We start from the raw sequence: 57,671 nt of genomic DNA, 5'->3' as shown, positions 1-57,671 counted from the left end.
CCGGTCGACTGCTACCCAGCCGCGCCAACCTAGGTGAATCGTATCTTCCATGAAGTACTGTTCACCGCCGCGCTTAGACAAATCGGTGATGTTATCAAAGCCCTGACTGGCCAGCTGATACTTAATCTTGGAAACGGCCTTTTGATACATTTCCTGCGATAAGCCCGTATAATTAGACCACTTTTCATTGATCGGTGGGATAATGAATAACACATTGGTATGTTGCTTGGCAAACTGGTGCAACATCAGTTCAAAATCACTGTATTCTACTGATTTAGTGTAGTTAAAGTGCCGTTGACTGCCCTTCAATTTAACCAATAAACGTTTATTCAAGCGCCGCTTAAAAAAGCGGTTATTAATACCAAAGCTATTAGAATTAGTGTTAAGTTCAGCCTGCTCACTTGCTACCCGGTCTAAGGCCTTGACTGAATAAGTAGCCGGCAAAAGTTTAGCCTGCTTATTGATCTTTTTGATGCGGTCTCGTAATTGAAAGGTACTAAAGAACTTGTCTTCATTGTTAAGTATGCGCCGCTGGTTCTCCAAGTAGAAACGTTGAAACCCGGTCAGCTGCTCTCCTCGGGCAGCTCTTCTCATTCCCAGCTTAATAACGCCTTTCACTTCCGGCATCTGCAAGAAACGTTTAGCCGCATAGCGGTTAGTTATACTGGTTTTCTTGATGTTTAAGAGAAAATTGCAGGCCTGCAGCGGTGAATAATACAAGGCAAAAGCATCTGGATTTTGCCCCTTCTTGGTAAACCATTGCGGTGAAACAATCACCACGGCTTTTTTACCCTTAAGCTGTTTTGACGTGCCCTGCATCTCTAAAAAATGTGCCAAAGACTGGCTACCCGGGCCACCTAACAAAAACGGCCGGTAATCGCGGTGATATTTTTGCGCAATTACACTCGGGTGCAGGGGATCAAGTCGTGACAGTTCACTTGACCCGTAAAAAGGCACGTAGTCATCTTTAAAGGCATCCTGTTTCATCAAAGAGCCTTTAAAAATGGTCGTGGTCTGGGAATTAGCTGCTTGATAAATGGCACCTTGCGAAAATGTCCGCTCCCACGGCATTAAAAAGATAACCAGTAACAAGATGGCGGCGCAGAGCACTGGGCCAAATATCTGCCACAGCCGGCGTTTGTTACTCATTTTCTAAATTTTCCACCTTTGCCACAATTTTATTAGGCGTATCCCATTCGTTTCTATCAAATTCAGAAACTGGTACATCAATTTGAAATTTTTCCTGTAAATTTAATAGCATTTGGACACTAGCCATTGAATCCATTAAGCCGTTGGCAAAAATATTTTCATCCATTCTGTCTGCTAAATCTTCACCAGTTAAATCTTGTAAAATTGCTAAAACTTCTTTTTTGGTATCCATTGTAAAAAACTCCTTAGATAAAATTCTTGCTTACTTCCAGCCAAACCATAGTTGACTGAGAAAACCTGAGAATATCAGGAAACTAAAACAAACTACATTGAAAGTGACAAAGATAGCCAGCCATTTGGTGTATTTATTTGATGGCAATTTGTCTTTGTGCTTCTTCTTAAACCGCAGCCAGCAATCATTGATGATAATGGCCACAGCATGAAACAATCCATAAACAATATAATACCAGGTCAGCCCGTGCCAGAAACCCATCACCAGAAACAAGAGCAAGTATGCTGCTTGTGACAGCCGAACAGGATTCTTGAACAGCTTTTTCTTCATGGCGAAGAAGGTAAACCGCATGTAGATGTAGTCCCGAAACCAAAAGGACAAAGTCATGTGCCAGCGGTTCCAGAATTCTTTAATATTTTGTGAAATAAACGGCTTATTAAAGTTCATTGGAGTGTGAATACCCATAAAATAGGAAATTGACACGGCAAATAAGGAATAACCGGCAAAGTCAAAGAACAAATACATACTGTAGCAGTACATATAAGCCACTAACCACCAAGAAAGTTTTAAACCGCCATTGGCAGTACCTGTAATCAAGGCAGCCCTGGTAATTCGCGGCAGCCAATATGTACCAAAGAACCAGCCCAGAACAAATTTATAGAGAAAGCCCTGAAACAAGTAACGGGTTGCAAGTTCCAAGTCATTTAAATATTGCTCACGCTTAGGAACAGCATCACACTCCTTGGCAAATCTGCGATAGCGATCAATTGGGCCTGAGGAAATGGTGGGAAAGAACAAGAGAAAGCGTAAATACGTTCCCAGATTAAGTTCTTTAATAGCACCATCACGCACTTCCATCACAACCTGCACGGTCTTGAAAGTAAGATAGGAAATACCCAGAAAGGCCAAGACTCCTGGAATTTTAGCTTGCGGGAAAGCAGTCTGCACTTTGACTAAAATCAGCGGCACAATTGCTAAAATTACCGCTAGGTAAAAGACCCAGGTTTTATTTGAACTGTTTTGGCGCTTGCGATAATAGAGATAGCCATAGGAAACCAGGAGCTGAAACAGAATATAAATGATCAGGCTAACGCCCTGTTGCCATTTTTCGCCATCAAAAATGAGAAATAAAAAAACTAACGAGAACACAACTTCATAGATTTTGAAGCGATGCCCCCAATACAGCCCGATGATAATGGGGATTAAGCCAATCATCAAATACACAAAGTAATGCGGATTGGAATAAGGCTGTAAGTTAATGAAGTTAAAGTTCACTACTCGTTGACCTCCTTAATGACGGCCTTAATGTCAACTTTGCCATTTTGTGAGACTGGTAATGTTTCACGGTAAACATAACGTTGCGGAATCATATATGGCATCAGATCCTTAGCTAAATCATTCCGAATCATTTTGCTAATTTCTGCTTCGGAATATTGTTCTTTAACACCATCTTTGAGTTTGATTTCCGCTACAATCTGCTTAACCGTATGGTCCTGATTATATTTAGGTGCAGCTACACCATGATCAACCAGTTTATTCATACCGATATAATGGTTGATTTCTTCCAGCTCGATGCGGTAGCCGTTGAATTTGATCTGGAAGTCAATCCGCCCGCGATAAAAGAGCATGTCCTGGTCGAAGAAACCTTCATCGCCTGAACGATGACTGAGATATTGGTCACCCGGCTTTTTAAAGAAAGCCTTAGCAGTCTTCTCCGGATTATTCATATAACCCTTAGATGTACTTGGGCCAGTAATAATGATTTCACCTTCATCAGGCTGATCACCTTTAGTTTTGTCAATAGTTATTTTGGTGTCCGCTTTAACCTTGCCAATTGGCAAGCGGTCATATTTCTGTAAAACTGCATCTGTAATTTCCACTTGGGTGACTGCAACTGTTGTTTCGGTAGGTCCATAGGTGTTAAAAATGCGTGCCTGAGGAAATTTCTTTTTTAGCATTACTACTTCATTGTGGGGCAATTCTTCACCACAGAACAAAAAGTGCGACAAGCTGGGATGCTGCTTGGCAGTGAAGGTTTTATCCAAAAAACACATTTGCGCAAATGACGGGGTTGAAACCCAAACGTTAAATTGTAATTGAGGCAATGTCTGGAATAATTGAGCAAAGTTTTGCGTCACTTCATGTGGCAGAGCCACTAACTTCCCTGCTCCAACTAAAGCCGGATAAAGACTCATCACTGAAAGATCAAATGAATACGGTGCTTGAGACAAAAATGCTGGATGTTGGGGCAGATCAAAGTCTGTCATTTCCCAGTTAATAAAGCTAAGCAGATTATTATGACTAATCTGTACGCCTTTAGGTTTGCCACTAGTGCCTGAAGTAAAAATAATGTAAAAGTTGTCATCACCTTGGACAAAGTTTTCAGGATTGGGTTCATAATTTCCCTTTTCTACATCTTTAGGACGTACAACTTTAATAGGTGGTAAATCAATTTCAGGTAGATCATCAATTGCAAGAATTGCTTCAGATTGAGAAACTTCCTGAATCATTACTATTCGTTCTGCATTAGAGTAACTGGCAATAGGAATATAGGCGTGACCTGATTTGACACAGCCTAAGAAACTGGCAACCATTTCAAAGTCCTGACCGCCCCAGATCATAACGGGACTTTGCGGTGAAAGTCCTAAACCAGCAATTTTATGAGCCCATTCATCTGAGCGTTTTTTGAGATCACCGTAGGTATTAGTTTGACTTAAATAGTCATAGGCAATACGTTCAGGATCCGCTTGAGCAACTTCATCAATTTTTTTAATTACATTTTCAATCATGATTTGTACCAGCTTAAAATTCGTTATAAATAAAGTGAACAGAAGTCAGCCCACTGTATTGATATAAATAAATTAACACCATTAAAATGACACAATAGATAACCGTCGTTAAAATGAACTTCCCAATACGTTTTCCACGTGAATCATTTTTCTCTTTTTTAGCCATAATTTCATATCTTTCTCAATATTAATAAAATGTACTATCGAATATAGTACTACTAAAGTTTTGTCACCCAAAAATCCACCTCAAATTTTTACCAAATTTAAATATTTTCCCTTTTCGTCCGTTTATCGTTCGTCGTTCAACTTGCGACAATCATTATAAGCAAAACAAAGCGGAATTAAAATTATGAATGAGCCAAACAGTATAGTAATTATTAATAAGATAAAAAGATTAGTTGGCTTTAACCAACGCTCACTCTCTGCGGTAGTTAAAATATATGTGGCAAATAAAACTGTAAAAATTAGTTCCCCTAAAAACGTGTAGGCCAATGCACCTTGACCAATTAATTGATATAGCCGCAGCCAGACGCTTGCCGGTAGTAAGCAAAGCCACCCGGAAAAGCGTAACCAGAAAGTGATTTTTTTACGATAATCTTGTCTACTCATTTTTCTCCTTAAAATCTCAATTATCCCTTTCAAATGGAGTAAACCTAATTATAACAATGAGTTTTGTAACAAACAATTTTGTAGCAACCGAAATTTGTATTTTGTCATTTTCGTCATACTTTTTTCACATTTTATAGTTATACTATAATTGTGATATAGAAAAGATATATATCTTTTCTATATCATACTCAACTTTTTGTTTTTCATTCATACTCCTCCAAGTATAATAATGAAAAAACCGAAATGACTTTACAGGTCATTTTCATATCTATCCCTTTCGACTCACGTGCGTTACGTGAGTTTTTCTATACTCTTAAACAGTTCTAAAGAAATTCTTTACTCTTTTATAAGAGATTTTCTACCTTAACTTCATAATTTAGAGATATCATTTTAAATGTAGTAAGCAATAGCAATGCTTACTACATACTCCCACTTTTTTATTTCATTCATTCTTACTCCTTCAAAGTAGATGAAAACTAACAGGCTCGCACACCTTGCGAGCCTTTTTTCTTTGTTATAGGATTAACTTAGTTATTTATTACTTATCAATATGAGAGGTCTATATCTAATGTTTTCACCCACAATAAAACACTTACTGGAAGAAAAATCAGGTTCATTCATTATTCCTGCTTCCCGTATTGCATTTGTCGAAGATGACAATCCTTTGTACCATGCCTTTATGATTTTAACTCGCGTTAAATATTCAAAAATTCCAGTCCTTGACCGCGAAAGCCGTGTAGTTGGCCTACTAAGTTTAGCAATGATCACAGATAAAATGATGAAAACAGATGATATTTCTCTTGAACCATTAAATCAATTACAAGTACGCGATGTAATGCAAACCGAGTTTGACAAAATCAACTTTGTGCAAACTACCCTGGAAACACAGCTTCATTTACTAGTTGACAATGCCTTTTTACCCGTCGTTGATGACTATGGCGTTTTTCAAGGACTACTGACAAGACGCGAATGGATTAAAGCATTTAATTACATAGCGCACAACTTTGAAAAGGAATATAAAGTTACTCCAATTACTAAAAATAAGCAATTATGAGATATACTGTAAATTTATAATTATTTATTACATTTTTTAGTGTACTTTACTTCAAATTAAGCTATAATATAATTAGCTAGGGAAATCTAGGTTTTATTTGGTAATCCAGCTATTTAGTTAGTACAATGTGAAAAATTGATTTTGATTTTGTGTTATTTTGTAGACATATACGCAATTACAATATTGACATCCCTGATCTTAAAAAATTAAATAACGCTTTGCTAAATTAGTTAATAAAAATTAATAGATATTTCTTGAATAATTAGAAAAGAAGAGCACTAATATGGCAAGTAAAACAATTTCTGCGCAATTGACATTTTTGATAAGCGCAATTATAAAAAATTGGACTTACCCAAATGATCAAGAGCTATCACTAAAAGACAGAGCTGAGTTGGTTTCTCAACTAAAAAATTTGACAGAGAGCCCAGATAGTATGGACGAGGCCGCTAAAATCGCTGATGCTTTTTACAAAGATAAAATAAATAAGCGGCTTAAATCAATAGATTCCAATTTTTCGTGGATCTTTATAATTTTGCAGCATGAATTGGTGTCCGCTTCGCGCTTACACGCTCTTCTCCTTGACTTAGCCAAAGAAGAACACTTTTCAGAAAAGGGAATTGCGAAAATTAACCAGTATTTTGCAGAAACTGATGATTATGGTGACAATGATGACTTTATTACAATGTCTTCCTCCGATTTGATTGACTCATTAGGACGGACTAAAATTTTTCACATTCATCCAGCTAAAGATGAATACCAAACTTTTAAAGTTAAAAAGCACCCAACAAAAGACACACCAAAGTTAATTAAAGCAGAGAATCACGCAAATAAGATCATTAAGTTTAAAAATCACTAATTAAAAGGAGCAGTCAGATGACTGGTCTTTTTTTTACCTAAAATTTAGCACTAATTTAGAATAAGTCTAAATTAGTGCTAAAATATAGTTATATTTCTTTTTGCAGGAGGCATAATGCATGAGTTTTAAACGTCAATGGAAGTTTTTTTGTGTTTTAGCTATCGGAATAGTAGCTCTTATTTGCCAGTTTGGCTTAAAAACAAAAAGTCTTTTTCAGCTGGGAAGTCTGCAGTTTCCCATCCAAACTATTTTAATGGATTTAGTTGGTATTATAATGGCATATTCCCTGATCACTGAAATAGTTGGCGACTTTAAATCGGGACGTTACGGCGTTGATATTCTAGCTGTAATAGCAGTCGTTTCTACTATTCTAATTGGTGACATTTGGGCTGAATGGATGATTCTAGTGATGATGACAGGCGGGCAGGCTTTAGAAGATTACGCCACTGGTCAAGCAGATAAAGAACTTCGTTCACTTTTAAATAATTCTCCTACTATTGCCAACAAAATCAGTAATCAAAAAATTATATCGGTAAATGTAGAACAATTAGCAATTGGCGATCACATTCTAATTAAGCCTGGTGAACAGGTGCCTGTAGATGGGAAAGTTATTAAAGGTGAATCCAGTTTTGATCAATCTTCTTTAACCGGTGAGTCGGTGCCAGTTGCCAAAAACCCCGGGGATCAATTAATGTCCGGTTCAATTAATGGCAATGTTGCTGTTGAAATGGCTGTTACTAAAAAAGCCAGTGATTCAGAATATCAAACTATCGTTTCATTAGTTAAATCTTCGCAAGCGCAACCGGCTAAATTTGTCAAAATGGCTGATCGCTATGCTGTTCCCTTCACTATTATTTCCTTGGTAATAGGAATCGCCGCTTGGATTCATTCCGGTAATCCAATTAATTTCGCAGAAGTTATGGTTGTTGCTTCGCCCTGCCCATTATTAATAGCAGCACCTGTGGCATTGGTATCCGGCATGAGTTCCATGTCTAAACACCATATTATTGTCAAATCTGGTCCTACCTTAGAGAAATTAGCCTCAGCTAAAACTTTTGCCTTTGATAAAACTGGTACTTTAACGGAAAATCAACTGGTAATTGATGAAATCATTCCCGCTGATAATAGCAGTTATAGTGCGGAAACTCTGCAAAGCTACGCCACCAGTGTCGAACAACAATCAAGCCATATTATTGCCAATTCACTAGTTAGGGTAGCGGATAACAGACTCTTAAAACCCGCTACACAAATTAAAGAATCAACTGGTCAAGGCGTTAGCGGCATCGTTGAAAGCCATTTAGTCAAAGTGGGCAAGCTGAGCTACATTAAACCAGCAGATAATTCGCAAAAAGTGCAGGAAACCAATGCTACAGCTATTTATATCTCAATTGATAATAAATACGCTGGCTATATTACATTTAAAGACCAAGTTAGGCCTGAAAGTGCGCAGACGATTAAGCGTTTACGGCGCCAAAGCAATGCTCATATTATGATGTTGACAGGAGATCATAAAGACGTTGCAACTAAAATTGGCGAAGCACTTAATGTAAAAGATATTCGCTATGAATTATTACCAGCAGAAAAAATAGCTGCGATTAAAAATGTAAAGAAAGAAAATCGACCAGTTGTGATGACTGGTGACGGAATTAATGACGCACCTAGTCTATCTGCTGCTGATGTTGGCATTGCAATGGGAGCCAAGGGAGCCTCGGCAGCCAGCGAAAGTGCAGATGCTATTATTATGGTAAATGATTTATCTAAAATTAACGATGCCGTAGCTATTTCTAAGCATACGATGAAAGTCGCTAATATTGATGTATTAACAGCTATCACAATAGTTATTATAATTGAATTAATTGCCTTTACCGGTGCTATTCCCGCTTTTTGGGGTGCCATTTTACAGGAAGTAGTAGATATGATTTCAATTAGCTTGGCGCTTTTAGCTAAAACTACGCCCACAAACCCAGAACAAACAGGAATCAGTAAAACTACTAATTAAAAAATTTTCCTATTTAAAAAAGCCTGATAAATCAGCGTTTTAGACGAGACGTAATTTATCAGGCTTTATTTATAGGAATCCTAAGGAATTAAAAATCATATGGGATAAAATCGAATAGCGTAAATCCTTGCTAGTAGTGTAAACCCATGCTAATACACAACCTAAGGCCCAATAAACGAGCAGATATTTGGTTAGTCCGGGATCATGAGCGTAACCAAAAATAAGTCCACTTAAAAGTATGCCTAACCATTTGTTACTACTTGTGTTTTTATTGAAAAAAGTATTAAAGAATAGTCCGCGAAAAATAATTTCCTCAAATATTGGTCCCACAATTATAACCATTACGGGGAAAAAGTAACCTGCCTGATAAGAAATTTGGTCAAGAAGATTTTGATTAGTAGAAGTCTGCTCCGTATTAAAGCCTAAAGCCAATTGAATAGTTGCACTGACAAAAATGAGCATTATTGCCCCTAAAAGAGAAAGCAATACCTTTTTAGCCTGCCAGTGTGGTTTACTATTATAATTTTGCTCATTACTACGTCTTAACTGCAGGCAATAAAAGTAAAATACTAATAGCAAAGCTATGATTGTAATTATGGCAGTCAGCACCACAAAAGGAATATTTCCTAAGCCCAATGATTTTCTTAACTTGTAAGGATAAAAATAAAACTGTTGTACAATCGTATAAAGTATAAAAGCAAGCACTATTGTAATTAGATTTCCTAGAAAATAGAAAAACTTTTTCATTCACTTAGCTCCTTTCTGACCAAAATAAAAGCAAAGCCATAACTAATTTATCTAGTATCTCAGTATCAATATAACCAGTCTTTATTTGATGTTATGGCTCAGATATCATAATAAGGCCGGTAATTATTTCCTGGGAAATAACTTTCTTATTCTAGCATACTTTAATTTACTAGGACTTTTTAAACATATTTATTATAATAGACTTATCTCTAGAGCAAAGGCAGGCTATTATGATTAGATTTTTTGAGATTCTAAACCAGAACCGATCTTTTATAATTCTTTCACTTATTATGTTAGCAACACTCACTGTTTTTTTGGTTTCCTGGTTAAAAGAACCTCGGAGATTACTTAATGGTATTCTTTTCACGATTTTTTTGTTAACATTCGGTGTTTGGCTCACAGTAATGATTCTATCTACGAGCTTAAGGCCGCTCATTTTAACTTATGAAATTCTAGTAGTTTTATTTGTAGCCGCAATTACTCTGATGGCTGCCTTTTCCTGGCTGTTTTTCTTGTGGAATGCATATATTGTCTGGAAACGCGAAAGTCACACGCTGTCAAACTTATTAACACTTTTTATTGGTATCGGGATAATTGTCGTGTGGTTAATTGCACTAATTGGTCCGTTTAAAAACATGCCGTCTTGGGTCAGAATTCTCTTATATGCACCAACAGCTGTTTTCGATTATCTGCTTTTTGTTGCTTATAACTTTTTAGTAAATTTGACTTTCTATCAAATTGTACCAAGACAGTATAACCAAGACTATTTAATTGTTTTGGGCGCCGGCCTGTCGCAAGGTGAAACAGTTACACCACTTTTAGCTAGTCGTATCAATCGTGCAATTGAGTATGCCCAAAAACAGGTTACTAAAGGAAGAAAAAAGCCTAAGTTTATCATGTCCGGTGGTAAAGGTGGAGACGAAAAAGTTGCTGAAGCACAGGCAATGACCGAGTATGCAATCGCTCGTGGAATTGAGCCTAGTGATATATTACTAGAAGATAACTCCAAGAATACCTACCAAAACATGAAATTTTCGGCTGAGGTTGCCGCAAAAGATTTTGGCAGTAAAAATTATAGAGCAAAATTTTTCAGTAATAATTATCACATTTTTAGGGCTTCTCTTTACGCTAAAGCTGCCGGACTTAATGCCAACGGCGTAGGCTGCTATACTCGTTTTTACTTTCTGCCCAATGCAATCGTGCGTGAATTTGCTGCAGTTTTGCTTTTAAACAAGAAACGGCATATAATTGCCATTTTATTAATTGTATTATTCTTCATTATTTATGCTTTATTTGATTTAACTGGACTTATTCATTAAAATAGTTATCTTTCTTTGGCTTTGCTCTTTCATAAATGTTAAACTATCTGTTATTAATTAATTATTAAAAGAAAGAGAAAAAGGCATGTTACAATTAAAAGATTTACGCAAGTCATATCATGTCGGTGATACAGTTACACATGCACTTGATGATGTTTCCATATCATTTCGTAACCAAGAATTTGTCGCAATTTTGGGACCTAGTGGGTCTGGTAAAACCACGTTATTAAATGTCATTGGTGGACTTGATCGCTATGACAGTGGAGACTTAATTATTAACGGTAAATCCACTAAAAATTTTAAGGAAACAGACTGGGACGCCTACAGAAATAATTCTGTCGGCTTTGTTTTCCAAAATTATAACTTAATTGCGCATTTATCAATTATTGCTAATGTCGAATTGGGCATGAATTTATCCGGAGTTTCTGCTTCTGAGCGTCATAAGCGAGCAGTAGACGCTTTAACCCAAGTTGGCTTAAAGGACCATATTTCTAAAAATCCCAATCAATTATCTGGTGGTCAAATGCAGCGTGTCGCAATTGCGCGGGCTTTGGCTAATGATCCTGATATCTTACTGTGCGACGAACCGACTGGTGCTCTTGACACTGAAACATCTGAGCAAATTATGAAGCTGATTAAAAAACTGTCAAAAGACCGCTTAGTAGTTATGGTTACACATAATCCTAATCTTGCTCAGGAATATGCGACCAGAATTGTCAACTTTCAGGATGGTAAAATTTTAAATGATTCCAATTCCTTTAATCCGGAAAAAGAAAAAGATACTTTTAAGCTGAAACGGACAAAAATGTCGTATTGGAACGCCATCAAGTTAAGTTTTACCAATATTATGACTAAAAAAGGCAGAACAACTTTGACAGCCTTTGCGTCAAGTATCGGAATTATATCTATCGCCGTTGTTTTAGCCTTATCCAACGGCTTTCAAAAGCAGATTGATACAACGATGAGTAAGGCACTAGCCAAATATCCCGTTACCATCAATCAAACCGCCACCGATGCTTCAAATATCGAAGACCGTAACGAATCTGATAAGAATGTCAAAAATCGGGGCTATTTAACTGTTGAAAAAGATAGACTGCAAGAGTCAACTCATCAAAATAAAATTAGTCAAAAGTATGTTAATTACATCAAAAAAATAAATCCTGATTATGCTAACAATATTTCCTATCAGCGTGGAATCAACTTAAATTTACTAACACGTAACGATAATAAAATTAAGCGAGTCCAATTCTCCCCCATTTCTGCTAGTTCAGACAGTTCTCAAGCAGCTGCCCAGATGCGGATGCAAGCAATTAGTGCTACTGGGTTAGGCTCATCAGTATTTCCTACTACACTTAATTCTGGTAAAAGTAATTTCCTGAAAGAAAATTATCAACTTTTGTCTGGAGCGTGGCCACATAAAGCTACCGATTTAGTCTTAGTAACAGATAATGAAAACAAGTTAAATATTAATATTATTAAAAACCTAGGTTTCAAAGTTAAAGCTGGTCAAAAAATAAAGTATCCCAAATTTGTTGGTAAAACCTTCAAAATTGTCGCCAACAACGACTATTATCAGAAATTACCGACAGGTATGTTTATTCCGCAAAAAATCAGTAATTCTATGTACGATAATAGCAAAACCAAACTGCGGATTGTAGGCGTCATCAGGCCAAAAGACCAAAATTCTATGGCACTTTTGTCAGCAGGAATTGCCTACAGTGACCAGTTAACACAAAATATTATCAATAAAAATAAAGCTTCAGAGATAGTAAAAGCACAAAAAAAGACTACTCAAAATGTCATGACTGGTCAAAGTATGAATTCCCAGGAAAAGAAACAAATGATACAGTCAATTGGTGGTTCCACCATACCGACTAGCATGATGATTTATCCCAACGATTTTGATGCCAAAGATAAAGTACTTGATTATTTAGATAAGTGGAATCGTGGTAAAAAGAAAAAAGATAAGATTATCTATACTGATATGTCAAGCGCTGTTACTTCGATGACTGGCGGCTTGCTTAATGGTATTACTACGGTCTTAGTTGCCTTTGCCGCAATCTCTTTAGTCACATCAATGATTATGATTGGTATTTTAACTTATACTTCTGTTTTAGAAAGAACTAAAGAAATAGGAATCTTAAAGGCACTGGGTGCCCGTAAAAAAGACATTACCAGGGTATTCGATGCCGAAACATTTATTTTAGGTGTTTTTTCCGGCGTTTTAGGTGTATTCATTGCTTGGTTGCTGGTCTTCCCTATTAATAGTCTTCTTTACTCCATTACTGACTTAAGCAATGTAGCACAGCTTAACCCTACGCATGCCCTGATATTAATCATTATTTCAACCATTTTAACTATGATTGGCGGCCACTTGCCAGCGCGGATGGCAGCTAAGAAAGATGCAGCAATTGCACTAAGAAGTGAATAAAAACAGCATTTTAGAGTTTACCTAATATTTGTTACATGTGAAACAAATATAGGTAAGCTCTTTTTTGCATAATTTTAAAGTAATATCTATTGTCGCATCCTGTTGACAAATTGGAATATACCAATTTATAATTAACTTAACTAATATGGAGGCGTAAATAAAAATGAAAATTATTATCACAGAAGATAAAGCCAGTGGCAGTAGGAAGGCTTTTGACTTATTTAAAGATAGTATTGCTAATGGCACTAAGGTAATCGGTTTGGCAACCGGCTCAACTCCTGTTACTTTATACCAGCAATGGACCGAAAGTGATTTGGATAACAGCAATTTAATTAGTATTAACCTTGATGAATATGTTGGCTTAACTCCCGATAATGACCAAAGTTATCATTATTTTATGCAAAAAAACTTGTTTGATAAAAAGCCTTTTAAACACTCTTATGTTCCTGATGGAATCAAAGCCATTAAGGATCCAGAAGGTGCTTCAGCTGACTACAACAGAATAATTGCAGAAAATCCAATTGATCTTCAATTATTAGGATTAGGACAAAACGGTCACATTGCTTTTAATGAGCCTGGAACTTCATTTGATTCTATTACCCACGAAGTACAACTAACAGAGAATACCATTAAAGCTAATTCTCGCTTCTTCAATAACATTGACGAAGTCCCTAAATCAGCTATCTGCATGGGCATTGCAAATATAATGTCTGCCAAAGAAATAGTAATTATGGCTTTTGGCGATAATAAGGCTGATGCTGTACAAAAGATGGTTGAAGGTCCAGTAACAGAAGACGTACCAGCTTCAGTTTTGCAACAACATCAAAATGTCACTCTTATTGTTGACCAAGCTGCAGCAAGTAAATTAAGTTCAACATACAATAAGTAATTAACTGATATTAAGCTAAAAAGGGCGGTGCATTAAAACACCGCTCTTTTTGTGTGCAATTTTGCGAACTGTTATTGTATACATATGATGCATATTATTAGTCTGTTAAAATAATCAGTATTATTATTAAGATGAACCCTGAGAGGATGGTGATAAGTTGAAGAGGAGTAAAAAGTGGCTATTGGTATTAGGCATGTTATTACTATTACCTGTGCCTTGTTACTTAATATGGGAAACCAGTAGTTTTTGGCAAAAGTATTTAAAGATTAAATTGCCTCATTTAGGTACTCTTAACCCGATATTTGCCTGGTATTTAATTGGTATTAGTATAATTGTTTTTATAATACTAATTGTTAGTTTAATTGTCATCCTATTTTGGCCAGTCCAAAGAAACTTTAATTTAATTCATAAAAGTGATGGTCAAGTTAAGATTACTTCCAAGGCCATTAATGGCTATGTAATGAATTCACTTGCCGATTTACCTTATTTAAATAATGCAAAGGTTAGTTCCAAGTTAACAAAACGCCGAATTAAAATTAAAATCGCCGGCGACTTGGGTCCTGGTGAAAACATTGCTGCCCTGCTTAACGACTATCTTGAAGAATTAAAAAAGAATCTGAAGCAATTGCTAGGAATTGAGCAAAAACCAAAAATTAACATCAAGTTTATCAATTATCACAAAGGAGATAAACCTGAAAGGCGCGTTCAATAAAGGAGGTCAAAATGAAAGAAGAATATAAAAAATACCTCCCAGAAATAAGCGGTGCCGTAATTGGCGTGTTACTGGCATTTTGCTTTTTGATACTGGGATTTTTCAAAACTATTTTCGTCATCGTAATGTTAGTCTGCGGCTTTTTAGTTGGTCATTACTGGCCGGTATTCAAAAAAATGTTGCAGAATAAATAATTTATATAAGGAGTATATACAATATGGTACAATCAAGTTCAAATCAAAGTAGTTCAAAGCCTGAAGTTAAAGGCGATTTAAAATATGATTCAAAGGTAATTCAAAAAATCGTGGGTATTGCCTTATCTGACATTAAAGGTCTTTTAACAGTTAACGGCGGCTTTTTCTCAAATATTGCCGATAAAATTGTTAATAGCGATGACGTCACTTCAGGCGTAAATGTTGAAGTAGGCAAAAAGCAGGTAGCCGTTGATATTGAGATCGTTGCAGAATATGGCGTAGACATTACCAAGCTATATGATCAAATTAAAGAAAAGATCCAAGAAAAAGTCAAAGAAATGACCGGTCTTGATACAGTTGAAGTCAACGTTACAGTAGTTGACATTAAAACTAAAGAGCAGCATGAAAAAGATTCTGTCAGCTTACAGGACCGTATCACCGGTGCTGCTAATGACACTAAGGATAAAATCAGCGATCAAAAAGACAAAGCTCAAGATAAAGTTGAGGAAAAAAAGAAAGAATCTAAAGAATCTAGAGTTAAATAATAAGCATAATTTTTGATGTTAACCCTAAAATTTGGACACTTTATTAGTTGTTAACTATGGACTAATTGCCGATATTCAATCGGAGTTAGTCCTTTTAGTTTGATTTTAATTTTATCTTGTTTAGATAATTTAGTCATAAAAATAGCCTCCAAATTTGTCCTAAATTTGGGGGTCATTTCATAACTCTACTGCCTTTTATGAATTAATGAAATTAACCGTAATATTGATCCTGGTCTAAAGCAGTTTCATCGAAATTAACTATCATAAATTCATAGTTTGAAAAACACTCCATCCAATTGTTAAAATAGTCGTTCTCTTTTTTTAGCGACTTACTATTTTCTTCTCCTTCTATTATAAAAGGCTTTGAACGTATATTAAAATTTGCATGTATTGCACCCAGCAAATTCAATAAACACAAGAAATCTTTTGCTGAATCCACACTTACATGAAAGGATTTAAACGAGTTATTATTTTCGCCAAGATATCTTTTTGCTCTATTATACTCATCAGCAGATTCTGCCCTATAATTTTCAACGCTATTTACATTCTCTTCAATAATAGCTGTCGGAGCTTGCTTTTTAAAAAGATCTAGTATCTTTCTTAACTTAAAAAATTGTTCATCATTCATTTTTATCATTCCATTTAAAAGGCGGTGCGTGGAAACATTATATCTCCTAAGAAGCCATCAATTTTGCCGCTTATTTAATTGGTCAATAAAATACTCAGCATTCTATTTTCCTAATTCGATTACTTGATCAAACTGCTTTTTAATTTCAGGTCGCAAGTGGTGGGAAATATAGACTAGAGTGATATCGTTCAAATTAAGCAAGCTCTGTTCGATTTTTTGTCCGTCCTTTTCATCAATTGCGGAAGTAATTTCATCGGCCAGAATAACCTGCGGGTTACCCAGCAGCTGCCTTGCCAGTGCAATTCGCTGCTTTTGCCCACCCGAAATGTTGTTACCGGCGTGTTTTAAAATAGTGTCAAGCCCGCTGGCGCTGTCAGCGACAAATTTTTCCAAACCTGCACGTTTAATCGCAGTCTTCAGCTCTTCTTCAGTTGTCTCACGATCTAAAGTGATGTTATAACGCAGGCTGCCATCAAAAATATAGGCTGACTGGTCAATATAAGCGATCTGCTTATGTAGCGATCGCAGACTAAGCTCACGGTATTCATTGTCATCCCAGGTAAGTGATCCTTGGTAGCCGGTTAATAAACCACCAATTAATTTTACCAGGGTCGACTTACCGCAGCCTGATGGACCAACAATAGCTACCCGTTCGCCTCGCTTAATGCTGCCAGCAACATTCGTTAAAATCGGTCTATCACTATTGGGGTAGCTGAACGAAAGATCGCTAAATGCAATTTGCTGGGTCAAAGGAGCAACATCCTTGTCCCCTGTTTTTTCCTGCATATTAGCTAATTTATTATATTTGTCAAAAATAGGTTGAACTGCCCGAATTGAAGTTAGCTCAATACTGATTTCTGTCAAGCTGCCAAAAACGTTACCGGACATTGAACCAACAATTAAAATAGCACCGATAGGAAGTTGGTTGTGAAAGGCCAGATATCCGGATTCAACGGTTAAAATAGTTTGAGCAGATATACTTATCAGGTTAATCAGTGAATTAGAGAATGACATTTCCGTAATGTAATTAACCCGAGCCTGTCCAGTCTTATCTGATGCCGCAAGAACTATTTTATTGAGCAATTTTTGCTGACCAAGCGTAAGCAGATTGACAAAACCTTCAAGAGCATCGGTTGCTTTTGCCGTTAATACTTCATTTTGCCTGCTTTGTTTTTGCGATAATTCCTCCAACTTTTTCTTAAAAAGACGGGGAAATAAAATCATAACAACAGCAAAAACCAAAGTGGTTACAAATAAGAGTGGATGGTAAGAAAATAGGATGACACTGGCAATAATGCCTAAGAGTGCGCTGCTAAATGTTTGCTCTAAACTGAAAAAGCCATCATGATTAATTTGGTTAATATCGTTAGTAAACCAGGAAACATAATCAGCTTCCGTGTGCTTGTTGAAATCTTCATACTCTTGGCGACCAATTATATGGGCTAATGCGTTCCTAATGGAATTATCGACGGCCTTGATGATTACAGCGGAATACCGTGAACTACAAAAAAAGAAAATCAGGAAAAAGCCCCAGCTAAGCAAGTTTAAACCTGTATCAACAATAAAGCCCTTTAAACTGTGCTGAGTCAAAGCAGTAAGTGCATTACCTTTAAAAATGCTGGCAGCAGTTTGTGCTAAATTCCGCCCAAAATAGAGGATGGCTAAAATTACATACATGCCTGAATTACGTTTAATGTAGGTCCAAAGCGAAAATTTTGTTATAGTATCGTCCATGATTTACTTCCTGTCTAAATCCCTATTTTTAGAGTTAATACTAAAATGATTTTGGTTTAATAGAATAATATGGTTTTTGCATTACTTCTTCAAAAGACTCTTAACTGGTACTTACAGCAGGAGTTGTACTATCTAAAGATAAAAATCTTTTCAAGATATCAGTCATGCCCTCTTACTCCCATCATTTACTAATAATTTTATAATTTACTTACTATCTTATATCTTTTTTAACATTAAAACAATTTCTTTTTAATTTTCATTCTTAGAATTTTCCCATAGCAGCAGTATATAAATATCAACTGCAACTTTTTCGAGCCTTTAAAAAATAATTCGTTCTATAATTGCAAAATCACTTATTATACTTAATGCAATCAAAACGAGCAATTATTGACTACTTTATTTATCACAGAATCGAAAGAATCAAAGTACAGAATAAAAGGGCTTAACACCGAATGATATCGGCATCAATCCTCAGTAAAATAATTAATTAAGATTTATCAGTCAGATTTTTTGGTTTCACGTGTAACATCTAATTTTGTAATAAATTATTTACTTGAATACTTAATTTTTTATTCTGTATTATACAAAATTACTTGACTTTTTGATTAAAATTTTAATTTACTTTTTGCTTGTATACCACTATATCTCGTATTAAACTAAATAAGAATCTATATATTGTATTTATGAAAGAACGTGATCCAAGTTATTGTTTTAAGTGGGCCAATTGGAGCCGGTAAATCCAGTTTAACTAGTATTTTAGCTGAGCACTTAGGTACACAAGCCTTTTATGAGGGAGTTGATAATAATCCTGTTCTTCCTTTATATTACCAAGACATGAAACGCTATACTTTTTTGCTTAATATCTATCTGCTTAACCATCGTTTAGCACAAATCAACCAGGCAATTCGTGAAAAAAATAGTGTATCAGACCGTTCAATTTATGAAGATGCACTCTTTTTCAAAATGAACGCGGACAGTAAAGTAGCTGACCCTACTGAATTTAAGATATACGACAGTTTACTCGAAAACATGATGGAAGATACCCCAGGTAATCCCAGCAAAAAGCCAGATTTACTAATTTACATTCATGTTTCCCTGGATACAATGCTTAAACGCATTAAAAAGCGGGGTCGTTCATTTGAGCAAATCAGTACCGATCCTAGTTTAAAAGACTATTACGCTAGGCTAATTAAGTACTATGAACCATGGTATGAGAAATATGATGCATCTCCTAAGATTAAGATCGACGGGGATAAATACGATTTTATCTGCGATGAAGATGCTAAAAAAGAAATTTTAAATCAGATTGATGACAAATTGCACGCAATAGGCAATTTAGAATAGAGAAGGAACGTGATGACAGTTATTGTTTTAAGCGGGCCAATTGGAGCCGGTAAATCCAGTTTAACCAGTATATTAGCTCAGTATTTAGGAACCAAACCATTTTATGAGAGTGTCGATAACAATCCTGTATTGCCACTTTTTTATGCTGATCCTAAAAAATACGCATTCTTACTTCAGGTATTTTTCCTAAACACGCGTTTTCGTAGTATCAAGAATGCATTAACTGATGATAATAACGTTCTTGATCGTTCAATCTATGAGGACGCCCTTTTCTTCCAAATGAATGCGGACATTGGTCGTGCAACGAGTGAAGAAGTAGATACCTATTACGAACTGCTTAATAATATGATGAGTGAGCTCAAACATATGCCCAAGAAAAATCCAGACTTGCTGGTTCATATTAAAGTTTCATATGACACCATGATTAAAAGAATTCAAAAGCGTGGTCGACCTTATGAACAATTGAGCTATGATGCAACACTGGAAGATTATTATAAGCGGCTTTTACGCTACTATAAACCTTGGTATGAAAAGTATGACTACTCACCCAAAATGGAGATAGATGGTGACAAACTAGACTTTATGACTGATAAGCAGGCTAGAGAAGTTGTACTTGATCAAATCGTTGCCAAACTAAAAGAAATGGGTAAATTACCCGAAACATGGAATAAGCCTACAAATATTCAAATAGATTAACAATAAATAAATTATTATCAAAAGGTCATTAGAACTATGTGCTAATGGCCTTTTTATGTTGCCTATTACTATTTTAAAGTGCTGTTTAATTTATAGGAAAAGCTCTAAGAGTGAGGAGTAGCAATTAGATAGCTGGATGACAATTTAAATATTTTGTTACTTACTCAAATAAAAAATCAGAAAACTATGTTATTATTGAATCATATATTTTTCACATATTTTTTTAATTAATTTATCCAGCTTTAATTAGCTCGACTAGGCTAATTATTTACCCGCCTTACTAAATTAATTTTGTAAGAAGGAGAAAAAATGAATTATATCCTTTCAATTATGCCCTCTCTCTTTGCAGGCGCAAAAATGACATTAATTTTATTCTTTTGGACTTTAATTACTGCTATTCCCTTAGGGATTATAGTTAGCTTAGGCTTACTGTCACATTTTAAGCCTCTACGGTTAATTCTAAAATTTTATATCTGGATTATGCGGGGTACCCCACTCTTGTTACAATTAATTTTTATTTTTTATGGCTTACCCATAGTCGGAATAATTTTTCAACGCTACGATGCAGCGCTTTTTGCTTTTATCTTAAACTACACAGCTTATTTCGCAGAAATTTTCCGTGGGGGCTTTCAGTCAATTCCAATAGGACAATATGAAAGTGCTCAGGTTTTGAGGCTAAATTACTGGCAAACTTTGACACATATTATAATTCCGCAAGTTAGTAAAATTGTCATACCCTCAATCGGAAACGAAGTTATCAACCTGGTTAAGGATACTTCGCTTGTTTATGTCATCGGTCTAGGTGAACTTTTACGTGCCGGCAATGTTGCTACTGCCAGAGACGTAACACTGATTCCTTTAATGATAGTCGGGATAATCTATTTACTAATGACTGGTATAGCATCATTTTTACTAAAGAAGATTGAACGCAATTTTGCAAAGTGGAAGTAAATTAAAGGAAACAATATGCTAGAACTTAAAAACATTACCAAAAAATTTGGCTCACGCACTATCTTAAACAAATTAAACCTCACTATTCCTGACAGAGAAATTTTGGCCATTGTAGGACCTTCGGGAGCGGGAAAAACCACTCTATTGCGCTGTTTAAGTGGTTTGGAAAAAATTGATGCAGGTGAATTCTTATGGGATGGGCAAAAATTTGACCCAACTGCTCCTGATAGCAAAAGTCATATTATCGGAGTCGTTTTTCAAAGCTATGAGCTTTTTCCTAATTTAACTGTAATTGAAAACATTACTTTGGCACCAACCCTAGTTTTAAAAGAAAACGCAGAGCAGGCGCAAACTCACGCACAAAAGTTATTGCAACAACTGGATTTAACTGGTAAAGAAGATCTTTACCCCTATCAGCTCTCTGGCGGCCAACAGCAAAGGGTAGCTATTGTGCGAGCATTGGCAATGGAGCCTCATATTTTATGTTATGATGAGCCTACATCTGCTTTGGACCCAGATTTAAGAACAAAAGTCGGAGAAATAATTTTAAAACTTAAAAATAATAACAAAATGACACAAATTATTGTGACTCATGACATGGAATTCGCCAGTCAAGTTGCTGATCAAGTATTCAAAGTCAAAGCTCTAGATGATAAGAAGGTAATATAAGTGAAAACTAAGCGCCTCTTAATTCTTACAATAACGCTCGTCTGTTCTATCTTCTTTGTTTCTGGCTGCAGTGGTGTGTCAATTAATAGAAAAGCTAACGAAGTTGACAATTGGTCCCATATCAAGCAACGTGGTTACGTCACAGTTGGTGTAGATGATACTTTTGTGCCCATGGACTTTAGGCAAAAAAATGGTCAGTTAATTGGTTACGACGTTGACCTTGCAAATGCTGTATTTAAACAATACGGTATTAACGTTAGTTTTCAAACAATTGACTGGTCCATGAATACTACTGAATTAAAAAACGGCACAATTGATCTCATATGGAATGGTTTTAGCAAAAACCCTGAGCGTGAAGCCAAGGTCAGTTTTAGTGAAACTTACCTAAATACTTCTCAAGTGTTAGTAAGCCTCAAGAAGAATAAAATTAATACTATTGCTGCAATGAAAAATAAGACTTTAGGAGTTCAAACCGGCTCTTCTGGCTATAACGATGTAATGAAATACCCTAAAGTTTTTAAAAACCATATTAAAAATCATGATCCAATTCTCTATGATTCCTTTACCAATGCTTTTATAGATTTAACTGCTGGCAGGATTGACGGTCTCTTAATCGACAGTTCTTATGCAGACTATTACATTTCTAAGCAAAAGCATCCAGAAAATTTTACGGAAATCGATAGTCCCTTCCCTAAAGAAGAATTTGGTGTCGGTTTGAGAAAAAGTGACGTAACCATGAAGCGCAAAATCAATCAAGCACTAGAAAAACTAGCACGAAACGGTACTCTCACAAGAATTAATCACAAATGGTTCGGTAATAAAGCACGATCTCCCTTGCTTGAAGCAAAATAAAATTCACTAATTTATTTTGTCAAGGACTGCTGCTATGCCATCATGATTGTTGTCTAAAGTAGTTGTAAATTTTCTCTTTAGGTCCTCCGGTGCATTCCCCATTACTACAGGGTGACCCACTGATTGCAGCATTTTTTCATCATTATAATTGTCGCCAAATGCCCAGCATTCTTTTAAGTCTGCGCCCAAGGCCTGAGCTATTACTTTTACACCCTGACCCTTAGAAACGCCCTTAACAACAACTTCCAATAAATTTGCAGCAGATTTTACGATGTAAAATTCAGGATAAAGTTGCTGCAAGTCTTTTTGCGTAGCATCTAATAAATCCGGCGTGCCCATCAGCAAGATTTTATGAACTTTTTCAAGTTGGTTGATTTCAGCAATTGAACTTGGTTGCGCCCTGAATTTAACTATTTTTTCCTCGTTCTTAACTAATTGATCATTATTACCTGGGAAATAATACCAGTTGTTACCGCTGTAGACATTCCAAACAACACCATTATTTTTATATTCAATATAGGTGCATATTTCCGCAGCTTTTGCAGAAGGCATGGAACGTGAATCAAGCGTGTGACCCATTTCATCCAAGACCAAAGCACCATTATATGCAACCATTGGACATGTTTTAGTAATTTCACCGACAACTGACATAATTGCCTTGGGCATGCGGGCAGAAACTGGCACAAAAACATTACCCTTAATAATTTGCTTCCGAATAGCCATTTTAGTTTTAGGTGTAACTTCTTGTTTTGAGTTAATTAAAGTACCATCTATATCTGAAAAAATTAAATTTCCCATTTTTTCTCCTATCGAGTTTCATAAATTAATACAGTTTTACCCTCATTTTACCGATTAAAGTATTAACAGGTCAATTTGTTCATAAATGTAACTATTAATAAATTATGCTTATTTTGCCTAATTATAGCTAGTATTATTCGTGTTTGCATTATTTTAAATGAATGGTAAACTAGAATAGTCGTTAGTTTGATTTAAAACACGAACAATATATTTGGGAGAGGTTAGATGAATTTTATAAAGAGTTATTTTCAACTCGATAAATACAAAACCAATGTTAAAATTGAATTTCTTGCTGGGTTAACAACTTTTATCAGCATGTCATACATTTTATTTGTTAACCCAAGTGTCTTGGGAGCCAGTGGCATGGATAAAGGGGCAGTTTTTACAGCCACTGCTTTAGCCAGTGCTTTAGGTACTGCTATTATGGGGATCGTTGCTAACTATCCTATTGGAGAGGCTCCTGCCCTTGGTATTAATGCGTTTTTTGCTTATACCGTTTGTGTAGGTATGCATGTTTCATGGGAAACAGCCTTAGCCGCTGTCTTTGTGGCCTCTATTATCTTCATTTTAATTACTATGTTTAAGTTAAGGGAAAAGATTATCAATGCTATCCCTGCTGACTTAAAATTCGCTATTTCTTCCGGAATCGGCCTGTTCATCGCATTTTTGGGAATGCAAGATGGTGGTTTAATTGTAGCAAACAAATCAACACTGGTCGGCTTGGGTTCACTTCATGATCCGGCTGTCTGGATTACCATTTTCGGCCTTATTGTTACTGTTGTTTTAATGATTTTAAATGTACCGGGAGCTATTTTTATTGGTATGATCCTGGCAGCTATTTTTGGTGTAGTTATAGGACAAATCCCTTTACCAACTAAAATAGTTTCAGTAGCACCAAGTATTGCCCCATCATTCGGCCAAGCGATTTTCCATGTTAAAGATATTAATACTCTGCAAATGTGGGTAGTTGTACTTACCTTCCTTTTAGTAACTTTCTTTGACACTGCCGGTACTTTAATTGGCTTAGCCCAACAAGCTGGCTTTATGAAAGACAACAAAATGCCCCGCGTAGGTAAAGCTCTGGCGTCAGACTCAACTGCTATGATGGTTGGCTCCGTTTTAGGAACTTCACCAGTCGGTGCTTTTGTTGAATCAAGTGCCGGTATTGCAGTTGGTGGCAGAACTGGTTTAACTGCTGTCTTTGTGGCTATTTTCTTCTTAATATCAATGATATTTAGTCCCCTGTTAGGCTTGTTTACTACACATGTTACGGCACCAGCCTTAATCATTGTTGGTGTTCTGATGGCACAAAACACAGCACATATTCAATGGGACAAGATGGAAATTGCAGTTCCTGCTTTTCTAATTTTAATTGGTATGCCTTTAACCTATTCAATATCCGATGGTTTGGCTTTAGGGTTAATAACCTACCCTATATGCATGGTTGCTGCCAAGAGAGTTAAAGAAATTACACCAATGATGTGGATTCTTTTCTTCGTCTTTATTGTCTTTCTATGGGTACTAAATTTCTAAGACTTACTAATTGTTAAAAAAATATAATATGATAAACTAAGCAAATATATTGATGTCAATCGTACTCATATATTTGCTTTTTATTTTGGAAGAGGTTTTTATGAAAACAATAGATTACAAAAAATTTATATTGCCACTATTGTTTGGCCTTATATTCTGGTTGACGACGCCAATTCGTCCAGCCGGAGTATCAGTTCAAGCCTGGCATATGCTGGCAATATTTATTGGAACAATTATCGGCTGTATCACATTGCCAATAGCAATCAGCGGCGTCACTTTAATTGGCTTTACTTTAACCATTTGTCTTGGACTTGCACCACTTGCAGACAAAATTGTTAACGGAAAAGTAATCGAAAAAGGAGCCATTAATGCATTTGCAAATTCATCTGCCTGGCTTATAGTTATGGCTTTTATGATTTCGCGAGGTATCGTAAAAACCGGCTTGGGGCAAAGAATTGCTTTGTATTTTGTTAAGTGGTTTGGTCATAAGTCCCTAGGTTTAGGTTACGCAATAGGAGCTATCGATTTAATAGTATCCCCTGCCACTCCTTCAAATGGTGCAAGAGCAGGTGGTGTGGTATATCCATTAATTCAATCTTTAGCCAATACTTTTGGATCAAAACCTAATGATCCTTCACGTAAAAAGATGGGAGCTTACCTAACTTTTACGGAATTTCAAGTTAATATCATAACTTCGTCATTATTTATGACTGCATGTGCGCCTAACTTAATCGCCGTTGCACTAGCCGGTAAGGCCGGCGTAACTCTTAGCTGGATGCCGTGGCTTATGGCCAGCATTGTACCTGCAGCAATTTGTCTAATTGTGGTGCCATATTTTGTTTACAAACTTTATCCACCGGAAATTAAAGAAACTCCTAACGCCAAAGAATGGGCCGACGGGGAATTAGCAAAAATGGGAAAGCTTACGTTATCTGAAAAATTAATGGCGGCCATTTTCGCAATCACTTTAGTGCTCTGGATGCTTTCCAGCACTTTAGGAATTGATGCTACATTAATTGCCTTCATTTCTGTTTCCCTTTTGTTACTTACTGGTGTATTAACGCCTAAAGACTTGTTGAGTGAAACTGGCGCCTGGAATATTTTGATTTGGCTGTCAATTTTAGTATTCATGGCTGAAAAACTTACTCAGTTTGGCTTGATTGGCTGGATATCAAGTAGCATTTCTAGTGCAATGAAAGGCCTCAACTGGTTAATAGTTTTGGTAGTTCTAGCATTGGTCTTGTTCTATACCCACTACTTATTTGCCAGTGCTACAGCTCATAATTCAGCAATGTATCTGCCATTATTAACTGTAGCAATTTCTGCCGGTGCACCTAAATTACTGGCAGCACAATTTTTAGCTCTATTTTCTGCAATCATGGGCTCTACTACCCATTATTCCAGTCCTGCTGCATCAGTCTTAGCTTCTTCTGGTTATGTAAAACAAGATGAGTGGTGGAAATTGAGTTTTATATTTGGTATTTTTTATATCTTAATTTATGGCATTATCGGATTAGCTTGGATGAAACTAATCGGTATGTGGTAATTATGCAAAGCAAATCTTGATAGGTTTGCTTTTTTATTTCCTGGGAAATAATTTTGCATTACATGGCCCATTTACTCCCAATAAGTTATATACTAGATATATTAGTTCTTTATAATTTTAATATTTTTAGGAGGAAAAATGACGACACTAGATAAAGTCTTTCATTTAAACGATGCTCATACCACTGTTAAACGTGAATTAATAGCTGCATTAACCACGTTTGTCAGTCTCTCCTACATCCTTTTTGTTAACCCAAACATTTTGCATGCAGCCGGTATTGATAAAGGGGCAGCATTTACAGTTACTGCAATTTCGATTGCAATTGGCTGCTTCATTATGGGTCTAGTAGCTAATTACCCCGTTGCTCTAGCCCCAACATTAGGTAGCGCAGCCTTTTTCGCTTACAATGTCTGCGGAGGAATGCATATTAACTGGCAAACTGCCTTAGCTGCTGTTTTAGTTGCATCTATTTTATTTATTTTAATAACAGTTTTGAAGCTGCGTGAAATAGTAGTTGATGCTATTCCACAAGATCTGAAATATGCTATTTCTGCTGGTATCGGCTTATTTATCGCCTTTATCGGCCTGCAAAATGGTAAGTTAATTGTCAATAGTGATTCCAATTTAGTTACTTTAGGCAAGTTTAATTCACCAGCTGTCTGGATTACTCTTTTTGGCTTGACCCTCACCGTAATCTTAATGGCAATGAATGTACCCGGATCAATTTTTATTGGTATGGTCATTACAGCTGTCTTTGGGGTTATTATTGGCCAAGTTGCTGTGCCAAAAGGTATTATTGCGAGTGCTCCAAGTATTGCTCCGACATTTGGTCAAGCTGTATTTCACTTAAAAGATATTAACACCCCACAACTATTCATGGTAGTTTTAACGTTCCTACTTGTTACGTTCTTTGATACAGCAGGTACATTGATTGGAATGACTGAACAAGCAGGCATGGTAGATCAAAATGGTAAGATTCCACGAATTGGAAAAGCTTTCGTTTCCGACTCTTTAGCAATGGTCGAGGGGGCTGTCTTAGGTACTGCGCCACTGGGAACTTCTGTAGAATCAAGTGCAGGAATTGCTATGGGTGGACGTACTGGTTTAACGGCAATTTTCGTAGGAATTTTCTTCCTAATTTCAATGATTTTCAGTCCACTTCTGGCGGTTATTCCCACCACTGTTACTGCACCAGCACTAATTATCGTTGGCGTACTCATGGCCGGAAATCTGAAAAAAATCAATTGGGATAAATTTGAGATTGCTTTCCCAGCATTTTTAACAGTAGTTGGTATGCCATTGACTTACAGTATTTCTGACGGCTTGGCACTCGGCATGATAGCCTACCCAATTACCATGATTGCTTCTAAGCAAGCCAAAAAAGTTTCACCAATGATGTATATCCTATTAGTAATATTTGTTATCTTTTTCTTGATTACAAATATGTAAAGATATTAGTTTAATTACAAAAGATCACTTCAGTTTGAAGTGATTTTTTGTTTGTAATCATTCATAAATCTCACTTTACTTTTTAGTTATTTAATACTACAATTCGAAAATAAAATTGTAAATTACCACTAATGGGAGGGGATTATTTTGCATAATACTAAAGAAAAAGCAATCAATCATTACACTGGAACTATTACTTTCTTTTTTGTTGCTCTAATAACCAGCTTTAATTCTGGCTTTTTCCCTTATTCCATTGCTGGCAGGCTCTGCGCCATTTTGTGGCTAGTCACATTCAGTCTCTTAATTTTTGCCTTTGAATATTTGATTAATCATATTAATGTCGAAAATAAAGGCATAGCAAAAGCAGCAGTAAATTTCAGTATCTGGCTTTTAGCAGCCTTGGTTTTGGTACTATTCAGCGTGTTTACGGCCGCAGTTTAAGCGCATTATCTGGTAGCGTCTTTGCGCCACTTGCGCATCGTAGCGGTACCGTTTGCCGTGATAACAAGAAATCTGGCCGCGTTCAAGCTTGTACTTGACCGTGGTGGGTGAACAATTGGGACTGGCGGCAACTTGACGCAGGAACTGACCTTGGCTGCGTAAAACCTGGGTAATTACGCGGTCTTGCAAAGCAAGATGTTGGCCCTTTTGGTGAGTAGATATGGTAGAATTAAGCGAGTTCATTGGAAACTTCTTTCTAGAATTGATTGGGTTAATTACATTCTATCAGAGAAGTCCAATGGACTTTTTTTATTTTCTAATCAGCGCAAGTCTTCAACTTCATTTTACAATTTACCTAAAAAAGTTATCATAAAAAGCTAATAGGTCAGAATAAGCTCTGATTTATTAGCTTTTTTAAATTATAAGTAATACAGAATACGGTTAAAACAACTTGCTAGCCATCATATCGGACTCTTTGCATTTGCTTTATTTGACTAAATACTTGACCGCGACGGCCTGCATCAAGAGTTAGAACCAGAGAATCACCAGCTTTAATTATCGATTGACCGTTAGGAACTACATACTTACCATCACGATATATTGCTTTAACTAAAGTATGCTTAGGCCACTTGATCTGCATGATTTCTTTTCCTGCAAGCTGGCTGTCTTCATAAATTGGCACAGTTAGCTGGTCAGTTTTGCCGGAAACTACCGCTGAATGTTTTTTATTTTTTACAGACATTGCGCGAGCAAGCGTACCGTAAATGGGATCACCATTGAGCAGTTCATCAACCAGTAATGCAACAAAAGCTACCACAGCTAGCGGCATTAAATGAAGCAAAGACCCAACCATTTCCGTAATAAGGATGATGGCGGTAAAAGGAGCCCTAATTACGGCGGCGAAATAGCCAGCCATTGCGAAAATAACCAAATTAATCACCAATTTTGCCGGCAATAAATGTAATTGCACCAAAACAAGACCGTAGCTGGCACCGATTACTGCACCCATTGTCAATATCGGTAAGAAAATACCACTTGGTAGTCCTGAATCGTAAGAGATAATAGAAAACACAATTCTAACAACAAAGAAAAATAAGAGTAAGCCTACTATTTTCCAACTGCTTTGTTTAATAATCTGCGGTAACGCTAATATTAAGCGGTTACCCGGACCAGTAATTAAAGGGTAAAAATAAGCGATTGGTATTAATAAAGTGAGAGGTATTAGTCCGTATAACCAACTTGGTAAAAAAGTAATTTTCGCATATAACTTTTTCACTTTAAATAAGCCAGTTTTATAAAAATGACCTAGTAAGCCCAAAATTAAGCCCAAGATGAGCAGATAGCCATACAGCCTAACGGGAAAAGTATGACGATAAACCAGAGATAGTGCTGGCTTTTGACCAAAAATATTTGAAACTACAAAATCTGAAACTAGAGCACCTGCAAGTGCATTTAACCACACCCGTGGCGAAAAGTTATGAAATACTTCTTCAAGCACAAATAATGCACCACTTAATGGCGCCCCAAAAGCTGCAGCTAAACCGCTGGCCGCTCCAGTAGCTAGCAGTACTCTAGCATTCGTTTTTGACTCTTTAGTACCCTCGCCAACACCTTGACCGATAGTTGAACCGATCTGCAAAGAAGGCCCCTCAGGTCCTAAAAATAAGCCTGTACTGATAACTAAAATGCCACCAATAACTTTGCGCCATAATGTGGGCCACCACTGTAGAGTTAAATTTCCTTCCAGCTGTAGTTTTACTTCCGGTATACCAGAGCCGCCAACGTGAGGATATTGCTTAACAAAATAACCAGCAATTAAGCCTACTAAAATGAGTCCCAAAATGATTGGAATAAACCATAAGGCATTTTGATGTGCCACGTGAAACAGTCTAAGCCACAATTCTGTCATTTTTTGAATACCAAAGCGAAAAAAGCCCACTACAATCCCGCTTGCAAGACCTACTAGCATTGCTTCCAGCAACAGCTTTATTTGTACTTTTTTATCCCTCATAATACCTCTACTTTTTCAATATAATTAGCACTACTAAAAAACCAGTTAAGTTTTAACTTTAACTGGTTTTTAGTGTTACACGTGTAACAACTTATTTTTCCTCATACCATTCAGTGTGATAAACGCCTTCACGGTCATTTCTAAAGTAAGTATGAGCGCCAAAGTAATCACGTTGTCCTTGAATTAAGTTTGCTGGTAAACTTGGATTAAAAATTGATTCCAAGTAATTCAGTGATGCACTTAATGTCGGAGTAGGAATACCTGCTCTAGTGGCGAGTTCAATCACTGCACGCAAAGCAGCGATATTCTTATTCATTAAGTCCTTGAAATATGGATCTTGGAACATGTTATCAAGTTTCTTACCTTCAGAAAATGCCTTTTCAATATCTTTTAACATTGCTGAGCGAATGATACAACCTGCTTCCCACGATTGAGCAATTGCCGGATAGCGCAAGTCCCAGTTATAGGCATCCGCAGCCATTTTCAGTTGTTGGAAACCTTGAGCATAAGCTACAGCTTGACATAATTGCAAAGCCTGACCAAGATTATCAATTAAATCTGCTGGTACAGCACCATTCCATGTTATTTCTTTACCCTCGCGCGTAGTAGCTTTAGACATAAAACGGCTAATTACAGCTTCGGCAATAACGCTGATTGGAGCTCCCAGATGAACACCATCTTCAAGCATCCAGTTACCAGTACCTTTATAAGAAGCAACGTTTAAGATATGGTCAATTACATGGTCGGGAGTTAAATTATCCTTTTGCTTTAGCACTTCAGCGGTAATTTCACTTAAATAGGCTTGAACCAATCCTTCATTCCAGTGCGCAAAAATGGCTGACATTTCATCATTTGTTTTGCCCGCAACCTTACGTAAAATATCGTAAACTTCGGAAAATTCCTGCATAATGCCATATTCAATACCATTGTGGACCATCTTAACGTAATGACCACTGCCTTCAGGTCCAATGAAACTGACACATGGATGGCCTGCGGAATTCTTAGCTGCAATTGCTTCTAATATAGGTGCAACCTTTTTATAGGCATCTTCATCACCGCCTGGCATCAATGCGGGACCTTTTAAAGCACCCTCTTCTCCGCCAGAAACACCCATACCAATAAAATGAATACCGTGTTGTTCCATTTCATGATAGCGCCGATTAGTGTCATGAAAGTTCGAATTACCACCATCAAGCAAAATATCGCCTTTATCTAGTAGTGGCAGTAGTTTTTGTAAAGTTTCATCAACCGGTTTACCAGCTGCAATTTGAATTAAAATCTTTCGTGGCTTCTCTAAAGAATTAACAAATTCTTCCCAAGAATATGTTGGCTTTAATTTATCATCTTCATATTTAGCAAAAGCATCTACTTCCGGCTTATCAATTGAAAAACCGGAAACGGAAAAGCCATTATTTCTCACATTCAAAGCAAGGTTCTTACCCATTACTGATAAGCCTATAACACCGAACTGTTGCATTTATAGTCCTCCATCATTTAATTTTTTCTTAATTACTAGTATACCTGTTTTAGCGTGTTTGCGCACAACTTGCTTCATTTACCAGACCTAATATCATCTTTTACCAAAAATTGTAAATTTAATGGTCATTCAACTGCTAACCATTCTTCTGTCATCAATTGCCTTACTTTGTTCCACTTCTTTTCTAAAGCCACATAAATGCCATGATTATGGGAATTAATGTGAAAAACTTTTGCTATTTTCAATTCTTTTTGAATCATTAATGGTGAAGCAATTATTTTTAAGCTTATCATCGCCAAGATGGCAGCCCCTAAAGCAGATGCTTCAACTGATTCGGGCACATAAACTTTGTATCCCGTTATGTCAGCCAATAACTGATCAAAGAATTGATTTTTAGCCATCCCTCCGACTAATACCAGAGCATCAGGCTTTTGCCCATTAAATTGATTGAGTTCCTTTATGATCAAATTTATATTATAAAGCTCCCCTTCCAATACTGCTCTGGCTAAATCTTTATTTGTATGAATTGCAGTTAATCCCATAAAGCCGCCAGAAGCATCAGGATTCCAAATTGGTGCACGTTCACCAAAAATATAAGGCACAAAGAATAGCCCTTTAGCACCCACAGGGCTTTTTTCGGCTAAATCATTTAGTTCCTCAAAAGTAGCTAAATTGAAAATCTTGTCTTTTAGCCACTGCCACACATCCCCAGCATTATTAGTGGGTGCACCAACCACCCAATTATTTTGATACTGATAATATGTAAATAATTTACGATTTTGACAAAGCTTCAATCTATCAATATTAGTTCTGACGGCCGCAGAAGTCCCACAGCTAACCGTATAAAATCGTTCGTCAATTTGCGGATTGCTTAAATTTGCCAGAGTCCCATCAGAACCGCCAATTACAAGGGGTACTTTAATGCTACTTTCAAAATTGGGCACTTGAAAAGTTGTGTCTACTAACTGAGGGAGCTGTTCCTTTTTTATATTTAAATATTGCAGGATATTATCATCCCAATTTTTAGTATAGGTATTAAAAAGCCCCGAGGAATTCGCAGTTGCAAAGTCAACATAGTAGTGCTGCGAAAACTGATACAAAATATAGCTTTTAATATCAACAATAAAAGCAGTCTTCTCCCATAACTTTTTATTCTTTTCTTTAAGCCATAACAATTTACCTAAAGGGAGCATAGGATGTAATGGTGCACCGGTATTTTTTGTCAGATCAAACAAGTCGTCTTTGATAATATCTTTTTTAAAAGTATCCGTTGCTCTATTATCTGCCCAAGTATAGACATTAGTCAGAGGATGATTATTTTTATCAATTAAAATTAAAGTATGCATAGCAGAGGAAAAGCCTATCCCTTTAAGTTCAACAATAGCAATTTTACTTTGTACCTCTGTTAAGCCCAGCTTAACCGCTCTTAAAATATCTTGAGGTCTTTCCTCCGCCTGACCTGTTTCTTCAGTAATCAATGGATAATCATAGCTAGTTTGATAAATTATATGACCCAGTTCATCAAAAGCGATGGTTTTTGTACTTGTTGTCCCAATATCTACACCTATTACAATGGACATTTTTTACTTACTCTTCTTGATCCCTTCTATTAATCCGTATAAATATTCTTCAGCTAATGCTCGGTCAAATAAGCCGTAACCTGGCATAGCTTTCTCATCTCATCTGACAGTTTATAATCTTAAAACGTTATTGTCCAATTGACTACGGATATAGGCTTGAATACATAACTTAAAATATAAATGTTTAATTAGAAAGCCTAGGCTTCAAGCTAAATCATTGAAGATGCATCGTTGCAGCTGTTAGATTATCACCTGACTATTTTACAAATTTGATCAAATAAAAAGAACGCCCTATTGGACGTTCTTTTTTAAGGTTTTACACTTAATTAGTGAGCTGAAGCACCTGAAGTTGTGTCAGGTTCTGGTTCTGGCTCTGGCTCAGGTTCTTCTTCAGCTTCTGAAGCACCTGAAGCAGCATCTTCTACTAAGCCATACTTGTCAGCAAAGTAACTAAATGGTTTCAAGCCTTCAGCTTGATACTTCTTAACAAATTCTGGGTCATCAAGAGTATTCAATTCAGTTGAGTAAGGCATATCATGAGTGAACTTAATGTCAACTAACATTGGTCCATCCATTTCCTTGAATTCTTTAACTGCGTCTTCGAATTCTTTCTTAGTACGTACAGTTACACCTTTTACATTCATACCTTCAGCAACTTTAGCCCAGTCGTTGTTTGGCAGAATAACACCTGATAATGGTTGGTGTGATTCATCAACTTGTTCAGCTTCAATGTAGCCTAAAGTATCATTAGTGAAGACAACGTTCATAATGTGCATATTGTAACGAGCTTGAGTCAACAACTCTTGGTTCATCATGGCAAAGCCACCGTCACCACTTAAGTTCCAAACTTCACGCTCTGGGTGAGCAGTTGCTGCTGCAAGTGCAGCTGGTGAACCAAAGCCCATAGTTGCGTACAAGCCTGAAGTTGCCCAAGTTTGGTCATCATGCAAGTTCACTAAACGTTGGAAGTCAATGTTAATGTTACCAACATCAATAGCAAATTGTGCATCATCATCAGCGTATTTGTTGATGATGTCAAAGATTGGCTCACGGCGAATTGGCATTTCGTCTGAATCATCAAAGCTGTGTTCCCATTCTTCCCAGTTTTGACGGTCAGCAATAGCAGCCTTGTAAAGTGGTGATTCTTCACGAGCTTGACCTGCGTCAATCATAGCTTGTAAAGTCTTAGCACCATCAGCCAAGATTGGAACATCAACAGCGTGACGCTTGCCTAATTTTTCTGAGTCAACATCAATTTGGACAACTTTAGCCTTAGGATCAAAGAAGAATAATGAGAATGGTGAGTCATTACCAACCCAGATAACTGCATCAGCATGAGTTTGGATATCATCACTTGGCTTAGGTGCAACACGACCAATTGAACCCATGTAAGCTGGGCATTTATCTTCAACAACACCTTTAGCCATAACTGAGGACATCAATGGGGTCTTGAATTTTTCAGCAAATTTTTCTAAGACATCGCCATGACCCTTCATACCTAGACCAAAGTAAACAACCGGGTTCTTTGCTTCTTCAAGAAGCTTAACAGCTGCTTCAACTTCATCTTTCTTAGGAGCTGCATAGTTTGGAACAGCCTGCATTGCATTGTAATTTACACGGTAATTGTCATCAATCTTGTCCCAGCCAAAATCCTTAGGAAGAATTAAGACAGCTGGACCCTTCTTAGCATAAGCTTGACGAATTGCTTCATCCATCATTGAAGGGATTTGCTCTGCACGCTTAATTTGGTGGTTCCAAACAGCAACCGGATCAAACCAAGGCTTTTCGTCAAAGGCTTGGAAGAAGTCCATATCCTGACGACCAGTTGGAACGTTAGCTACAATAGCTACCATAGGAACTTTGTCGTATTTTGCATCGTACAAGCCGTTCATCAAGTGAACAGCACCAGGGCCGGCTGAACCGAAGCATACACCGACCTTGCCAGTATATTTATATTCAGCTGAAGCAGCCAAAGCACCAGCCTCTTCGTGCCGAACTTCAATATACTTCAACTTACCCTTAAAGTCGTGGATAGCGTTCATTGTTGAGTCAAATGAGCCACCCGGAAAACCATAAATATGATCAATATGCCAGTCCAACAAAACTTGGAGCATGGCATTTGCGCCATTAATTTTTGCCATTTTAAAGTGCATCTCCTTAAATACATGTTTACTTACATATTGTATTAAAACATATAATTTCACAATTTCAAGTAAGCAAAATTAGTTATTAGCACAACATGTAAGCGCTTTGTAAAAATATTATCTTCACAAAGTTAAGCGCTATACTAATGACATTCAGATAACAGCAATAATTTCATTTGTGATTAGCTGATCATAACGACCAAATTTGTGCATTTTTTGGTGTATTTAATCCTCAGAAAATATTTTTTATAAAGTTTAAATTTTTACTAAATTTAATGTTGAATTTTCTGATAACGACCATTTTGCACGTAAACGCTTAAAATGGCCATATCTGCTGGATTTACTCCTGAAATACGTTCAGCCTGTGCTATTGTCTCAGGTCTGATTTTGGCAAATTTCTCTCGTGCTTCTGTTGCTAAGCCATCTATTGCACTGTAATCAATGTCCACAGGAATTTTCTTTGCTTCCTGCCGGTGCAGTTTATCAATTTGTTGCTGTTCCTTTTTAATATAACCGGCATACTTAACGTTAATTTCAATCTGCTCTCTGACATAGCGCTCATTTGAAATATGCATCCCTGTCAAACGCTCAATATCAGTCACCTTAACCTTAGGCCTTCTTAAGAAAACATCAGCCTTCACGCCGGCTTTTAACTTTTCTTCACCAATACTTGCAAGATACTCCTGGACCTCTTTTGTAGGATGAACCGTGATCTTTTTAACAGCTTGGGCAGCTTGAGCAATTTGTTCTTTCTTTGCTAAGAACTTAGAATAACGTTCTTCAGAAATCAAACCAAGTTTAAAGCCATAATCCGTCAAACGTAAATCAGCATTATCATGACGTAAAATCAAACGATATTCTGCTCGTGAGGTCAATAAACGATATGGTTCTTCTGTTCCTTTAGTAACTAAGTCGTCAATTAAAACGCCAATATAAGCTTCATCGCGGCCTAGGGTAAATCCCGGCTGACCAGCAGCTCGCAAAGCTGCATTAATGCCAGCAATCAGTCCCTGCCCGGCTGCTTCTTCATAGCCAGAAGTTCCGTTCATCTGTCCCGCAGTAAACAAGTTTTTAATATTTTTGGTTTCTAAAGTATGCTTTAGCTGCCAGGGATCAATCACATCATACTCAATAGCGTAGCCCGGCCGCATCAATTCCGCATTTTCAAGGCCAGCTACCGAATGCAGCATTTTTAACTGAATTTCTTCAGGCATTGAGGTTGAAAAATCGCCAACATAAACTTCTTTGGTATTTTTACCCTCCGGCTCCAAGAAAATCTGATGACGCGGCTTATCCGCAAAACGAACTACTTTAGTTTCAATTGACGGACAATAGCGCGGTCCTATACCCTTGATTTCTCCTGAAAACATAGGTGAACGGTTTAGATTTTGGTTAATTATTTTATGCGTGGTTTTATTTGTATATGTCATCCAGCATGAAACCTGATTCTTGAGGTAATCTTCATCTTTAGTTTCATAAGAAAAATGACGCGGAATTTTATCGCCAGGTTCTTCCTCAGTTTTAGAATAGTCAATGGTATTACTGTTAACGCGCGGCGGTGTGCCCGTTTTAAAACGGCGCAGCTTAAAGCCCAGTTTTTCTAAATTTTCTGAAAGCTTAATTGCCGGTACAGTGTTGTTGGGACCGGATGAGTAATTCAATTCGCCAATAAAAATACGCCCGCGAGCTGATGTTCCTGTTGTGAGTACAACGCTTTTAGCATGGTACCTAGCTCCTGTGTTGGTAATTAACCCTCTGCAAACTCCATCTTCAACAATTAATTCATCAACTGTCGCCTGTCTCAAAGTCAAATTAGGGGTATCCTCGATCACTTTTTTCATCTGTTCGTGATACTGCCACTTATCGGCTTGTGCGCGCAATGCCCGTACAGCTGGCCCTTTACCTGTATTTAGCATCCGCATTTGAATATAGGTAGCGTCAATATTTTTACCCATTTGACCGCCCAAGGCATCAATCTCGCGCACCACTGTTCCTTTAGCTGGGCCTCCTACTGACGGATTGCAGGGCATAAAAGCAACCATATCAAGGCTAATCGTCAAAAGTAACGTCTTTTGGCCCATTCTGGCACTCGCCAGGGCTGCTTCACTGCCCGCGTGACCAGCACCAACAACAATGACATCATAATCATTTGAGTCATAACTTTTAATCATTAATTTTCACACCTATTTCCCTAAACAAAATTGACTAAACAATTCATTAACTAACTCATCAGGACTGCTTTCACCCGTAATTTGACCTAGAGTGTCCCAGGCGCCGTTGAAATCAATTTGGGCAATGTCTATAGGAACTTCATCTTTTAGGGCCTGAACAACGTCTTGCAGCTGCTTTTTGGCCTTTTCCAGTAAGCCAACCTGCCTTTGATTAGTTACCATGACCTGGTCATTTGAGTTCTCAATCCCCTTGAAAAACAGTTCTTTGATTGTTTTTTCTAATTGATCAAGATTTTGTTTTTGCAAAATTGAAATGGCAATAACCGGACTCTTGGTTAAATTTGTTATTTCAGCGGCAGAAATTTTTTGGCCCAAGTCGGTCTTATTTAAAATAACAATGCGCTTTTTCCCACTAGTAGCATCAATTAAGGCATAGTCTTCTGGAGTTAATTCCTTACTTGCATCAAACAAGAGCAAAACTAAATCTGCCTTTGCCAGTGCTTTTTTGGAACGCTCAACCCCAATTTTTTCCACCTTATTATCAGTGTGCCTGATACCTGCAGTGTCAATTAATTCTAAAGGTACGCCTTTAACAGAAACATATTCTTCCAAAGTATCACGGGTTGTACCGGCAACATCGGTCACGATCGCCGTATCACTTTTAGTCAGATAATTAAGTAAAGATGACTTGCCGACATTGGGCTGGCCAATAATCGCAGTAGCTAAGCCGTTACGTAACGCCGTTCCTTCACTTGCCGTTTTGAGCAATTTATCTATTTTAGCAATAACAGACTGAGAAACACTCACCATTTGCTTGGCCGTGACAGTATCAGCATCATATTCTGGATAATCAATATTAACTTCGACATTGGCTAGCGTATCCAAAATTTCCTGTCTCATGGCCCTGATTTTCTCAAGCAGACCGCCTTCCAGCTGCTTTTCTGCCACTTGCCGGGCCTTATCGGTTTTAGCGCGCACAATATCCATCACGCTTTCAGCCTGAGTCAAGTCAATGCGGCCGTTAACAAATGCCCTTTTAGTAAATTCACCGGGATCTGCCATGCGCGCACCGGTTTTTAATAATAATTGCAAAATATGGTTGGTGACAACAATGCCGCCATGACAATTAATTTCAACAATATCTTCCCTGGTAAAAGTCTTAGGAGCCAGCATTACAGATACCATAACTTCGTCAATCACCTGCTCACTTGCAGGATCAACTATATGTCCATAATGAATAGTATGCGTCGGCACTTTAGTTAAATTCGCACCCTTGAAAACCTGATTGGCAATTTTAACAGCTTCTTCACCAGACATGCGGACAATAGAAATCCCACCTTCACCAATTGGCGTTGAAATCGCTGCAATTGTATCAAACTCCGTTAAAGTTTGTGCCATGATTTTCTCCTTTTCAATAAAAAAAGCGCATTATTCCACCATGAATAATCATGATGGATAAAGCACTTTGACTACTTTAGCTAAATCATTAATTTAGATTAAAAATTATTTTCTGCGTTTTAACCGCTTATAAGTTTTGCGCAATTGACGCTTACGTTCGCGCTCTTGGCGCTCTTTTTCTTCCTGTTCACGCCGATATTTAATAGGGTTTTGCAGAATGAAAGTTTGAACCACCTGGAACAGATTGGAAATTACCCAGTAAACTACAATAGCTGACTGGAAATATATACCCATTACACCAACCATAATTGCCATACCATAAGTCATAATCTTAGTTGACAAGGTTTGTGATTCTTTTGGCGTAGATAATTGACTGATATAAGTCGATATAAAAGTCAAGACCATAGACAAAATTGGCATAATAAAGTATGGATCCGGCTTACCTAAATCCATCCACATAAAGTGGCCAGTTTGCAGTTGTGGCGTTTGCCAAATCGCACCATACAAAGCATACATAACCGGTAACTGAATAATTAAAGGCAAACAACCAGCATAAGGATTAATTCCTGCCTCTTTATAGAGCTTATTTGTTTCTTGCGAAAGCAAAGTTCGCGATTCTGTATCACTACCGGGATACTTTTTACGTAAAGCGTCTATTTCCGGCTGAATTTTCTGCATCTTGGTAGTACTCTTAATCTGAATAGCACTAAGCGGATACAAAATAAGCCGTACTATAATAGTAAAGATAATAATTGCCCAACCATAGTTGTTGCCTACCAGCTTCGATAGCCACAGCAAAAACGTGGACATGTAATAAATGACCCAGCGATTCCACCAGCTGCCGCTTGTATGTGAAACAGGTTCTGGCTTGCCGTTTGATGCACATCCTGTTAAGACAACCGCTACTGCAACTACTGTCAGCAGTACAAGTAGACGCTTGACATTCTTTTTAGTTAAAATGTCTTTCACTCTAATCTTCCTCAACTTTATTCGGTATCTCTTCAATTATATTGGCTAAAAAGAGTGCATGCAAGAGGTTCTTACGAACATCATCCCATTTAAAATCACGCGCATATGGTCTAGCAATGACTAAAAAATCAATATGTGGTTTAATCAAAGGTTTATTTTCCGTAAGAACAGCGCGAATATAACGTTTGAGGCGATTACGCACTACAGCAGTGTGTCCGACTTTTTTACCAACAGAAATGCCAACACGAAAATGCTTGTTTTCCGGCTTGTCCATTTGATAAATCACAAAAGCACGATTTGCTACTGAATTGCCTGACTTAAAAACTGTCTGAAAATCATTTTCTGTTTTAACACGATAAGACTTTCTCAAAACGTTTCATTCCACTCTTAAAAATTAAAAAAACCACTGGGATTTCAGTGGTTTAAGCAGATAAGACTTTTCTACCCTTTGCGCGGCGTCTAGCCAAAACCTTACGGCCATTTGATGTACTCATCCGTTTCATAAAGCCGTGAACTCTTGAACGGTGACGCTTTTTAGGTTGGTAAGTTCTTTTAGTTGTCATTAAACTACACCTCCAATTTTGTATGCAGACTGCACAATTTAATATCTAGGATACCATGATTAAAGTAAAAAACCAAGTAAAAAGAGAAAAAACATCAGGATTAATTACCAATTTAGGAATAATTTGTGACTTGGCTTAAACTGGCCGTGAAAAATTCTTACAGTTTTCTATAACAAATCAGCCTTGGCAATTTCAATTGACGGGTAATGTCCAAGTGCTGGCAAATCGGTATCAGGCGGGCAAGAATAAACCATATAATAATCACCATCTGACTGCTTGGCCGTCAATTCTTCCAACTTTTGTCTGGCACGTTCAACACTCTGCGTAATATAGACCACACTAACAACGCCCACCTTCTCTGCTGCATGTGTACTGATTTCAACACCGCCTTTTAGTATCACCTTTAAATTGCCGTCATCTTTCAGCCCCAACTCAACATAATCTTGATAATCCATATTGGTACCTCACAATAAATAAATATTTTTATTTGCTGTTAACCAGCCTATTCAGCACTTGGAGTAGTATCAAATAAAAAGCTTACTCATACCATTACTCCTTCAATTATAATGGTGCTTTCTTTACAATCAAGTTTGATTATAAGCTTTGTATGGTCTTTCACAAATTACTTTAAATAATAAGTATTAGGTTATTGTATCGATTCTGAGACTATTTTTAAGATTGCCTTTACGCCGCTACAATGACACCATAATAAAAGCAATTTGGCTTACACAGCACTTCACATTCTTTACTCTTTTTTAATCATTCTATTACTTATTGATGATAAAATTATCTTTGTAGGCAAGCGCTTTCCGTAGTGCTTAATACAATTTTGATATAAATAAAGGAGATTTTTATGGTAAGTGGTGTTTTTAAAGGTGCTGCTCAAGGCTTTCACAGCTTATTAACCAGTAATGTTACATTAAAGGACGGTAAAATAATCAAAGTTGCTGTTGACGGTGTTCAGCCATATACGGTTGGTTCCTATGCAATACCAACAATGATTAACAGAATTGAAAAAGCCGGCAATACTGATGTGGATGTTGTTACATCCGCTTCAGTAAGTACTTCGGCAGTTGTTAATGGCGTAAATAAAGCCTTAGAAGTTGCTCAAGGAAAATTAACTGCAGACGATGCCGTTAATCCAAAAGTAAAACCAAGTAAAAAACCTAACTATCCGGTTTATGCCAAAGTAAACAATAACAAGTATATCGCATCTCAAGTGCAATTTGACGATACTTATGACGTGATTGTTGTTGGTTCAGGTATCTCTGGATTATCTGCTGCTATTGAAGCAAAAAAGCATGGCAACGACGTAGTTATTTTTGAAAAAACTGGTATGGTCGGCGGAACCAGTAATTATTCCGCTGGTGTCATTCAGGGTTCTGGCGATAAATATCAAAAAGAATTTACAAGCTATCAAAATGACAATCCTGAACTACATGCTCAAGAGTTAATTCAAGCCGGTGAAGGCAGAGTAAATCCTCAGATGATAAAAGAATTAGCCGAGGATTCTGCTAATAACATTGAATGGCTGGCAAGTTTAGGAATAAAATGGACCTCTGTCTATGGCCACAGAGTCATTCCTTATGAAAACAAAGATTACTTTGCGCAAAGAATTCACGTTTATGAACACGGTGGCGGTTTAGGCAGTGGCTGCGTAATGATTGACGCTGTCAGAAAAGAAGCTGACCGTTTGGGAATAAAGATTTTCTTTGATACTCCTGTAATTAATTTAGTAACTGCCAGCTATACTGACAAATCAGTTGTTGGCGTAGTAACTAATTGCAAAGGCAAAACTAGTTATTATCGCGCCAATAAAGGTGTAGTCCTTGCTACTGCTGGTATTGACTATAATGAAAAACTAGCTAAAGAATTTGCGCCGCAACAATATCGTGATATTAAAAATCATGCCTTGACTAATTCTAAATACGATACCGGTGACGGTATTTTGATGGGATTAGCACTTAACGCCGCAACTGAAGGCTTAGGCGGCTCTATGGATGTTGATTTCAAGAGCAACGTAGGTGCAGCAGATAATTTGCCAACACCACCAATGTTTTACGTAAATGGCAACGGTAAACGTTACGTCAATGAAGATACTACTTACGGTTATCTAACCCGTGCCACTTACCAACAAGAACTAATTTGGGATAAACCAACTTGGCAAATCTTCGATTCATCAACCTTCTCTACTCCATTTTCACCTTGGAAATCTGCTGCAGACACGGAGAAAGATATTAATTCCGGTCAAATGTTTAAAGCAGATTCAATTGCAGAATTAGCTGCTAAAATCAATGTACCAGCTGAAAACTTAAAGCGGCAACTAGAGACCTGGAATGAAAACGCCGCAAATGGTGCAGATAAAGAGTTTGGTCGTAAAGAAGGCCTGCAAGAATTACATGCGCCATTCTATGCTTATGCTCACAAGGACAGCAATTTTGGTGCAATTGGCGGCTTGAAAGTAACTACTAATTATGAAGTAGTTGATCAAGATGATCAAAAGATTGCTCACCTGTATGCTATCGGCTGCAACTCCGGTGGCTGGAATGCAAATTATTACCCATCATCAGGTACTGCCTTAGCCGAAGGAATGCATTCAGGCCGCAGAGTCGGCAGAGTCCTGTCTGGTCTAGTAGAAGAAGTTGATGTTACACCTGCAGAAACTGATGTAACAACTGGTTCATCAGAATATTAAAAAACTAATTTTTAGACAAACAAGAAAAGCGTTCTTACTAATATTATTTAGTAAGGCGCTTTTTCTGTGCTCAAGTTAAAAACAACTTCTGTCGTTTTTTCAAAGTAATAATTTTGTTTAAAGAATTTTGCCAGCTTGAAGCCAAATAATTATAAGTTATTAATTATCAGTAGTACGGAGTTTTAAAGCAATAAGTGTCGCCATGCATTAGCGCTGCTTACTTCTTATTTTATGTTAAGACAAAAGTGAATTTTTCTACTACTCGGTCCAGGTTAAATTTCGTCGTATTTGTTTAAAATTAATATCCTAAAATTATCCACAAGTGCAAATTCACATCATTTTACACAAATTTATCCACAATCTACAACCTGTTTATAAAATTATCCACAGTATGTGGATAGCATAATCAATATAACTTGCAATATACTGCTATTTCAGTAAAAGATTTCCACAAGCTATAATGTAAATAAGATAAATATTACCCAATTTTTTTAATCTAAAGTGAATTTCTTTCTAAAATCTATCCACAGCTTGTTAATTCTGAATTCTTTTTGTGCACCTGTGGAAAACATTTTTATTAGATGGTAAAATAAGTTTTGCGTAACGTAAGCGGAGGGAAATATTTTGTTTGACATTAATAAATTTTGGCAGCATTTTAATACAGAAATGCGTGAACATTTTAATGAAGTTGCATATAATGCCTGGTTTAAAAATACCAGACCAGTTTCTTACAATAAAGAAACTCACGAATTAAAAATTGCCGTACAAAATCCTGTAACCAAAGGATATTGGGAAAAGAATTTAGCTTCACAATTAATTCAATCTGCATATGGCTACGCTAATATTGAGGTTATGCCCGTCTTTCAAATTGAGGGCGATCAAAGTACTGAGCGCATTGTAACGCCTAAACCAAAAAGTGAGACAATGTCCGTAAATTCACGGCCGCAAATGGAAAATGCCTTTGTTCGTAACCTTAAGCTTAATGAAAAATATACTTTTGATAATTTTGTTCAAGGCGAAGGCAATAAGCTGGCAGCCGGTGCAGCTTTAGCTGTGGCTGACAGTCCCGGTAGTTTTTACAACCCCCTTTTTATTTTTGGCGGTGTAGGTTTAGGTAAAACACACTTGATGCAGGCTATCGGCCATCAAATGTTGGCAGAACGACCTAATGCTAAGGTTGTCTACATTCAAAGTGAAACTTTCGTTAATGATTTTATAAATTCAATCAAAAACAAAACGCAAGATCAATTTCGTGCAAAATATCGAACCTGCGACTTATTACTAGTTGATGATATTCAATTTTTTGCTAAAAAAGAAGGTATTCAAGAGGAGTTCTTCCATACTTTTGAGACTCTTTATAATGACCAAAAACAAATAGTCATGACGAGTGACCGGCTGCCTACCGAAATTCCTGATTTGTCAGAACGACTGGTATCACGATTTACTTGGGGGCTGCAAGTAGAAATTACCCCACCAGACCTGGAAACACGAATCGCAATCTTACGTAAAAAAGCCGAAGCCGAAAATTTAATAATTGATGATAATACACTCGATTATATTGCTTCTCAAGTTGACACTAATATCCGTGAACTTGAAGGGGCTCTGGTGAAAGTACAGGCACACGCAACAATTGAGCACGAAGATATCAATGTCAATCTGGCTCGTGAAGCATTGGCTGATCTCAAATTAGTCCAAAAAAACCAAGGTCTGCAAATTTCTAAAATTCAAGAAGTCGTTGCCAATTATTTCCAAACTTCAACTTATGAATTAAAAGGAAAAAAGCGGGTTAGACAGATTGTCGTTCCAAGACAAATTGCTATGTATTTATCCCGTGAATTAACTGACTCCAGCCTTCCTAAAATCGGACAGGAGTTTGGCGGTAAGGATCACACAACTGTGATGCATGCTTACGAAAAGATTAGTCGGGAAATTAAGACCAATTCCGACATCAAGACCGCTGTTTTTGATTTAAAACAAATGCTTGACCGCTAAAAAGTTATCAACTGTGGATAAATAACGGACTTGTACACATCTTTTTAACCGCAATAATTACGTTATTTTAAGGCTAATGTATCTTTTCAACAGAAATCACAGGACCTACTAATACTACTAATTAAATATATAATTAATATAAAGGAAATAGACAAAATAACAGGAGGCACCAAATGAAATTTACAGTTAACAGGAATCTTTTTTTAGATAATTTAAACAATGTAATGCATGCCATTTCATCCAGAGCAACTATACCGATTCTTAGTGGTATCAAGCTTAATTTAACGGAAACGGAATTACTTCTCACTGGAAGTGATACTGATATTTCAATTGAAATCAAAATACCAGTTAGTGAAGATCTGACCGTTGATTCAACCGGATCAGTCGTTTTACCGGCAAGATTTTTTAGCGAGATTATCAGACGGTTACCGGGAAAAGAATTTTCTTTGGAAGTTAAAGAAAGTTTCCAAACACAAATTATTTCTGAAAACAGTGAGTTCACTATTAATGGTTTAGATGCTAATAACTACCCAAGATTACCGGAAATTCCAGACGAGTCCTCTTTTGTTATTTCGGGAAAAACTTTTCGAGAAATTATCAATGAAACCCAATTTGCGGTTGCAACTCAAGAAAGTCGCTTAGTTCTGACTGGTGTTCATTTCACCTTTAGCCCTGACAAAATTCATGCAGTAGCAACAGATTCACATAGATTGTCCAGTCGTGCTTTGACTTTAGAAAACGGACCACAAACAAAAACAGACTTAATCATTCCGGGAAAGAGTTTACTGGAACTTGCACGTATTATCGGAGAAACTGATCCGGAGATTAAAGTTTGTCCGGGTGAAAATCAGGTACTCTTTGAAATTGGCAACATTCTGTTTTATTCACGTCTACTTGAAGGCAGCTATCCTGATACTGAACGCTTGATACCCACTGACAGCACAACAACTGTAGAATTTGACTTACTGGAGCTTTCAAGTGCGCTTGATCGGGCAAGTTTACTGACACATGCAGGACGCAATAACGTAGTTGATTTGACACTGGACACTAAAAAACAAAGTGCCAAATTATCTGGTGAATCAGCAGAAATTGGGAATGTTGAAGAAGATGTTAGTTTTAAGAAACTTGAAGGTGAGAATTTAAAGATTTCCTTTAATCCTGATTATTTGCGTGATGCGTTAAAAGCTTCGGTGACTGATTCCGTTATTATGGATTTCACGCAACCATTGCGGCCGTTTACTGTAAATCCAGATAAAGCCGACATTAATTTTGTTCAGTTAATTACACCGGTGAGAACTTTTTAAGTTATCATTCTTAATAAAAAGAAAAAGTCATCAACTGATGGCTTTTTTTCTGACCAAATTTTTATAATCGAACAAAAAAGCATGCTGGTTTATTTTTAGTGTCATTCACTATGAAATGTTTATTTTAAAAAAATCCGTTTATATGGCTTTATATGGGCTTTTAGTTGTTTTTTGCTTGTGAAACGAATATACTTATTATAGGTAGTTAATGGTGTGAAGGTGGTTATGATCAAAGAATTTAAAGTAACAAGCGCATATATTACTCTGGGTCAGTTTTTAAAAGAAGAAAGTATTGTTTCTTCAGGTGGACAGGCTAAATGGTATCTGCAAGAAAATCCAGTTTTACTGAATGGGATCAAAGAAAATCGGCGTGGAAAAAAATTACGCCCTGGCGATACGCTAGAAATTGCTGACGAAACTTATGAATTGCGGTAGCTGTGGATGTATCTCAAGCACTTTATTGCACAAAATTACCGCAATTTGCAGCAATTTGAGGTTGACTTTGATCCCAATGTCAATATTTTTATAGGTCAGAACGCTCAAGGCAAAACTAATTTACTTGAAGCGATTTATTTTTTGGCCCTAACTCGTTCTCATAGAACCAGTAATGATAAAGAACTAATCGCTTTTGGTAAAGACTATGCCAATGTTTCTGGTCACATTTATAAAAGTCAAATTGATCTATCTTTGCGGGTTTTAATTACCACTAAAGGTAAGAAAGTTTGGGTTAATCGGGTTGAACAAGCGAAATTATCCAAATATGTGGGACAATTAAACGCTATTTTATTTTCGCCGGAAGATTTAGACCTGATTAAAGGGGCACCCAACTTAAGGCGGCGATTCATGGATCAGGAGTTTGGTCAAATTAGTGCCGAATACCTTTATTTTGCAGGCAAGTATAAGCAGGTATTGCAACAAAAGAATAATTATTTGAAACAATTGGCCAAGGGTGAAGCGCATGACACCATGTTTTTGGAAGTTTTGTCGGATCAACTAGCCGGTGTTGCGGCAGAAGTAATAGTCCGCCGCTTTCAATTTTTAAATTATTTAGATCAATATGCTCAAGATGCTTACGCTCACATCAGTACCAGCGCTGAAAAGCTGGAAGTAACTTATCGGCCATCGGTAAAAGAAATAACTGCAAGAGATAGCGTCGAAGAAGTTTATCATAAAGTGTTAGACAATTTTCAAAAAAATCAAAGAATTGAAATTCTCAAAGGCACGACCTTAAGCGGTCCTCACAGGGATGACATTGAGTTTGAACTTGATGGTAAAAACGCTCATTTATATGGCTCTCAAGGACAGCAGAGAACAATCGCGCTTAGTATTAAACTGGCTGAGATTCAGCTTGTGCACCAGTTAACTGATGAATATCCGTTATTATTACTAGATGATGTCATGAGTGAGCTTGACCATAACCGCCAAAGTGCCTTACTCAATTACATTCACGGTAAAACACAAACATTTATTACGACGACAGATCTTGAGGGTATTTCCTGGGAAATAATTAAGAAGCCGAAAATATACCGCATTAAATCTGGACAAATTTATTTAGAAGAGGGGAAATTGCATGGCAGATAGTAACAAAGAAAATCTTAAGCAAATTAAGCAATATGAAAAAGAAGCCGATAAATATAATGCCAGTCAGATTCAGGTCTTAGGCGGACTTGAAGCAGTTCGTAAGCGTCCAGGAATGTATATTGGCTCTACCAGCTCTCAGGGTTTGCACCACTTAGTGTGGGAAATAATTGATAATGGTATCGATGAAAGCTTAGCCGGTTTTGCCAGCAAGATTGAAGTTACAATTAATGAGGATGGCAGTGTAACTGTTCAAGACGATGGGCGTGGTATTCCGGTCGATATTGAAAAAAAGACGGGTCGACCAGCTCTTGAAACTGTTTTTACTGTCTTACACGCCGGTGGTAAATTTGGTGGTGGCGGCTATAAGGTTTCAGGCGGTTTGCACGGAGTGGGTGCTTCTGTCGTGAATGCTTTATCAACTAAGCTAGATGTTACAACAATGCGTGATGGTAAAAAGTACTTTATTGACTTTAGTCGTGGTCGCGTAGTTGATGAAATGAAAGTAACGGGGACTGTGCCTTTATCTGAACATGGTACCATAGTGCACTTTTTCCCAGATCCAGATATCTTTACTGAAACCACTTCTTTTGATGACAAGATCCTCAAAAATCGTATCCGTGAACTTGCCTTTTTAAATAAGGGCTTGAAATTAACATTTACCGATAAGCGCAAAGACAGCGCGGAAACCGACGTTTATCACTATGAAGGTGGTATTCAGGAATATGTTTCGTTCTTAAATCGTGATACAGAAGTATTATTTGATGAGCCGATCTATGTAGAAGGTAATGACAACGATATTAACGTTGAAGTATCTTTGCAATATACAAAAGGCTATAAAACAACACTGATGACCTTTGCTAATAATATCCATACCTATGAAGGTGGGATGCACGAAGCAGGGTTCAAGACAGCCTTAACACGGGTAGTTAATGATTATGCCCATAAGACTAAGCTGTTAAAAGATAGTGATGATAATCTTTCAGGAGAAGATATTCGGGAAGGGATGACAGCTGTCGTATCAGTTAAGCACCCTAACCCGCAATTTGAAGGTCAGACTAAGACTAAATTAGGCAACTCTGATGCGCGGACAGCTGTAGATCGTGCTTTTTCTGAAACCTTCAACCGTTTTTTAATGGAAAATCCGCAAGTTGGTCGGAAAATTGTTGAAAAAGCCCAACTGGCTGAACGTGCCCGGACAGCTGCTAAACGTGCGCGTGAGGTAACTCGTAAAAAATCAGGTCTGGAAATTGCTAACTTGCCGGGTAAATTAGCTGACAACACCAGTAATGACCCCAGCATTTCTGAATTATTCATAGTTGAGGGTAATTCTGCTGGCGGCTCTGCCAAGCAGGGACGCTCAAGGCTGACTCAAGCTATCTTGCCAATTCGTGGTAAAATTCTGAACGTTGAAAAAGCGTCAATGGATCGTATTTTGGCTAACCAAGAAATTCGTTCACTTTTTACGGCTTTGGGAACCGGCTTTGGTGCAGATTTTGATGTTTCTAAGGCTCGCTACCACAAATTAATCATTATGACAGATGCCGATGTCGATGGCGCCCACATTCGGACACTGCTTTTAACCCTCTTTTACAATTACATGCGTCCGATGATTGAAAAAGGCTACGTTTATATTGCACGTCCACCTCTATACCAAGTACGCCAGGGAAAAGTGGTCAGATACTTAGATACTGATGAAGAACTGCATGACTATTTAGGTAGTCTGCAGCCAAGTCCTAAACCTTTGGTACAACGGTATAAGGGACTGGGCGAAATGGACCCAGAACAATTATGGGATACAACCATGAATCCTGAAAATAGGAGACTCGACCGTGTCAGTCCGGAATACGCTAAAAATGCCGATGAGGTCTTTGAATTACTGATGGGAAATGAAGTAGGTCCGCGGCGTAATTTTATCGAGACTAACGCTAAATACGTTGAAAATTTGGATGCATAGGAGGTTTAAATGGATAACGACAATCAAGGTCAGGATCATAGAATAAGAAACGTTGATCTGACCAGCGTAATGAATAGTTCATTCTTAGATTATGCCATGTCTGTTATCGTGGCGCGGGCTTTACCCGATGTGCGCGATGGCTTGAAGCCGGTTCAGCGCCGGATTCTTTATGGCATGAGTGAACTAGGTGTTACACCAGATAAACCATATAAAAAGTCAGCCAGAATCGTGGGAGAAGTTATGGGTAAGTTCCACCCTCACGGTGATTCCTCAATTTATTTGGCGATGGCCCATATGGCACAAGATTTTAGTTACCGCTATATGTTAGTTGACGGCCACGGTAATTTCGGATCTGTTGATGGCGATGAGCCGGCCGCAATGCGTTATACTGAGGCGCGCATGAGCAAAATTGCCGTCGAAATGTTGCGCGATATCAATAAAAATACTGTTGATTGGCAGCGTAATTACGATGATTCTGAAAATGAGCCAGTAGTATTGCCTGCCAGAATACCTAACTTATTAGTTAATGGTACAAGTGGTATTGCCGTTGGTATGACGACCAACATACCGCCTCATAACTTGTCAGAGGTGATTAAGGGTCTGCACATGTTGATGAACAACCCTGATGTCACTACTAAAGAATTGATGAAGGCAATTCCGGGTCCAGATTTTCCTACAGGTGGTACTATCATGGGTCGCGGTGGCATTTATCGGGCCTATGAAACTGGGCGCGGCAATATTGTTGTTCGCGCTAATACTAATATTGAAACCGAAAAAAGCGGTCGTGAAAGAATAGTCGTTACTGAGTTGCCATACTTGGTTAATAAAGCTGAGCTGGTTAAGAAAATTGCAGACCTAGCGCGAGCTAAGACTATTGATGGTATTACTGGTGTGCGTGATGAATCAGATCAAACAGGGATGAGAGTCACAATTGATATTCGCCGTGATGCTAGTGCCAGTGTTGTGTTAAATAATTTATTTAAATTGACGCAGATGCAGGCCAACTTTGGTATGAATATGGTGGCAATTGTTGATGGCGCACCGCATTTTCTCAGTCTCAAGCAGATGCTGCAATATTACTTGGAACACCAAGAAGATGTTGTTACCCGGAGAACTAAATTTGAATTAGCCAAAGCCGAAGCTAGAGCACACATTCTCGAAGGTCTGCAAATCGCCCTTGACCACATTGATGAGATTGTCCATATCATTCGTCAGAGTCAGTCAAGTGATATTGCTAAGGCTGCTTTAATCAGTCGTTTTGGTCTTGATGATAAGCAATCACAAGCGATCTTAGACATGCGGCTGGTACGGTTAACCGGTCTTGAGCGTGACAAAGTTGAAGCCGAATATAAAGAGTTACAAGCCAAGATTGCTGATTATAAAGACATTTTGGCAAAACCAGAGCGCATTAATGAAATAATCTATAATGAGCTGCTGGATATTCAAAAACGTTTTGGCGATGCTCGCCGAACTAAGATTGGCGCTAGCGAAGTTGTCTCAATTGAAGATGAAGATTTAATTGAAAAGCAAGACGTTTTACTGACATTAACTCACAGCGGCTACATTAAGAGGATGCCTATTACCGAATTTAAGACTCAAAATCGTGGTGGTAAAGGTATCAAAGGCATGGGCGTTAAAGAAGGCGACTTTATTGCCAACCTGATTTATTCAAGTACTCATGATATGTTGCTGTTCTTTACCAACAAGGGCAAGGTTTATTCAAAGAAAGCCTATGAAATTCCAGAATTTGGTCGTACTGCTAAGGGTCTCCCAATAGTCAACTTACTGCAACTGGAAAAAGGCGAGAAGATTCAGACTATCGTTAATATTCCTGAAGATGCGGATGACCAGTACTTATTCTTCATTACGAAAATGGGGACCGTTAAACGTACTCATGTCAGTGAATTTGGCAATATCCGCAACAGTGGCTTAATCGCATTAACCCTGCGCGATGGTGATGAGCTGAATAATGTCTTGGCTACAGACGGCAAGCAAGATATCCTGATCGGTACCCACTTAGGTTATGCCGTGCGCTTTAATGAGCAAACTGTTCGGTCAATGGGACGGACAGCTGCCGGTGTTCGGGGAATTAATTTACGTGAAAATGACTATGTTGTTGGTTCTGGTGTCGTTAAAAATAATGATGAAGTCTTAGTGATTTCTGAAAAGGGCTACGGTAAGAGAACAGCAGCTGCTGAATATCCGACAAAGGGCCGCGGCGGTAAAGGGATTAAAACAGCAAACATTACCAAGAAAAATGGTCCACTTTCAGGCGTGACCGTGATCGATGGCAGTCAGGATATCATGGTTATCACAGATGATGGTATCATGATCCGCTTTAAGACAAAGGATGTTTCTCAAACTGGACGCAGCACTCTCGGTGTGCGCTTGATCAAGATTAATGACAACAATAAAGTTGCCAGTCTGGCAATTGTTCCGGCTGAAGAGGACCAGGAAGTAGCTGCTTCTACAGAAAATGCAGAAGAGCAAGACTAATTAAGAAACAAAAATATTTAAAAATTATCAGATTATTTTACGTATATATTAAGTAAGGAATGAAAATTTCTTATTGGATCACGTAAAGATAGTTTGGTAATTTTTTGTTTATGTGCTAGAATTAGAGATTGCGAGTAATAAACTTCATTACTCCTTGTTCTTGATTTTTAGCAAGAACCATTTAGTCCAGAAGGAGGTGCACTAGTATGACAACTACTAAGTATGAAATAACTTATATTATCAAGCCTGATATTGATGAAGAATCAAAGAAAGCATTGGTTGAAAGCTATGATAAGGTTATTACCGATAACGGTGGTACGATGGTTGAGTCAAAAGACTGGGAAAAGCGTCATTTCGCATATGAAATTAATAAATATCGTGAGGGTTTATATCACGTTATGACTTTCACTGCTGATAACGCTGATGCAGTTAACGAATTTGACCGTTTGTCCAAGATTGATACTGCCGTTCTACGTTCAATGACCGTCAAAGTTGGATAATTAAGAACAAAAACGTTATCGTTTTCGTGATTTAGGAAAGGGAGGACCTAAAGTATGATTAATCGAGTTGTACTTGTTGGCCGTTTAACACGTGATCCTGAATTACGTACTACTGGGAGTGGAATCTCGGTTGCTACGTTTACTCTTGCTGTAGATCGTCAATATACAAACGCTCAAGGCGAGAGAGGTGCAGATTTTATCAGTTGTGTCATTTGGCGCAAATCTGCAGAAAATTTCTGTAATTTTACGTCTAAAGGCTCACTTGTTGGTATAGATGGCCGAATTCAAACCAGAAGTTACGATAATAAAGACGGGCAAAGAGTATATGTAACAGAAGTTGTCGTTGACAACTTTGCATTGCTTGAATCACGTAAAGATCGTGAAGCCCGTGGTCAAAATGGTGGTTACACACCAAATAACAATGGCAATTTTGGTAATCAGAATACCAATAATACTCCTAATATGGGAGCTTCAAATCAGAATAACACTGCTAATAATGGTCCGGATAATACCCAAGATCCATTTGCAGGTTCAGGCGATACCATTGATATTTCTGATGATGATTTACCATTCTAAATTAACAGAAAGGACCTAGGATATGGCTCAACAAAGAAGAAGCGGCGGCGCTCATCGTCGTCGTAAGGTTGACTACATTGCTGCCAACCATATTGATTACGTTGACTATAAGGACGTTGATTTGTTGAAACGTTTTATCTCTGAGAGAGGTAAAATCTTACCACGTCGTGTCACTGGCACCAGCGCTAAGAATCAACGTAAGGTAGCTAAGGCAATTGAAAGAGCTCGCATTATGGGCTTGTTGCCATTTGTTACTGAAGACTAAAAAACAAAAACTCTGTTAATGCTTGAAAAGCAGTGAGCGGAATTATTGATAAAGACCTTGAAATTACGATAATTTTGAGGTTTTTTATTATGCATAAATTATCTAAGCAAGAATAAAAGTAACTGGTTAAATTTTGACAGTTAAAGAGAGTAAAAAGAACCAAAAAAGTAATGATAGTTCAAACCTGAACCTTGTGGAGTTTCTTATCTAGTGAATACAATGTATAATAATAATGATGTATTATACATTATTTTAGGAAGGACCTTACATGAAAGATTTTTTACGTAAGCTTGAATTTCCTGCTTTTATTAAAGATTCTAGGCTGACGGCTTCAGTCATTATTATCTTAGCGCTATCGCTTTTGGGCAGCATCGTTGCGATGATCATGAACCCATTATTTGGCTTGGCTATGGTCTTAATCTTTATTTTAACTGTGGCATGCGTCGGTTATGGTGCATATATCTTAGCTGGTAATGCAAACAATTTTGCTGTTAGTTTATCTTATCGGATTAAGCGTAGCGAGCAAGAAGCAATGATTAAGATGCCCCTGGGCATTTTACTTTACGATAAGGATCATCAAATTCAATGGGCCAATCCGTATCTGCAGCTTTATTTAAAAAATGAAGACCTGATTGGACATACAATTGCATCCGTTGATCCTGAACTGGATAAGTTAATTAATGAATCCTTAAAGGCTAAAACTGCTGAAAACCATGTAGTTAATTGGGATGGTCATCAATTTGAGATGGTTATCCAAGACAACCTGGGCGTGGTTTATTTACTGGATATTACGCGTTACGCTAAAATAGAAAAACGATATAAAAACGAATTATTAGCTATTGGACAGATTTTTATTGATAATTACGATGAGTTGAGTGAAACCATGCATGACCAGGAATTGACTGCTACTAGTGCATATGTTCAGAATACTCTGAGTGATTATGCTAAAAACTTTAACGCTTACCTTAAACGCATTGATGAAGATCACTTTTTATTATTACTCCATATGCAAGATTTAGCTAAAATGGAAAAAGATAAGTTTTCTGTTTTGGATAAAATGCGGTTAGAAACAAGTCGTAATAATACACCGTTAACTTTATCAATTGGAATTGCTTTTGGCAGCAGCTTAATTACTGAATTAGCTGACCAAGCGCAGTCTAACCTTGACTTGGCGTTAGGCAGAGGCGGGGACCAAGTTGTTCTTAGTCAACCCGGTAAAGCAGCTCGTTTCTATGGTGGTAAATCGAATCCGATGGAAAAGAGAACCAGAGTTAGAGCAAGGATGGTTTCACAGGCGATTAGTGAGCTGTTCAAAGAAGCAGACCGCGTTTTTGTAGTTGGTCATGCCAGCCCTGACATGGATTCGGTCGGTAGCGGTATTGGCGTTGTTAAAATTGCCCGTTTGCATCATGTAAAGGCAAATTTTGTCTTAGATGTCAATAAGACCAATTATGATGTCAGCCGCTTAGTTGCTAAAATGGAAAAAGTAAAGGGAGATAATGATATTTTTATCGCACCTGGGGATGCGTTAGAAGCATTGACTGACAAGTCTATGTTGGTTATGGTTGACCATTCAAAATATTCTATTACTTATTCCAAAGAATTATATGAGCAATTAAGAAATAGAATTATTGTCATCGATCATCACCGTCGTGGTGAAGAATTCCCTGAGAATCCAATGCTGACATACGTTGAACCTTATGCCTCATCTGCCTGTGAATTGGTAACTGAAATGGTAGAGTACCAACAGCCAAGTTCAGGTAAGCGGGTTTTAACCGACCTTGACGCTACAGCGATGCTAGCGGGAATTACAGTTGATTCCAAAGAATTTTCGCTGCGTACCGGCACTCGGACATTTGATGCTGCCAGTTACTTGCGGTCAATTGGTGCAAGTACAATGGGTGTCAGCGAGTTGCTAAAAGAAGATATTGCTAGTTTCTTGCAGCGCACCCGGTTGGTCAGCAGCTTGAAGATGATCAGACCCAAAATGGCGGTTTTATGTGGACCTGATGATAAGGAAATTGATCCTATTATTACTGCTCAAGCTGCAGATACGGCACTGGATTTAGAAAATGTTGAAGCCAGTTTTGCAATTACCAGACGGAATAAGGATACAATTGGTATATCTGCTCGTTCAATGGGTGATATCAACGTTCAGCTTATTATGGAAAAACTTGGCGGCGGCGGCCATTTGTCTAATGCGGCTACCCAAATTAAAGGGATATCTGTTAAGGAGGCACTTGCTAAATTGATGGATGCAGTGGATACTTATGAACAAGAAAATGAATAAAAGGAGAGCACAATGAAAGTTATTTTTACTGAAGATGTTAAAGGCCGTGGCAAACGCGGTGATGTTAAAAACGTTCCTGATGGTTATGCCCAAAACTTTTTATTTAAAAGAGGTCTAGCCAAAGCTGCAACTAAAGCAAATATGCATACTTTGGCAAGAGTGGCTGCTAACGAAAAGGCGGCATATGAAACTGAAAAGGCTGAAGCAGAAAAGATTAAGTCTGAACTGGAAAAGGATGAAACAGTAGTTAACTTCAAGTCTAAAGCCGGTTCAGATTCCAGACTGTTTGGTTCAATTTCTGGTAAAAAGATCGTTGAAGGCTTAGAAAAACAGTTTGGTATTAAGATAGATAAGCGCAAATTAAACCTGCCTGAACCAATTAAATCCTTAGGATACACGAATGTGCCGGTTAAGTTATTTAAGGGCGTAGAAGGTAAAATTCGCGTTCATGTTACCGAACAGGATTAAACTGTAGTTGAATTCTGAAAAAAGTGGGCGTAAGTAATGGATAATATTGTCTCACAGCAGATACCACATGATGATGAAGCGGAAAAGGCCGTTCTAGGTGCAATTTTTATTGATCCTGCTGCCATAGCTGATGCCAGCGCAGAGGTTCAGCCAGAAGATTTTTATAAAAGAGCAAATCAGTTGGTTTTCCAGGCTATGCTTGATTTATCTGACCGTGAGGATGCAATTGATCCGTTAACGCTGCAGGATGAACTGACTAAGAAAAATCAGCTTGATGATATTGGTGGTATAGCTTATGTTTCTGAGCTGGCTATGGCTACGCCAACGGCTGCTCACGTCACTTATTATGCTAAAATTGTTCACCGTAAAGCTTTATTGCGGCGGCTGATTTCTGCCAGTCAAAAAATTATTACGAATGCAATGCAGGATTCCGATGATGTCACCGACATTTTAGATAATGCCGAAAGTGAGATTATGAATGTCTCATCGGAAAATAATGCCAATGGTTTTCGTAATATCAAGGATATCGTTAACTCTACTATTGATGAAATTAACAACATTCCTGAAGATGGCAATATGGTTACGGGTCTGCCGACCGGGTTTGTGGAGCTCGATAAGATGACTACCGGTTTTCATGATGATGAACTAATAATTGTGGCGGCACGTCCCGGAGTGGGCAAGACTTCCTTTGCGCTTAATGTTGCCCAGTATGTCGGCTTGCATACCGATAAAACTGTGGCAATGTTTTCTTTGGAAATGAGTGGGGAGCAGTTAGTGCAGAGAATGCTGGCTTCTGAAGGTCTAATCAATTCGCAACACTTGCGTACTGGTCAACTGGATGAAGACGAGTGGCCTAAATTAGTCACTGCATCCGGCTCTTTGGCAACAGCCAATATTTATATCGATGACACACCGGGAATTAAGATGAGTCAGATTAGGGCACAGTCTCGCCGTTTAGCTAAAGAGAGAGGCAATTTAGGCCTAATTGTAATTGATTACCTGCAGTTAATTGAAGGTCCGCACAGTGAATCACGCCAGCAGGAAGTTTCGGCTATTTCACGGCAATTGAAG

Annotated in this window: 52 protein-coding genes (2 of these 52 running past the window's edge); 31 read left to right on the top strand and 21 right to left on the bottom strand. The window is 37.6% G+C overall.

What is annotated here, in order from left to right:
- The 6 genes from dltD to GYV61_RS02315 all read right to left on the bottom strand — a co-directional run.
- A protein-coding gene (gene dltD / locus GYV61_RS02340; protein WP_174794610.1) for a D-alanyl-lipoteichoic acid biosynthesis protein DltD crosses the window boundary here: on the bottom strand, positions 1-1,149 show its 5' portion. 159 nt of this gene lie to the left of the window's left edge; 1,149 of the gene's 1,308 nt are visible here — the first part of the coding sequence; the start codon lies at positions 1,147-1,149; the stop codon falls past the left edge of the window.
- Complete coding sequence (gene dltC, locus GYV61_RS02335; protein ID WP_046325719.1) at positions 1,142-1,381, bottom strand: D-alanine--poly(phosphoribitol) ligase subunit DltC; 240 nt, start codon at positions 1,379-1,381, stop codon at positions 1,142-1,144. Before dltC ends, dltD begins: the two co-directional genes overlap by 8 nt.
- Positions 1,382-1,411: 30 nt before the next feature.
- Entirely contained in the window at positions 1,412-2,656 is a 1,245-nt protein-coding gene (gene dltB / locus GYV61_RS02330) for a D-alanyl-lipoteichoic acid biosynthesis protein DltB (RefSeq protein WP_174794609.1), read from the bottom strand.
- Positions 2,656-4,170, bottom strand: coding sequence for a D-alanine--poly(phosphoribitol) ligase subunit DltA (gene dltA, locus GYV61_RS02325; RefSeq protein ID WP_174794608.1), 1,515 nt, complete (start codon positions 4,168-4,170; stop codon positions 2,656-2,658). Before dltA ends, dltB begins: the two co-directional genes overlap by 1 nt.
- Before the next feature lie 13 nt (positions 4,171-4,183).
- A complete protein-coding gene (locus GYV61_RS02320) occupies positions 4,184-4,336 on the bottom strand; it encodes a teichoic acid D-Ala incorporation-associated protein DltX (protein WP_046325722.1) in 153 nt (50 codons plus the stop codon).
- Positions 4,337-4,458: 122 nt separating this feature from the next.
- Positions 4,459-4,779, bottom strand: coding sequence for a hypothetical protein (locus GYV61_RS02315; RefSeq protein WP_174794607.1), 321 nt, complete (start codon positions 4,777-4,779; stop codon positions 4,459-4,461).
- A 568-nt stretch (positions 4,780-5,347) separates the two neighbouring features.
- Here GYV61_RS02315 and cbpB point away from each other — a divergent pair.
- From cbpB to GYV61_RS02300, 3 genes are all read left to right on the top strand, one after another.
- Positions 5,348-5,833 carry a cyclic-di-AMP-binding protein CbpB gene (gene cbpB, locus GYV61_RS02310; protein ID WP_174794606.1) on the top strand — a complete coding sequence of 162 codons (486 nt, stop codon included), beginning with the start codon at positions 5,348-5,350 and terminating at the stop codon, positions 5,831-5,833.
- Between the two features lie 283 nt (positions 5,834-6,116).
- Positions 6,117-6,689: a hypothetical protein gene (locus GYV61_RS02305; protein ID WP_174794605.1), complete on the top strand. Its 573-nt coding sequence runs from the start codon at positions 6,117-6,119 to the stop codon at positions 6,687-6,689.
- A 118-nt stretch (positions 6,690-6,807) separates the two neighbouring features.
- Positions 6,808-8,688, top strand: coding sequence for a heavy metal translocating P-type ATPase (locus tag GYV61_RS02300; RefSeq protein ID WP_174794604.1), 1,881 nt, complete (start codon positions 6,808-6,810; stop codon positions 8,686-8,688).
- Between the two features lie 69 nt (positions 8,689-8,757).
- Here GYV61_RS02300 and GYV61_RS02295 read toward each other — a convergent pair whose 3' ends face one another.
- Positions 8,758-9,435 (bottom strand): CPBP family intramembrane glutamic endopeptidase, encoded by a 678-nt coding sequence (locus GYV61_RS02295; protein WP_174794603.1) that lies wholly within the window; start codon positions 9,433-9,435, stop codon positions 8,758-8,760.
- 230 nt (positions 9,436-9,665) lie between these two features.
- Here GYV61_RS02295 and GYV61_RS02290 point away from each other — a divergent pair, with 230 nt between their 5' ends.
- The 6 genes from GYV61_RS02290 to GYV61_RS02265 all read left to right on the top strand — a co-directional run bounded on the left by GYV61_RS02290 (position 9,666) and on the right by GYV61_RS02265 (position 15,525).
- The gene (locus GYV61_RS02290; RefSeq protein ID WP_174794602.1) at positions 9,666-10,754 is read left to right on the top strand and encodes a YdcF family protein; all 1,089 of its coding nucleotides are present in this window, start codon (positions 9,666-9,668) and stop codon (positions 10,752-10,754) included.
- 85 nt (positions 10,755-10,839) lie between these two features.
- Entirely contained in the window at positions 10,840-13,185 is a 2,346-nt protein-coding gene (locus tag GYV61_RS02285; RefSeq protein ID WP_174794601.1) for an ABC transporter ATP-binding protein/permease, read from the top strand.
- A gap of 163 nt (positions 13,186-13,348) precedes the next feature.
- On the top strand, positions 13,349-14,074 hold the full coding sequence (locus GYV61_RS02280; RefSeq protein WP_174794600.1) for a glucosamine-6-phosphate deaminase: 726 nt from the start codon (positions 13,349-13,351) through the stop codon (positions 14,072-14,074).
- 157 nt (positions 14,075-14,231) lie between these two features.
- The gene (gene amaP, locus GYV61_RS02275; RefSeq protein ID WP_174794599.1) at positions 14,232-14,786 is read left to right on the top strand and encodes an alkaline shock response membrane anchor protein AmaP; all 555 of its coding nucleotides are present in this window, start codon (positions 14,232-14,234) and stop codon (positions 14,784-14,786) included.
- Between the two features lie 11 nt (positions 14,787-14,797).
- Positions 14,798-14,980, top strand: a complete 183-nt coding sequence (locus tag GYV61_RS02270) for a DUF2273 domain-containing protein (RefSeq protein ID WP_046325732.1) — start codon at positions 14,798-14,800, stop codon at positions 14,978-14,980.
- A gap of 14 nt (positions 14,981-14,994) precedes the next feature.
- On the top strand, positions 14,995-15,525 hold the full coding sequence (locus tag GYV61_RS02265; RefSeq protein ID WP_370448600.1) for an Asp23/Gls24 family envelope stress response protein: 531 nt from the start codon (positions 14,995-14,997) through the stop codon (positions 15,523-15,525).
- A 211-nt stretch (positions 15,526-15,736) separates the two neighbouring features.
- On the opposite strand, the gene GYV61_RS02260 is transcribed toward GYV61_RS02265, so the two are convergent.
- Both GYV61_RS02260 and GYV61_RS02255 read right to left on the bottom strand, forming a co-directional pair.
- A complete protein-coding gene (locus tag GYV61_RS02260; protein WP_174794598.1) occupies positions 15,737-16,153 on the bottom strand; it encodes a hypothetical protein in 417 nt (138 codons plus the stop codon).
- A gap of 102 nt (positions 16,154-16,255) precedes the next feature.
- Positions 16,256-17,887, bottom strand: coding sequence for an ABC transporter ATP-binding protein (locus GYV61_RS02255; RefSeq protein WP_174794597.1), 1,632 nt, complete (start codon positions 17,885-17,887; stop codon positions 16,256-16,258).
- A gap of 693 nt (positions 17,888-18,580) precedes the next feature.
- On the opposite strand from GYV61_RS02255, the gene GYV61_RS02250 reads away from it, so the two are divergent.
- The 5 genes from GYV61_RS02250 to GYV61_RS02230 all read left to right on the top strand — a co-directional run bounded on the left by GYV61_RS02250 (position 18,581) and on the right by GYV61_RS02230 (position 22,399).
- On the top strand, positions 18,581-19,231 hold the full coding sequence (locus tag GYV61_RS02250) for a deoxynucleoside kinase (RefSeq protein ID WP_174794596.1): 651 nt from the start codon (positions 18,581-18,583) through the stop codon (positions 19,229-19,231).
- Positions 19,232-19,243: 12 nt separating this feature from the next.
- A complete protein-coding gene (locus GYV61_RS02245; RefSeq protein ID WP_174794595.1) occupies positions 19,244-19,927 on the top strand; it encodes a deoxynucleoside kinase in 684 nt (227 codons plus the stop codon).
- 309 nt (positions 19,928-20,236) lie between these two features.
- Positions 20,237-20,878: an amino acid ABC transporter permease gene (locus tag GYV61_RS02240; RefSeq protein WP_174794594.1), complete on the top strand. Its 642-nt coding sequence runs from the start codon at positions 20,237-20,239 to the stop codon at positions 20,876-20,878.
- A gap of 15 nt (positions 20,879-20,893) precedes the next feature.
- Complete coding sequence (locus GYV61_RS02235; RefSeq protein ID WP_174794593.1) at positions 20,894-21,547, top strand: amino acid ABC transporter ATP-binding protein; 654 nt, start codon at positions 20,894-20,896, stop codon at positions 21,545-21,547.
- Entirely contained in the window at positions 21,548-22,399 is an 852-nt protein-coding gene (locus GYV61_RS02230) for a transporter substrate-binding domain-containing protein (protein ID WP_174794592.1), read from the top strand.
- Between the two features lie 6 nt (positions 22,400-22,405).
- Here GYV61_RS02230 and GYV61_RS02225 read toward each other — a convergent pair whose 3' ends face one another.
- Positions 22,406-23,197 (bottom strand): Cof-type HAD-IIB family hydrolase, encoded by a 792-nt coding sequence (locus GYV61_RS02225; RefSeq protein ID WP_174794591.1) that lies wholly within the window; start codon positions 23,195-23,197, stop codon positions 22,406-22,408.
- Positions 23,198-23,422: 225 nt separating this feature from the next.
- Between GYV61_RS02225 and GYV61_RS02220 the strand changes: the two genes are divergently transcribed.
- The 4 genes from GYV61_RS02220 (at position 23,423) to GYV61_RS02205 (ending at position 28,166) form a co-directional block, all read left to right on the top strand.
- The gene (locus GYV61_RS02220) at positions 23,423-24,730 is read left to right on the top strand and encodes an NCS2 family permease (RefSeq protein ID WP_174794590.1); all 1,308 of its coding nucleotides are present in this window, start codon (positions 23,423-23,425) and stop codon (positions 24,728-24,730) included.
- A 100-nt stretch (positions 24,731-24,830) separates the two neighbouring features.
- On the top strand, positions 24,831-26,276 hold the full coding sequence (locus tag GYV61_RS02215; RefSeq protein WP_174794589.1) for a DASS family sodium-coupled anion symporter: 1,446 nt from the start codon (positions 24,831-24,833) through the stop codon (positions 26,274-26,276).
- Between the two features lie 138 nt (positions 26,277-26,414).
- Positions 26,415-27,725, top strand: coding sequence for an NCS2 family permease (locus tag GYV61_RS02210; protein WP_046325743.1), 1,311 nt, complete (start codon positions 26,415-26,417; stop codon positions 27,723-27,725).
- Positions 27,726-27,872: 147 nt separating this feature from the next.
- Positions 27,873-28,166 (top strand): hypothetical protein, encoded by a 294-nt coding sequence (locus GYV61_RS02205; protein ID WP_174794588.1) that lies wholly within the window; start codon positions 27,873-27,875, stop codon positions 28,164-28,166.
- Here GYV61_RS02205 and GYV61_RS09855 read toward each other — a convergent pair.
- From GYV61_RS09855 to GYV61_RS02155, 11 genes are all read right to left on the bottom strand, one after another.
- Positions 28,137-28,409, bottom strand: a complete 273-nt coding sequence (locus GYV61_RS09855) for a helix-turn-helix domain-containing protein (protein ID WP_420870786.1) — start codon at positions 28,407-28,409, stop codon at positions 28,137-28,139. The genes GYV61_RS02205 and GYV61_RS09855 overlap by 30 nt on opposite strands.
- A gap of 211 nt (positions 28,410-28,620) precedes the next feature.
- On the bottom strand, positions 28,621-30,177 hold the full coding sequence (locus GYV61_RS02200; RefSeq protein WP_174794587.1) for a ClC family H(+)/Cl(-) exchange transporter: 1,557 nt from the start codon (positions 30,175-30,177) through the stop codon (positions 28,621-28,623).
- Between the two features lie 91 nt (positions 30,178-30,268).
- The gene (gene gndA / locus GYV61_RS02195) at positions 30,269-31,654 is read right to left on the bottom strand and encodes an NADP-dependent phosphogluconate dehydrogenase (RefSeq protein WP_174794586.1); all 1,386 of its coding nucleotides are present in this window, start codon (positions 31,652-31,654) and stop codon (positions 30,269-30,271) included.
- Positions 31,655-31,779: 125 nt separating this feature from the next.
- Complete coding sequence (locus GYV61_RS02190) at positions 31,780-33,234, bottom strand: gluconokinase (RefSeq protein ID WP_174794585.1); 1,455 nt, start codon at positions 33,232-33,234, stop codon at positions 31,780-31,782.
- A gap of 326 nt (positions 33,235-33,560) precedes the next feature.
- Positions 33,561-35,375: a pyruvate oxidase gene (gene spxB / locus GYV61_RS02185; RefSeq protein ID WP_110446851.1), complete on the bottom strand. Its 1,815-nt coding sequence runs from the start codon at positions 35,373-35,375 to the stop codon at positions 33,561-33,563.
- Positions 35,376-35,650: 275 nt separating this feature from the next.
- Positions 35,651-37,549: a tRNA uridine-5-carboxymethylaminomethyl(34) synthesis enzyme MnmG gene (gene mnmG, locus GYV61_RS02180; protein ID WP_174794584.1), complete on the bottom strand. Its 1,899-nt coding sequence runs from the start codon at positions 37,547-37,549 to the stop codon at positions 35,651-35,653.
- A gap of 12 nt (positions 37,550-37,561) precedes the next feature.
- Positions 37,562-38,947 (bottom strand): tRNA uridine-5-carboxymethylaminomethyl(34) synthesis GTPase MnmE, encoded by a 1,386-nt coding sequence (gene mnmE / locus GYV61_RS02175; protein ID WP_174794583.1) that lies wholly within the window; start codon positions 38,945-38,947, stop codon positions 37,562-37,564.
- A gap of 105 nt (positions 38,948-39,052) precedes the next feature.
- Positions 39,053-39,916, bottom strand: coding sequence for a membrane protein insertase YidC (locus GYV61_RS02170; RefSeq protein WP_174794582.1), 864 nt, complete (start codon positions 39,914-39,916; stop codon positions 39,053-39,055).
- Between the two features lies 1 nt (position 39,917).
- Positions 39,918-40,286, bottom strand: coding sequence for a ribonuclease P protein component (gene rnpA, locus GYV61_RS02165; protein WP_110446855.1), 369 nt, complete (start codon positions 40,284-40,286; stop codon positions 39,918-39,920).
- A 52-nt stretch (positions 40,287-40,338) separates the two neighbouring features.
- A complete protein-coding gene (gene rpmH, locus GYV61_RS02160) occupies positions 40,339-40,479 on the bottom strand; it encodes a 50S ribosomal protein L34 (protein WP_003549412.1) in 141 nt (46 codons plus the stop codon).
- A gap of 167 nt (positions 40,480-40,646) precedes the next feature.
- A complete protein-coding gene (locus tag GYV61_RS02155) occupies positions 40,647-40,934 on the bottom strand; it encodes a hypothetical protein (protein ID WP_174794581.1) in 288 nt (95 codons plus the stop codon).
- Between the two features lie 398 nt (positions 40,935-41,332).
- Between GYV61_RS02155 and GYV61_RS02150 the strand changes: the two genes are divergently transcribed.
- From GYV61_RS02150 to dnaB, 13 genes are all read left to right on the top strand, one after another.
- Positions 41,333-43,174, top strand: a complete 1,842-nt coding sequence (locus GYV61_RS02150; RefSeq protein ID WP_174794580.1) for an FAD-dependent oxidoreductase — start codon at positions 41,333-41,335, stop codon at positions 43,172-43,174.
- A 624-nt stretch (positions 43,175-43,798) separates the two neighbouring features.
- On the top strand, positions 43,799-45,166 hold the full coding sequence (gene dnaA, locus GYV61_RS02145) for a chromosomal replication initiator protein DnaA (protein ID WP_174794579.1): 1,368 nt from the start codon (positions 43,799-43,801) through the stop codon (positions 45,164-45,166).
- Positions 45,167-45,339: 173 nt separating this feature from the next.
- Entirely contained in the window at positions 45,340-46,470 is a 1,131-nt protein-coding gene (gene dnaN / locus GYV61_RS02140; RefSeq protein WP_174794578.1) for a DNA polymerase III subunit beta, read from the top strand.
- Positions 46,471-46,695: 225 nt separating this feature from the next.
- The gene (gene yaaA / locus GYV61_RS02135; RefSeq protein WP_174794577.1) at positions 46,696-46,905 is read left to right on the top strand and encodes a S4 domain-containing protein YaaA; all 210 of its coding nucleotides are present in this window, start codon (positions 46,696-46,698) and stop codon (positions 46,903-46,905) included.
- Between the two features lie 6 nt (positions 46,906-46,911).
- Complete coding sequence (gene recF / locus GYV61_RS02130) at positions 46,912-48,051, top strand: DNA replication/repair protein RecF (protein WP_110445321.1); 1,140 nt, start codon at positions 46,912-46,914, stop codon at positions 48,049-48,051.
- Entirely contained in the window at positions 48,041-50,005 is a 1,965-nt protein-coding gene (gene gyrB / locus GYV61_RS02125) for a DNA topoisomerase (ATP-hydrolyzing) subunit B (RefSeq protein WP_046323977.1), read from the top strand. The genes recF and gyrB overlap by 11 nt, the downstream gene beginning before the upstream one ends.
- Before the next feature lie 9 nt (positions 50,006-50,014).
- A complete protein-coding gene (gyrA, locus tag GYV61_RS02120) occupies positions 50,015-52,501 on the top strand; it encodes a DNA gyrase subunit A (RefSeq protein ID WP_122025400.1) in 2,487 nt (828 codons plus the stop codon).
- Positions 52,502-52,707: 206 nt separating this feature from the next.
- Positions 52,708-53,001 carry a 30S ribosomal protein S6 gene (gene rpsF / locus GYV61_RS02115; protein WP_046323979.1) on the top strand — a complete coding sequence of 98 codons (294 nt, stop codon included), beginning with the start codon at positions 52,708-52,710 and terminating at the stop codon, positions 52,999-53,001.
- Positions 53,002-53,055: 54 nt separating this feature from the next.
- The gene (gene ssb, locus GYV61_RS02110) at positions 53,056-53,577 is read left to right on the top strand and encodes a single-stranded DNA-binding protein (protein ID WP_046323980.1); all 522 of its coding nucleotides are present in this window, start codon (positions 53,056-53,058) and stop codon (positions 53,575-53,577) included.
- A gap of 22 nt (positions 53,578-53,599) precedes the next feature.
- A complete protein-coding gene (gene rpsR, locus GYV61_RS02105) occupies positions 53,600-53,842 on the top strand; it encodes a 30S ribosomal protein S18 (RefSeq protein WP_034978630.1) in 243 nt (80 codons plus the stop codon).
- A 268-nt stretch (positions 53,843-54,110) separates the two neighbouring features.
- Positions 54,111-56,132, top strand: a complete 2,022-nt coding sequence (locus GYV61_RS02100) for a DHH family phosphoesterase (RefSeq protein ID WP_174794576.1) — start codon at positions 54,111-54,113, stop codon at positions 56,130-56,132.
- 12 nt (positions 56,133-56,144) lie between these two features.
- Complete coding sequence (gene rplI, locus GYV61_RS02095; protein ID WP_174794575.1) at positions 56,145-56,600, top strand: 50S ribosomal protein L9; 456 nt, start codon at positions 56,145-56,147, stop codon at positions 56,598-56,600.
- Positions 56,601-56,636: 36 nt separating this feature from the next.
- A protein-coding gene (gene dnaB / locus GYV61_RS02090) for a replicative DNA helicase (protein WP_174794574.1) crosses the window boundary here: on the top strand, positions 56,637-57,671 show its 5' portion. It continues 345 nt past the right edge of the window; only the first 1,035 of its 1,380 coding nucleotides appear in the window; it begins with the start codon at positions 56,637-56,639; its stop codon lies off the right edge, out of view.

This window comes from Lactobacillus melliventris, from assembly GCF_013346935.1.
GTDB lineage: Bacteria > Bacillota > Bacilli > Lactobacillales > Lactobacillaceae > Lactobacillus.
Note: the sequence above shows the minus strand (reverse complement) of the source record. Positions and strands in the feature narration are given on the sequence as shown.

Excerpts from the sequence above, each read along its gene's own strand:
- dltC (WP_046325719.1), bottom strand. The coding sequence starts at position 1,381 with ATGGATACCAAAAAAGAAGTTTTAGCAATTTTACAAGATTTAACTGGT.
- dltA (WP_174794608.1), bottom strand. The coding sequence starts at position 4,170 with ATGATTGAAAATGTAATTAAAAAAATTGATGAAGTTGCTCAAGCGGAT.
- GYV61_RS02320 (WP_046325722.1), bottom strand. The coding sequence starts at position 4,336 with ATGGCTAAAAAAGAGAAAAATGATTCACGTGGAAAACGTATTGGGAAG.
- GYV61_RS02315 (WP_174794607.1), bottom strand. The coding sequence starts at position 4,779 with ATGAGTAGACAAGATTATCGTAAAAAAATCACTTTCTGGTTACGCTTT.
- cbpB (WP_174794606.1), top strand. The coding sequence starts at position 5,348 with ATGTTTTCACCCACAATAAAACACTTACTGGAAGAAAAATCAGGTTCA.
- GYV61_RS02305 (WP_174794605.1), top strand. The coding sequence starts at position 6,117 with ATGGCAAGTAAAACAATTTCTGCGCAATTGACATTTTTGATAAGCGCA.
- GYV61_RS02300 (WP_174794604.1), top strand. The coding sequence starts at position 6,808 with ATGAGTTTTAAACGTCAATGGAAGTTTTTTTGTGTTTTAGCTATCGGA.
- GYV61_RS02295 (WP_174794603.1), bottom strand. The coding sequence starts at position 9,435 with ATGAAAAAGTTTTTCTATTTTCTAGGAAATCTAATTACAATAGTGCTT.
- GYV61_RS02290 (WP_174794602.1), top strand. The coding sequence starts at position 9,666 with ATGATTAGATTTTTTGAGATTCTAAACCAGAACCGATCTTTTATAATT.
- GYV61_RS02285 (WP_174794601.1), top strand. The coding sequence starts at position 10,840 with ATGTTACAATTAAAAGATTTACGCAAGTCATATCATGTCGGTGATACA.
- GYV61_RS02280 (WP_174794600.1), top strand. The coding sequence starts at position 13,349 with ATGAAAATTATTATCACAGAAGATAAAGCCAGTGGCAGTAGGAAGGCT.
- GYV61_RS02270 (WP_046325732.1), top strand. The coding sequence starts at position 14,798 with ATGAAAGAAGAATATAAAAAATACCTCCCAGAAATAAGCGGTGCCGTA.
- GYV61_RS02260 (WP_174794598.1), bottom strand. The coding sequence starts at position 16,153 with ATGAATGATGAACAATTTTTTAAGTTAAGAAAGATACTAGATCTTTTT.
- GYV61_RS02255 (WP_174794597.1), bottom strand. The coding sequence starts at position 17,887 with ATGGACGATACTATAACAAAATTTTCGCTTTGGACCTACATTAAACGT.
- GYV61_RS02245 (WP_174794595.1), top strand. The coding sequence starts at position 19,244 with ATGACAGTTATTGTTTTAAGCGGGCCAATTGGAGCCGGTAAATCCAGT.
- GYV61_RS02240 (WP_174794594.1), top strand. The coding sequence starts at position 20,237 with ATGAATTATATCCTTTCAATTATGCCCTCTCTCTTTGCAGGCGCAAAA.
- GYV61_RS02235 (WP_174794593.1), top strand. The coding sequence starts at position 20,894 with ATGCTAGAACTTAAAAACATTACCAAAAAATTTGGCTCACGCACTATC.
- GYV61_RS02225 (WP_174794591.1), bottom strand. The coding sequence starts at position 23,197 with ATGGGAAATTTAATTTTTTCAGATATAGATGGTACTTTAATTAACTCA.
- GYV61_RS02220 (WP_174794590.1), top strand. The coding sequence starts at position 23,423 with ATGAATTTTATAAAGAGTTATTTTCAACTCGATAAATACAAAACCAAT.
- GYV61_RS02215 (WP_174794589.1), top strand. The coding sequence starts at position 24,831 with ATGAAAACAATAGATTACAAAAAATTTATATTGCCACTATTGTTTGGC.
- GYV61_RS02210 (WP_046325743.1), top strand. The coding sequence starts at position 26,415 with ATGACGACACTAGATAAAGTCTTTCATTTAAACGATGCTCATACCACT.
- GYV61_RS09855 (WP_420870786.1), bottom strand. The coding sequence starts at position 28,409 with ATGAACTCGCTTAATTCTACCATATCTACTCACCAAAAGGGCCAACAT.
- GYV61_RS02200 (WP_174794587.1), bottom strand. The coding sequence starts at position 30,177 with ATGAGGGATAAAAAAGTACAAATAAAGCTGTTGCTGGAAGCAATGCTA.
- gndA (WP_174794586.1), bottom strand. The coding sequence starts at position 31,654 with ATGCAACAGTTCGGTGTTATAGGCTTATCAGTAATGGGTAAGAACCTT.
- GYV61_RS02190 (WP_174794585.1), bottom strand. The coding sequence starts at position 33,234 with ATGTCCATTGTAATAGGTGTAGATATTGGGACAACAAGTACAAAAACC.
- spxB (WP_110446851.1), bottom strand. The coding sequence starts at position 35,375 with ATGGCAAAAATTAATGGCGCAAATGCCATGCTCCAAGTTTTGTTGGAC.
- mnmG (WP_174794584.1), bottom strand. The coding sequence starts at position 37,549 with ATGATTAAAAGTTATGACTCAAATGATTATGATGTCATTGTTGTTGGT.
- mnmE (WP_174794583.1), bottom strand. The coding sequence starts at position 38,947 with ATGGCACAAACTTTAACGGAGTTTGATACAATTGCAGCGATTTCAACG.
- rpmH (WP_003549412.1), bottom strand. The coding sequence starts at position 40,479 with ATGACAACTAAAAGAACTTACCAACCTAAAAAGCGTCACCGTTCAAGA.
- GYV61_RS02155 (WP_174794581.1), bottom strand. The coding sequence starts at position 40,934 with ATGGATTATCAAGATTATGTTGAGTTGGGGCTGAAAGATGACGGCAAT.
- GYV61_RS02150 (WP_174794580.1), top strand. The coding sequence starts at position 41,333 with ATGGTAAGTGGTGTTTTTAAAGGTGCTGCTCAAGGCTTTCACAGCTTA.
- dnaN (WP_174794578.1), top strand. The coding sequence starts at position 45,340 with ATGAAATTTACAGTTAACAGGAATCTTTTTTTAGATAATTTAAACAAT.
- yaaA (WP_174794577.1), top strand. The coding sequence starts at position 46,696 with ATGATCAAAGAATTTAAAGTAACAAGCGCATATATTACTCTGGGTCAG.
- recF (WP_110445321.1), top strand. The coding sequence starts at position 46,912 with ATGTATCTCAAGCACTTTATTGCACAAAATTACCGCAATTTGCAGCAA.
- gyrB (WP_046323977.1), top strand. The coding sequence starts at position 48,041 with ATGGCAGATAGTAACAAAGAAAATCTTAAGCAAATTAAGCAATATGAA.
- gyrA (WP_122025400.1), top strand. The coding sequence starts at position 50,015 with ATGGATAACGACAATCAAGGTCAGGATCATAGAATAAGAAACGTTGAT.
- rpsF (WP_046323979.1), top strand. The coding sequence starts at position 52,708 with ATGACAACTACTAAGTATGAAATAACTTATATTATCAAGCCTGATATT.
- ssb (WP_046323980.1), top strand. The coding sequence starts at position 53,056 with ATGATTAATCGAGTTGTACTTGTTGGCCGTTTAACACGTGATCCTGAA.
- rpsR (WP_034978630.1), top strand. The coding sequence starts at position 53,600 with ATGGCTCAACAAAGAAGAAGCGGCGGCGCTCATCGTCGTCGTAAGGTT.
- GYV61_RS02100 (WP_174794576.1), top strand. The coding sequence starts at position 54,111 with ATGAAAGATTTTTTACGTAAGCTTGAATTTCCTGCTTTTATTAAAGAT.
- rplI (WP_174794575.1), top strand. The coding sequence starts at position 56,145 with ATGAAAGTTATTTTTACTGAAGATGTTAAAGGCCGTGGCAAACGCGGT.